Genomic DNA, 57,671 nt, shown 5'->3' on the forward strand with positions numbered 1-57,671 from the left:
ATTAAATAAATTTAACTCAATTGACGTTTTAAGGAGATTAAAAATCGCAATTAAGAATGATAATATTGAATCGTTTCTAAATGACCTATCTCATGAAACTTTGGATTTTGTTTTAGATGATACATTTTTTATGGGAGAAAGTGAAATTAATGACAATGTTGTCAAAATTGATTTTGAAGTTTATAATACAAAACAGGATAGAACTCTTATCGAACCTTCGATAGGTAGAATAATTTTTCTTGAACCAATAACCTTAACTTCTGCAATTCCAATTATATCTGACAGTATTGTAATATCTCCAATTGTAGAACCAAACATTGGCGATGAAGATGAAGACAAAAACACCACTACATACGCAATCATTGGATTGATGACATTGGTATTAGCTTATTTTATTTTTAAACCGAAGAATAATGGATAGACAACCTTTAATAGACGAAATGGTTGCTTTTATTGAAAAACAGCAACCTGAAAAAATTGAAGAAATTAGAAATTCAAACCCTAATTTTAAAGAAATTTTAAAATTAGGAAGTGTACTTGGAGAATCTGATGATTCGGAAGAATTAAAAGTCAGAGCGAAAGTGTGCTTTACAGCTCTTGAAACAGTTGTTATGGCTTGTGATAAAACTTTACCAGATTTAAAAAATAGATTAAAAACGTCACAAAAACTGCAACTGTGGGGGCAAATTATAGCAACAATTAGTAGTGCATCTGTAATTACTACACTTGCAACAGATCATAAAAATATAACTTATATAGCTGGTGCATTAAGTTTAATTGGCACACTAGTTCCTCTGATTGTAGATTATCTAAGAAGAGGTATTGACACAACAAGACAATTGGATGAGAATTATATGGCATTAATAAAGATGAAACTAGAAGCTGAACAAAATATTAAAGAACTGAATTTTTTTATCATAAATAATTTTAATATTGATGGAATTAGTGAGGTTATAAATAGAAGTAACCAACTTTGTTCTGATATTTCTATCAGATTGGCAACATGATAAATGCTTTGATTCCGATTAAACTGTAATTGATATACTAATAAACTTATTAAATAGGATTCAAATATAATGTTGAAAAAAGCATTGACAAATTTGGTCAATGCTTATTCATTTTAAGCTACTTTTAAACACTCATCACTATTACACCATAATTCAGCTTTGAAGCTCGGCAAAACGCCCCCAGAATAGCTTAAAAAAAGCTCCTGCACCATAGATTCTAATACAGGAAACCAGCTTTGTGTAGTGCAGAAAGAATCATGTATTGTCCAAAGTGGCATATCAGGATTTATCTTTGTAATCTGTTTTGTAATAGTATCAATTACGCAATCAGATTCAACCTGTTGCAGAAGTCTAGGAAACAGTTTAAATGAATCTTTTTCATCAGAAGTAGTTTTAAAAATTTCGATACATTCACACAACAAAGGAAAATGTTGTTTAAATATCAGATATTCTTTTGATGGTCTTTTAAGCGGGGTGTAAAGAATCTGCAAGGTGAGTTTTTTCATCAAATCTCGTTTATTAGAAAACTCAAATATTTCTGCTAGACCTGTATTTGAATCATAAAATTTCTTTCTAAACAAGCCGTCATAATCAGGATGAATATCTGTAAAAAGTGGCATCAAGAATTCATAAAACTCACCCACTAAAACAGCTTTTTTTAATGATTTAAATTCCTCTTGAAAAGCCTTACTGGAGGTAGTTTCTTGTAATTTCTGCAACATAGTACCTATATTACTATTTATATACACTCTATTTATAATTTCTAAAATCTTACTATTATTCAAACTTTCCAATACTAAAACCATAAAATAGGGTTGTGAGTTCTTAATATCGAGACTTTGTATGTTTTCTCCATAATACGTTAGGTAGGGGCGGAATTTAGACGGCATATTCGTCAGGTTCGTATGCAGTCGATTATCTGACTCAGGTTTACGAGAAATACGGAAACATTGTTCTTTCAGCATTAATGCAGAGTACCAGTATTTGTATGCTTTAGCAATTACTGGATTTAGTCTGGTGTAACTTAAACTGTACTTATTATAACAAAATTCTGATTGTAAATCATAATTGAGACGGTCAAAATCGATAAACAAACCATCATCAAACCATTTAGAAAGATGCGGACAGTCTTCATTACTGACACTTTCTTTCAGTAGATTTTTAACCAGAAACTTATCCGTCATTTCAAAGATTGAAAAATCCAGACATTCTATACCCTCAAAATTGATAATTTCCCAATTGTATCGATAACTTGTGCAGAAACGACCTTTTGAATGATTTTTAGATTCCAGAATTTCGATTTGTTCAAAATAATCAAAATACTTATTATAATTAGAATCTTTCTTTTTTAAACGTCTGGAATCCATAGGGATAAATCCATTTTGATAAACTTTATCTTTTTTGTAGGCAGGAATACTGATGACTAAACTCAGAAAATACAGGGCATTATCCATTTTGAACTCTTTAAATGGTGGCTGTTCTTCGATTTTTTCCATCAGATAATTATAAATAATTGTTGGAACTACAACTTTCCAATTAAAATCTTCGTGATAAAATGATGTTATACTAGTTTTGTGTTTTGATTTTTTGTTTTGTTTGTATTTCATAATGATTCATTTAAAATAAGGGCATAGCGATAGCTTATACAGCTTGTTTGCTGTACTTTTTGAGGGTTTGTATTGTTTTAAAATTTTAGTTGATTTCTGGGCTGTTATTTGAGGTTCAAGCCCTAATGGATAAAAGTATTTGTTCTGGAAATGGAACTAATAAAGGGTAGTCTTTAACCTATGTCCAAACATAAACAAACTGTCACCTGATCGATTACATGATTTAGCTTTGAAATCATGTAAATATGAGAGTATTAGTTACTTTCTCTCCTTGAATAAAGAGTTTACTGCTTCTATTTCAATTTCAGATTTAGATTTGATTCTTCCTTTACAAATATAATCCATAATATCTTCTTTAAGATAAAAGCATTTATTATTTCTTTTACAGTACGAAATCTCTTTTCTTCTATTCATTGAGTACATTGTTCTTGGAGCAATATTCAATATTTCTGCTGTTTGCTCTAATGTAAAGATTGCTTCTTCATCTTTAGATTGAGTAAAATTGACTTTGAATTTTTCTAATTCGTCCTTAACTGTTGAATAATTTCTACTAATTCTTCAAAAATATTCTTCTTTAATGCTAAAAATAGTTCTTCCATATAGCAAGATTAAAGAGTTTTTGTTTAGTAAAAAAAAATATTAAAATTATTTTAATGTTAATTAGCTGAAAATATCTGTAAATACATAAAAAAAATGAGAAAATTGATGTTTTTTTTAATCCGTTTAAGTACCTAAATTTATTAAATGCTTTTACATAACCATTCAAGATGCAGTTTGATTAAACTCTCTGTAAATTGGTCATGATTTTTTGGTTCGGAAAGATTAAATGACATTTGATGAAAAAAAATCCTATTTTCTATTAAATTTTCTGTTTTTTCTTTGTTTTTCAACTTCTTTAATTGGCTTTTTATTGTAGAACACATATAATAGATAGGCTCAGATCTTTTGTGATTGATAGTTTCTCGTATAGCTTCAACTGTAGAGTGGGGTTTACAAATTATATAGTTTAATGCTAATACCCAATAATAAATTGGTAGTCTACTTCTATGCATGAGAGTATTTGATTTTAGAGAAGTTCTAAAATTGCATTTTTTGCATTCAAACGAAATTTTGTCTTTCTTCCAGTAATGTTCATCATATTTACAATTTTTGCAAATAATTTGATTTTCTTGCTTTATTTCTTTTAAAATCTTTATGCATAGTTCATCTGAAGAGAGGTTATTTATTATTGGTAATGTTATTAGCATTAGAAATTATATATTTTCTCGGTGATTTTTTGTTTATTCTCGTCCTCAATACTTCCAACGTAAGCCTGTGTTGTTCTTATATTGTTATGTCCTAAAAACTGTCTCAGTTCTTCAAGTGTAAGACTGGCATTGACCCCTAAAGTGGTAAAAGTATGTCTTGCCCAGTTTACAGAAATGTCAGATGTGATTTCGTTAGCTTTTGCGAGATTCTTTATATGCTGATTAATAAAACGAATAAAATTGTTAATCTTAGCCTTCTTTTGCTTTTCATCATCTGTATCTGAAACAATAGGAAATATAAGCTGATTTTTATTTTCAAAAGTAACTTTATATTTTTCAATCACTTCAAATAAAAAATCATTTATAAATACATCTATTGGAAACTGATTATCTCTTTTAGAAGATTTTGTTTTATTACGGATGAAGTAAAACTTTTTCAAATCAAAGTCAAAATCTTTATAACGTAATCGTGCAACATCATTTATATTCATTCCATTAGCGTAAAAACTGAAAAACCAAAAATCTTTTGCTTTTTGCTGTTCATTCGTTTTTGGTTCTGTTTCAAGTAATTTTCGTATATCTTTTTTAGTTAATGCTTTCTTAACTCTTGTGGAAGAGGGGATTTGATACCCGCTATTGAAAGGAGATGTCTTCTCGTAAATAGAATTTTCTTTAAGTGCCATGTTGTAAACGGCTCTTAAAGGTCTTAAATATGCTCCAACGGTTGAAATAGATTTATTTTCTTTTTCAAGATGTTTTTCAAATTTTTTTAACCATTCCTTTTTGATTGTCATAATATGAATATTATTAACATTCTCAGGATTTTTTTCATTAATAAATTTCCTAATTGCATTTAAACTACTTTGATAAAATTGAGCATTTCCAATTTGATCGTTTTTTTTCATTTCCTCTATTCTGTCATTATAAAAATCTATAAGATTTGTTTTATCATATCTATTTCCTGAATAATTTTTTTCAAAAACATCAAAATCAAAAGGAGTAATATTCTTGGCAATATCATTTGCCTTATTTTTGATCGCTTCCAAATAAATACTTTCTTCAATAAATCTCTTATTGACTTTTGGTTTATTTATTTCCTTATAATCTTCTTTACTATATGATTTTTTTATATCATATAATTTCGTCTTTTTCTCAATATTGCTATATACTCTTAATTTTACAGGGTATAAGCTGTTTTTAAGAACTCTTCGAGTGTCTAAATAAAAATCAATTCTATAATCCATATATCAAAAATATTTGTATTTTAGCGCAGTTGTAACATTCAGAAAACAAATGTACAAAAGGCTATTCGGGTTTTAATAAAATTTGCAAGAAATTTGCACAAAGAAATAGTCGATTTGCACAAAACAGAATGATAACAACGGGAGATTAAATTTCTAAAATTCCTTATTTTACAGTAGTTTAAACAATAAACGGGTAACAAACGGGTAATGGAAATATGGCACTATTTATGACTGGCAGTCTAAAGGTGACGGGTTCGATCCCCGTATTCTCCACAGATTTGATTATTTCATAAACGTATAAAAACTATGAAGAAACTTTTTTTACTCTTATTAACGGCTTTTATATTTATCGGATGTAGCTCTGATGATGATACTATTTACGATTTTATCGGAACATGGTCTGGGACTTATGAAGGAAGTGATAAAGGTGATTTTAATTTCGTTGTCGCTAGTGACGGGAAATTAACGGGCACTATGCATTCTACTGTAAAAGACGAAAATTATGTGATCACAGGAAGTGTAACTGATACAGGAGATCTAACAGGAGTAATAGGTACACCTTCAGACGGTGATTTTCATGGTACTTTAACAAGAGAAGATAAAAAAGGTACTGGAGGTTGGACAAATTCAGTTCCTACACCTGCAAGAGCCGGAACTTGGACTGGCGCGAAAAACAAGCAGTAAAATAATATTACAATATATAAAAGACTATCCGTTTGGGTAGTCTTTTTTTTGTTTGAAATCTCTAAGCCGTTTACTTAGCATTTTTCAATTCTAAGATTCTTTGTAAAAACGACTGAGCAGCAATTTTTTCCTCAGCTTCATTAATAGCTTTCAATAAATGATTCTCGTTATTTGATATTTCTCCTAATACTTTCGAGATAATTTCCCAAACCGGCTTCATTTTTTCTATTAATTCAAGACCTTTTGGAGCCAATTCGATTAAGCGTTTGCGTTCATCCGATTTATCTTTTTTAGATACAATCATTTTTTGTTTTTCAAGCTCTTTCAAAAGACTGATGGTTGAGGGATGTGTGTACCCTATTTCATTAGCAATTTCAACGACGCTGAGTACTTTTTTATGATGTAATGTAAAGATTACCGGAAACCATTTAGGCTCAAAATCGATCCCAAATTCTTTATAAACTAAAGCTCCATCTTTACGCAATTGCTCACTAAGACGTTGCAATCTCGTTGATAAGGCAAGAGTGCCGGATTCATTGATGACATTCATAAGTTGGATTTTAAATCAAGAAAACAAAATACATTATCGGCATTCATCACAGGGAATTTGGCAGGAAGTAATTCCTTATCGATGATCGTAAAATGATTTCGTTCGTAAAAACGCAATGCAGCTTTTAATATCGATACGGTTCCTAAATATACTTCATCTATTCCGTTTTCGCGACAGTATGAAATCAGAATTTCTAATAGTTTTTGGGCAATATTATGCTCCTTTCCTCTGAATTCTTTTTTCACAAACATCTTTCTGATCGCAGCAGCTTTATCGTCAAACTTTACCAAAGCTATTGTTCCGACCAACTCGCCATCGATAAAGGCTCCCCAGAAGCTTCCGCCATTGGCAAAATAAAAATCCTCTATCTGCATAAGATCCGGCTGATCATCTATTGTGATAGGAACATTAAATTCCTTTTGCTGAATATTCAGAACCAAATTTATAATTGATTTTGAATGTGTATTATTTACAGGACTGATTTCTAACATTGCATTTAATTTATGTACAAAACTACGTAGCTAACTACATATATGCAAATAAAATAAGCAATAATAATTTAATACTCTTTAAATGAGATGTTTAAGTTTTATTAAATTACTATTAATATTTTTTTATTTTAACAAATAAAAAGTTAAAAATGTTTATTTATCACTTTCAAGTTAAATTTTATACTTACTTAATTGTGTTAATATTTGAACAGTTATTATTAGAAATTTTAAATTAAATTTAAATAAACATGATATAATATCAATTTATTATCATTAAATCACTAATTAACTATTTAAAAATATTTACACTTACAAAGAAAAAAAAGAATAACATTCTATATTAGCATCATTATATTGAATAAAAATCATTAAATAACATTTATAATAGCATATATTAGTAAAGAAATGAATATAAAATTGTATTTTGTATATTTGTAATAAGTTTTATACGATATCATTTAAAATGATTGAATTATTATAAAAACAAAGCACCTTCACAGGCTTCAATTATTAGAAATGATAATTAACAATTAAAAATAGAAAAATGAAAAAAAGTTTAATGACAATTATTTTGGCAATGTCAATTTATGCTTACGCCCAAGTAGGGATTAACACAAACACGCCTATAGCTCAATTAGATGTTGTATCTAAAACTGCTGTTCCTGCGAATAAAGTTTTAAATATTCAAAACAGTAATGCTACTAATGCCAACAATCTCAGTATTTATGAAGACAGTAGAAGCTATGTGGGGAAACCAGACAGCGTTACTCCCAATGTAACGAATGATGCTTTAGTTAATATTTATGGAAGTACTAACCGATCAACTTTGAAATTGAATAATGCACCGTCTACAGAAAATCAGTCGGATGGAACAGCAAGACCGGGAGTAGATTACAATCACTTGACCCCTTTGTATGCTGACGTGAACGGAAACATTGTTAAAGCAGCCGATCCTTATGCTGCTATTGCTACTTCAGCAAATTTTGATGGTGTTTATAATGTCCCAAATACCACTGCCGGAGTAAAAATAGTAGATGCTTCACCGGTTGCATTAATAACATTTAAGTTTGCATCATCACTTACATTTGGGGTAGTTGCTACAGGAGCAAACATACTAGGAACAGTTAACTTTGGTGTAAATACAGGATTTTCATATTCTGATTTTGTTTCTGGCTCTGGTTCTGGATCCACACGTTATCCTGTTAGTATTGTGGTAGATAACCAAAATAGTGTAACATCTTTAGCTAGTTACAACCCTAGTCTTACAGTTGATTTTCCTGCAGCGAATTCGATTGATCTAGTATTCTTCTACCAAAACGGCGCTATATATGCTCGTAATACCGGTACTAGTGCTACTCCAATTGCTATTGCTATTATGCAATCAAAACGTTATAGATAAATAATTAATCTTAAAAATAAAAAACGTATGCAAATTTTGCATACGTTTTTTTTAATAAAAATATTTAGTAAATATTACTGCCATCCGCCTCCTAGAGCCTGATAAAGGTCTATTCCGGCTTTCATTTTACTGTATTCTGCGTTTGAGATATTCAATTCTGCGTTTAATGAATTTACGCTGGCATTCAATACTTCAAGATAGTTTGCCATACCGTAGTTCACCAATTCCTGAGAATAATCTACCGATTTTTTGTAAGCTGCCAATTCTTTTTCTTTTAAAGTAATAAAAGAATCCTGAACAGAGAAAACTCTTATCGCATCAGAAACTTCTTTTCCGGCTGTAAGAACAGTTTTTCTGAAGTTCAAATACGCTGTTTCTTTATTAGCTAAGCTTACTTCATAGTTGGTTCTGATCGTTCTCTTATTTAAAATAGGTTGAACTAAACCTCCAACAACACTCGCAAATAATGAATTCACACTGAATAAATGATCAATATCCAAAGACTGAATTCCTCCGCTTCCTGTAATTTTCAATGTAGGATAGAATTGAGCTTTTGCTGAATTTGTTAATTCAAATGCATTCATCAGACTGTATTCTGCTCTCATCACATCCGGGCGGTTTGCCAATAACTGAGCAGGATATCCTAATTTTAAATCGATTGGAATATTCTGTGTTTCCAACGTTGATCTTTCGATCGTGTGAGAAGGTTCTCCCATTAATAAGCTCATTGTATTCTCCAATAATTGGATCTGAGTATCAATATCAATCAATAAAGATTGTGCATTGAAAACAAGCGCTTCACTTTGCTGAACGGCAACTTCTGTTACAGTTCCCGATATTTTTAAAGCTTTGGTTGTTTCTAAATTTTTCTGACGAACGGCAATCGTTTCCGTAATGATTTTCTTCTGAGAATCATACGTCAACAACTGATAATACGCAGATGCAACAGAGGCTACCAAGTCACTTTTTACGGCTTTATGAGCTGCAACAGTTCCTAAATAAGTTGCTAACTGAGCTTTCTCCTGAGATTTTAATTTACCCCAAATATCAGCTTCCCAACCAACACTTGCTGTAATGTCAATTTGGTTGATGTATCTTCTGTCTCCAAATAACTGCCCCGTTTGGGTATTCAAAGACTGAGTCTGGAAAGAATATCCAGGACCAACACTTATTGTCGGTTCATAGGCTGCTTTACTTTGCTTTAAATAAGCCTCTGCAGAAGTAATACTCTGTAAGGCGATTCTTATATCTAAATTATTTTCTAAAGCTTTAGAAATATGTCCTTGAAGTATCGGATCGGTGAAAATTTCTTTCCAGGAAACATTCGCGATATTGGTACTGTCTTTAGGAAGCATATCTGTACGGAAAAGCTTTTCGTCTACAACACTTTTCGGTCTTTCATATTCTTTTCTCGCCATACAAGATGAAACGGCTGCAAGAATTGCGACTGAAAAAGTTATTCCTTTTATGATGTTTAATAAACTCTTCATTTTTTGTAATTAGAAGTTAGAAACTAGAGGTTAGAAGCTAGATTTAAAAACTAATTTCTAAAATCTAACCTCTAACTTCTCTAATTAAATTATTCTGCTAAATTGATTTCTTCTCTTTTAATTGGCTTCACTTTTTCTTGTAACGTTTGGAAAATCACATACAAAACAGGAATTACGAAAAGTCCTAAAATTGTACCTATTAATAATCCAATTGCAGCACCTGTTGCAATAGATCTGTTACCAACTGCTCCGATTCCGCTTGCTAAAACCAATGGTAATAGACCAAAGATAAAGGCAAATGAGGTCATCAAAATTGGTCTTAATCTCGCTTTTGCAGCATTGATGGCAGACATTACAATCGTTTCACCGTGATGTCTTCTCTGAACAGCAAATTCGATGATCAGGATGGCATTTTTCGCGAGCAATCCAACCAACATAATTAAGGCGATCTGGAAATAAATATTGTTTTCCAAGCCCATTACTTTTTGACCAAAATAAGCTCCCATTACCCCAAGAGGAAGAGAAATTACCACAACCAACGGAAGAATATAACTTTCATACTGAGCAGAAAGAATGAAGTAAACGAAGATTAAACTTAATCCAAAGATCAATAATGTCTGAGATCCTGAATTTAATTCTTCTCTTGTTAACCCCGTAAACTCTACATCGTAGTTTTGATTTAAAGTTTCCTTCGCTACATCCTGAACTGCCGTAATCGCATCCCCAGAACTGAATCCTGCGGAGTTGGCTCCAGTAATTTTAACAGAAGTAAACAAGTTATATCTGCTCACAGATTGTGGACCGTATGCTTTTTTCAGCGTTACGAACTGAGAAATTGGCGACATTACTCCGGAAGACGTTCTTACATACAATTCATTTAAGTTATTGATGTTTTGTCTGTTTTCAGGAAGTGCCTGAACCATTACTCTGAACTGTTTTCCGTATTTCGTAAAGTCAGCGGTATAAACTCCTCCGATATAGCCCTGCATTGTACTTAAAATCGTACTTACAGAAACTCCTACTTGTTTGGCCAAAGGAACATTAATGTCCATTTGATACTGAGGATATTTTGTGTTAAATGATGACTGAGCAAATTCAATCTCAGGTCTTTGCATCAATTTCCCGATAAATTCGTTTGTTTTATCATCAAGAGCGGAATAATCTCCACCTGATTTATCCAGCAATACCATTTCAAAACCGGCACTGTTACCAAAGCCCGGTACACTTGGCGGTTGGAAGAATACTACTTTTGCATCCGGAACTTTTCCTGAGATTCCGAATAATTTTTTAGTAATATCTTCAGAAGTCTGATTGTCTTTTTTTCTTTCGTCAAATGGTTTCAACTTAATGAAAGCCAAACCGTTATTACTTCCGTTTCCAGATAAGAAACCTCTACCTGTAGAAATCGTAACGTTTTGTACTCCTGGAACCTTCATTGCATTTGCCTGAAGTGTTTTCAAAGCATTGTACGTTCTTTCCATTGAAGCACCCGGAGGAAGCTGAACATCAGTAAAGATAATCCCTCTGTCTTCTGTTGGTACGAAACCTTTTTTCATCGTAGAACTTGCCCAGAATAAAATACCTCCTGTAACTGCAAAGATGATTAAGGTAACCCATTTATGTCTTAATAAGAACACAAATCCTCTTCCGTAACGATCTGTTGTCGTTTTGAAAGCAATATTAAATTTATAGAAAAACTTCTGTAAAAAGTTTAAATTCTTGTATTCTGCATGATGCGCATCGTGAGGTTTTAAGAATAATGAACATAAAACCGGACTCAATGTTAATGCATTAACTGCAGAAATAATGATCGCAATAATCAACGTAATACCAAACTGCTGATAGAAAACTCCCGTTGGGCCTGTAATAAATGTTACCGGAACGAATACCGCTGCCATTACCAATGTAATTGAAATAATAGCTCCTGTAATTTCGTCCATCGCTTCAACGGTTGCCTTTTTAGCATCGGAAATACCATGCTCCATCTTGGCGTGAACGGCCTCGACGACGACAATCGCGTCATCCACCACAATACCAATCGCTAGAACTAATGCGAATAAGGTTAAAAGGTTTAATGAATATCCAAATAAATTCAGGAAGAAGAACGCCCCTACAATAGATACCGGAACTGCAATCGCCGGAATCAACGTAGATCTGAAATCCTGTAAGAAAATATAAACCACGATAAATACCAAGATAAATGCTTCAATTAAGGTATGAACAACCTTTTCAATTGATGCATCCAAGAATTCGTTGGTATCAAAGTTAAATGTATATTTTACACCTTCAGGGAAGCTTCCTTCAGCTGATTTTAGGTAAGTTTTAATATTTTTAATGATCTCCTGAGCATTAGAACCCGGTGTCTGGAAAATACCCATACTGATCGATGGATTGTTTCCGTTTTCCCCGATTCCTGTGTAAGACTGTCCTGCCAATTCAACTTTAGCAACATCTTTCAACATCAAATTCTGTCCGTCAGGAAGTGCTTTAATGATGATATTATCGTATTGATCTTTTTCGTTGAATTTTCCGACATATTTAATGATATATTCAAAAGAACTTCCACTGTTTTGTCCGATAGAACCAGCCGCAGCTTCTCTACTCTGCTCGTTGATCGCTGTTGTAACATCATCCGGAGTTAATCCATAAGCCGCCATTTTTGCAGGATCCAACCAAACTCTCATTGAATAGTTTTTACCCCCAAAAACGTTGGCGTCACCTACTCCATTAATTCTTTTTAAATTTGGAATAACGTTGATATTCAGGAAGTTTTGAAGGTATACGTCATCTAAATCTTTATTTTCAGAATAGAAAGACATATACATCAAGGCACTCGTCTGTTGTTTCTGTGTTACAACCCCGGAACGCGTAACTTCACTTGGAAGCAACGGTGTCGCTCTGGTAACACGGTTTTGTACGTTTACCGCAGCAATATCCGGATCAATTCCTTGTTTAAAAAATACCTGAATTTGTGCTGAACCATCATTTCCAGCAGAAGAAGTAATGTAGTCCATTCCTTCCACCCCATTGATCTGCTCTTCCAAAGGTACTACAACACTTTTCATAACAGTTTCCGCGTTGGCTCCGGTATAGTTCGCTGAAACGCTTACTGTTGGAGGTGCAATATCGGGATACTGTGTGACTGGCAGGGAAATTAATCCCAAAACACCGAGAATCACAATCAAAATTGAGATTACGGTGGATAAAACCGGTCGGTTTATAAAATTTTTAATCATTTTAGAATTTCGGTTTTATAGATTGAACAAGGCTATCCATTTTTACTGGTTTTGGCTTCACGGCAGTTCCAGGTTTTAAACCTCCGATTCCTGCAGCAATAATAGTTTCGCCTTTATTTACGCCAGATTTTATTAAAGCCATATTTTCGATTCTGTCGATCACATTAATCACAACATTTCTCGCTGTGTCTCCTTTATCAACTTTATAAACGTAAACAATACCTTGTTGTTCGTAAGTTGCACTTTCAGGAACAACCAATACATTATCGTAAGCTTTTGGAAGTCTGATAGATCCACTATTCCCATTACTCAATAATTTCTGAGGGTTTGAGAATGCAACTCTAAACTGAATTGTTCCCGTTGTAGCATCAATTTGACCTGTAATCGCTTCAATTCTACCTTTTTCAGAATAAATACTTCCGTTTGCCAACTGTAATTCTACCATTGGAAGATTTTTAATCTTTTCTGGCAATGTAGCACCCGGAGATTTTTCTAAGAAATCAAAATATTCTTTTTCATTCATTGAGAAATAAGCGAATAATTCTGATGTATCTGAAATTGTTGTTAAAGCTGTTTGATCTGTAGGGCCAACTAAACTTCCTACTTTTAAAGGAAGCTTCCCGATAACTCCTGAAATAGGTGCACGAATGATAGAATATTCGATGTTTGCAGCTACTCCTTTATAATTTGCCGAAGCCTGTTGTTTTGCTGCCATTGACTGTTGCAACTGAGCTTTTGCCTGAGCTAAATTAGCCTGTGCAGTCTGCAACTGAACATCACTGATGATATTTTTAGCAACCAAAGGTTTTAATTTATTTACTTCAACCTGAGCTGCGTTTACGCCTGCCTGTGAAGCTGCGATTGTTGATTCAGCCGCGCCGATTCCTGCTTTTGCAGCAGCAGCGTTTTCTGTTAAGATATTGGTTTCAAGACGGAATAAAGGCTGTCCTTTTGTAACATATTGTCCTTCATCCACCAAAACCTGAGTGATATATCCTTGTATTTTCGCACGTACATCATTATTCACCCTACCCTGAATGGTAGCCGGAAATGTCTGATAACCTACGATATTTTTTACCTCCACATTCACTACAGGATATGGTTTTGCGCCATCCTGTTTTGGAGCTTCTTTTTTGCAGGCAGTGAGTGAAAATACCGCAATAGAAAGTATAACTAGCTTATTATTCATTTTATAGTTTATTAAGAGATTCTTGAATATTTATTATGTTTTTATCTAAAAGAGCTTTATAAGCTTCAATTTTTTCGTCGTAACCATCATCTTTAACTTTTTTAAACTTGTCTAAGTCATCCAGTAATTTTAATTCGTCCTTCATTTTTTGAACTATTTTTTCAAATCTTATTTTTTTGTACTCATCATTGATAAAAAAATATCTTTTTCGTTCATCCATTTTATTGTGATCTACAATAAGCTGTGAGCTCAGCAGTAAAGAAATACTCGTAGAAACAGAGCTTTTACTTGCAGAAAGCACTTCAACAAACTCATCAAATGTAATCCCCATCTTTTCATAATCGAAAAGAAGATAGGCGTAAATTTTTGAAGCTAACGGTGGTAAATTGAAAACGGTGCCATAGAATTTCACAGCATCCTGAAAAATTTTTTCGTCAATTTCTATACTCTTATGCATTGTATATAATTTGAAGCAAAAGTAGATAATTAGTTCAGAACTAAACGAACAAACTCAATAGAGTTTATAAATGAAGTATCTTTTAAAAATTCAATAAAGATTGATTTAACTTTTGGCTTAAATGATAATCTTCTCAAAAGCCTTCCTCATTCCACCTGAAAGAAAAACCTCTCCACAATAAGAATAACCTTGTTTTTCAAGGATTTTTAACATGGCAATATTATCATAATTCGTGTCTACTTTTACGCTTTGCACTCCATTTTCTTTGGTGAAAATTTCAATATGATCGAAAAGTTTTTTAGCCAATCCTTGTCCGGCAAACTTTTCATGAACAGCTACTCTGTGAACAACGACAAATTCTCCGTCACTCAGCCAAGCGCCTTCGATCGTGCTGTAAGCTGGTTCATCATTAAAAATAAGTGCTACATAAACGGCGATTTCTCCGTCAACCGTTAAAACAAAACCGAAGTTTTTTGCAATATCACTTTCTATGGTATCAAGATTGGGATAACCGTTCTGCCATTGTGTGCTTCCGTCTATTCTTCTTCTTTCAATTGCCTGTTGGATAATTTCCCAGATTAGATCTCTGTCTTCAATTTCTGCTTTCCTTAGTTTAATTTCTTGCGTCATGTTTATTTTAGTATTGAAAATTGAAATATTTTAAAAGTCTAGTTTATCTCCTGATCTTAGGCTGAAAAGCTCATGAAAACTACATCTATTGATTGTTTTTGAGAGCAGAAGTTAAATGCTAAACATACATTTTTGTGAAAATAATTATTTAATCCCTGAATATCAGATAATTTAATTAAATAAAATGATTAAATTTTGTTTAAATAAGAGTTTATAGAAACTATTTTTGAAATTGATCTGATGCTTTCTTTAAACGCAAAGATCGCAAAGTTTTTTCTGAATACTAATCGTTTTTAAGGCTCGCAAAGGCATTTCACTCAGCAAAGCGCGCTACAAATTACGAGTTACAAATAATCATAAATACTTATTTCTGCATTCAAAAAAGGAATAAAAAAAACCGAAAATTAATGTTAGTTAATTTTCGGTTCGAAGTAGTAAAATTTAAAATTATGAAATTGTTTTTTTATTGGTTTTCACTTTGTTGAAGATAAGCATCGATAATTTCAAATGCTTTGCTCTCCTGTTCCAAATCTACCATAACTTTTAACGATGTTGCTGTTGGCGTCGTTGTAAAAGTCAGATAACTGTTTTCAACTGCATTTGTAATTTGTGCATCATCCAATTTAGATTTGATTAACTGTATTTCTGAAGGTTTATCACTTTCAAAAACGGATACTCTCGTACTTCTTTCCATGTTCTATATCGTTTGAGTATCTAAATGTACAATGTTTTTTTTAAAATTACAAATATTCAGTTTTAAATTTTCTTAATATTATTTTCGATTTTATCTAAAGCTAATTGAATTTCTTCCTTCGTCACATTTAAGTGTGGTCTGAATCGAACTGACTGACCTCCACACGATAAGATAATTAATCCGTCATTAAAAAGTTCATTAATTAAATGATTTCTTTCTTCCGATGTAGGCAAATCTATCGCACACATTAGACCTCTTCCTCTTGCATTTGAAATTTTTTCAGGATATTTTTGAGCCAGATTTTTCAATCCATCTAATAAATAATCACCAACAATTCTCGCATTTTCGACAAGGTTTTCCTGCTCGATAACTTCCATCACCAATTGGAAACGAAGCATATCAATAAAGTTCCCTCCAAAAGTGGAGTTAATTCTTGAACTTTCTCTAAAAACGTTATTCGGAACCTGGTCAAATTTCTCTTTATTTGCTAAAACTCCACAAACCTGCGCTTTTTTACCAAAAGAAATAATATCCGGCTTTGCTGTGAAATGTTGGAAAGCCCACATTTTTCCTGTAATTGCGATACCTGTCTGAACTTCATCGTAAATCAAAAGAATTTCGTTTTGATCACAGATTTTTCTTAAACCTAATAAAAATTCATCTCTGAAATGGTTGTCACCACCTTCAGCCTGAATCGGTTCAATGATGATACAAGCTACTTTATCAGGATGCATTAAAATTGCTTCCTCGATATTTAATAAAGCCAATCTTTCGTTCTTGATCGTTTCTTCTAAGTTCTCCTCAGTAATCGGGAAACTTAGTTTTGGATTCAGAATTCTTGGCCAATCGAACATTGGGAAATATTGATATTTTCTTGGGTCAGAAGTATTAGTTAAACTCAATGTATAACCGCTTCTTCCGTGGAATGCCTGCTTGAAATGGATACAAATTCCGGCTTCAGTTTGAAGTCCTTTTTCAAAATTCTTACGGGTTTTCCAGTCGAAACATGCTTTCATTGCATTTTCAACACCTAAAGTTCCGCCTTCAATAAAGAAAGCATACTGCAATTCTTCAGGAATTACCACTCTTTCGAAAACTTCTAAAAAGTGCGCATATTCCTCAGAATAAACGTCTGCCAAAGTGGGTTTGTTAACAGCCATTTTCCCTAACCAAGCCGATCTTTCAAGAAGGTAAGGGTGATTGTAACCGATGGAAGCCGATGCAAACATCGAAAACATATCTAAATATTCTCTGTCTGAAAGCTTGTCATACAGCCATGATCCGTGAGATCTTTCGATATCCATCACGAAATCAAAACCGTCTGCCAAAACGTGCTTTCCTACTGTTTCTTTTACTTTATTTGCCTGTATATCTAATGTGTGTTCCATATTTTTTAAAATTTAGTGATTAAGAATTCAGAGATTTAGAAATTAGTGACTGGTAATTTCTTAATGTCTAAATCTCTTAAATTTTTTAATTGTTTTAACTTAAATTAAAACTTTTATAAATCGAACTTAATTCCTTGTGCCAAAGGAAGTTCTGCGGTGTAATTTATAGTGTTAGTTTGTCTTCTCATGTAGTATTTCCAAACGTCAGAACCGGATTCTCTACCGCCTCCTGTTTCTTTTTCACCACCGAAAGCACCACCGATTTCAGCACCGGAAGTTCCGATGTTTACGTTGGCAATTCCACAGTCTGAACCTGCCTGAGAAAGGAATAATTCTGCTTCTCTCAAGTTTTGAGTCATGATCGCAGAAGATAAACCTTGAGGAACATCATTCTGAATAGCAATCGCCTCGTCCAACGTTTTGTATTTAATTAAATATAAAATCGGTGCAAAAGTTTCGTGTTGAACGATCTCGAAAGAATTTTTTACTTCAGCGATACATGGTTTTACATAACATCCTGATTCGTAATCTTTACCTTCTAATACTCCACCTTCAACGATGAATTTCCCACCTTCTTTTTTACATTTTTTGATTGATTCTTCGTACTGATTTACTGCATCAACATCGATAAGCGGTCCAACGTGATTATTTTCATCCAATGGATTTCCAATTTTCAACTGGCCGTAAGCTTTTACCAATCTTTTCTTAATTTCTTCATACACATCTTCGTGAATGATCAGCCTTCTTGTACTTGTACATCTTTGTCCAGCCGTTCCTACAGCTCCAAAAACAGCTCCGATGATCGACATATCGATATCTGCATCTTTAGAGATAATGATAGCGTTATTTCCGCCTAATTCAAGGATAGATTTCCCGAATCTTTCTGCCACTTTAGTAGAAACCATTCTTCCGACTCTGGTAGAACCTGTGAAAGAAACCAGAGAAACCCTTTTGTCTTCCACTAATTTTTGTCCGATCTCGTGGTCAGAAACCAATAAGTTTGAAACTCCTTCTGAAATATTATTCTCTTTAAGAACTTCAGCCATAATGTTCTGACAAGCTATCGCACAGAAAGGCGTTTTTTCTGATGGCTTCCAGATGGTAACGTTCCCACAAATCCATGATAAAGCTGTATTCCAAGCCCAAACTGCTACCGGAAAGTTGAAAGCTGTAATAATACTTACAATTCCAAGCGGGTGATATTGCTCGTACATTCTATGACCAGGTCTTTCAGAGTGCATTGTGTACCCATGAAGCTGTCTTGATAAACCAACTGCAAAATCGCAGATATCGATCATTTCCTGAACTTCGCCTAAACCTTCCTGCAAAGATTTACCCATTTCATAAGAAACAAGTTTACCCAGATCATCCTTATATTCTCTTAGTTTTAATCCTAATTGTCTTACTAATTCTCCTCTTCTTGGAGCCGGAATCATTCTAAATTCCAAAAATGCCTTTTGAGCAGATTCTATTACTTTATCATAATCGCTCTCTCCGGAAGTTTTTATTTTACCAATCAATCTTCCATCAGCAGGAGAATAACTTTCAATCGTTTTGCCTGAAGCAAAGTATTTTCCACCTATGGAAGTTCCTTTATTTTCATCTTTAATACCTAGATTTTTGAGTGTTTTTTCGATCCCGAAATCTTTGACTTTTTTAGACATAAATATTACTTTTCGTTTCCTCTAAAGATAAAAATATTATGCGAATCCCAAAATTTTAATTTTTTAGCAACTTTTTATTTGGACTAATTATAAACATGCTTATCTTTGTAGGGTAATCATTTGAATTTCAGAAATGGAAAATAATAAAACGGTAAACGAGCCGGTAGAAGAAAAGAAAAACTCCAAATGGAAGCAATTGCTTAAAAAATTTGGGATTGGCGGAATTATCTTCTTTACCGTAAAAGGAATCATTACTTCTACTCTTATCTATTTTCTTGGGAAAAATTTCTGGAGCATTATCAGCGGTTACTTTACAGGGATATTTGATTAATTAATTGATATATTTGAATATAAAAAAGCAGAGAATTATTTCTCTGCTTTTCTTTTTGTTGAAGGTGATTATTTTATTCTTTTTTCTTTCTTCCCGATTCCACCAGTTTTTGATGTAGCAAATACTCAATCTGCCCGTTTACACTCCTGAATTCATCACCTGCCCATTTTTCCAGAAGTTTGTACGTAGACTCATCTATCCTTATGACGAAAGATTTTTTGCTTTTGTTTTCGGTAGAATTTTGAGCTTTTTCTGATTTCATTTTCTTTTGTTTTCTGATGCTTTTTTAAACGCAAAGGGCGCAAAGTTTTTTTTGACTTACTTTATATTTTTAAGTTCGCAAAGGCGTTTCACTCAGCAAAGATTGTAAGAAATTTAATTATACAAAGTTCCGGCATTTACGATGGGTTGTGCTGCTTTTTCGCCGCAAAGAACAACCATTAAATTACTTACCATTGCTGCTTTTCTTTCATCGTCCAATTCAACGATATTGCCTTCTGAAAGCTTTTTTAAAGCTAACTCAACCATTCCAACTGCACCTTCTACAATCTTAGTTCTTGCTGCTACAATTGCTGTTGCTTGTTGTCTTTGAAGCATTGCCCCAGCAATCTCAGAGGCATATGCTAAATGTGAAATTCTGGCTTCCTGAATAATAATTCCTGCCTTTGAAAGTCGGTCTGTTAATTCCTGCTCTAAGATAGAATTGATCTTGTCACCACCTTCTCTTAAAGTAATCGGCGCGTGATCATCTTCTAAATTATCATAAGGAAAACTCATCGCCAAATGACGAACCGCTGCTTCACTCTGCATTTTCACGAAGTCTGAATAACGCTCAACATCAAAAGCTGCTTTGTAAGTATCTCCTACCTGCCAAACCATTACTACTGCGATCTCGATTGGATTCCCCATTTTATCATTTACTTTCAAAGTCTGTCCCTGTAAGTTTTCTGAACGAAGAGAGATTTTCTGTGAAGAATATAAAGGATTAATGAAAAACAATCCGTTGTCTTTTACAGATCCCACATATTTTCCGAAGAAATTTAACACTCTTGAGTGGTTTGGCTGAATGATCATCAAACCTTTAATAAAGAAGAAAAATGCAACAAAACAGACTCCAGCCAACACAATGTTTGCAATATTTTCACTACCCGCTCCTGTAATAAATAGAAATACAGATGCAATAAATAAGACTAAACAAATTACCAAAGCAAGATAACCTGACATTGGTTTTAAAACTTTTTCCATAATTGTAGATTTTAAAATGATATTATTTTGATATCATAAAGATATAAATGGATTTTGAATTATGAAATATAAATTATACTTTTTTTAATGTGGAAATTTTCTTGATGTTGATGTTTAAAAATTTAAACCATTAAGATTTTTTAAGGAGTTAAGGAATTTAAGTTAGATTCTTCATTTCGCTTTGCTTTATTCAGAATGATACTGCAATTGTCATTTCGACGGAGGAGAAATCTCTTAATAATCTTAACTCCTTAAAAAATCTTAATAGTTATTATCCAACAAAAAATCCCGAAAATTACTTTTCGGGATTTAATTTAAATATGATTTTAAAATCTATTTTTTATTTAAAGCTTTAAACTTAACGTAAGAAACTGCAGATAAAATAATCATCGATGCAAGTCCGATGTAAACCCAAGCCGGAACCGGAACAGGATCTCCCGCTGCATAAGAGTGAAGTCCGCTTAAGTAATAATTTACTCCAAAATACGTCATAACCATTGAACAGAATGCAAACATTGTTGCTACGTTGAATGCCCATTTGCTTCTTAATCCAGGAACCAATCTCATGTGTAAAACAAAAGCATATACCATGATCGAGATGAAAGCCCAAGTTTCTTTCGGGTCCCAGCTCCAGTATCTACCCCAAGATTCATTCGCCCAGATTCCTCCTAAAAAGTTACCTACTGTTAGGGCAAATAAACCGATGGTAAGAGACATTTCAGATACAATCACTAATTCTTTTAATGTTGTATCATGATGAATTTTGTACATTTCTTTACTAGAAATAATATAAAATACTAAACTGATTACTGCAATAATCATCGACAGGGCAAAGAAGCCATAGCTTGAAACAATAATCGCAACGTGAACGATCAACCAATATGATTTTAATACCGGAACCAATGGCGTAATCTGTGGATCAAGCGCTGAACCTCCGTGTGCAAATCCCATCATAATTACTGCAACCATAAATCCTGCTGCAGGAATTAATGCATTTGAGTTTCTGTACAACGCTAAACCAGCTGAAATTCCGACCCAAGAAATAAAGATAATTGCTTCATAACCGTTACTCCAAGGTGCATGACCTGAAATATACCATCTTGCAACCAATCCTAAGAAGTGGAAAATATATCCGAATATTCCTATTACAATAATTACTTTAATGATCTTGTTTAAAAGCTTGTTAGGCTTAAATAATTCAACAAAACCTAAGACCAATAATAACCCTCCAATAATGGTATAGAATATTAATAATTTGAAGTTGATATTCACTTTATTCATGAATACTTCCAAATCAACTTTAGATTTTGAAGGAACAACCGCTTTCCCCCATTTTTGCTGATAATCTGAAAGCTTTGCCAATTCAGCATCTGCTTTACTCCAGTCTCCTGATTTTTGAGCCGTCAATACTTCTGCAAAATAAGGTCCCATCACTTGCTGAGATTCCATATCCGGTTCAAATTTTTGATCTAACCAAGAATGCCAAGTGTGATTTGCATCATTTTTCACAGGAACAATTTTCATGAACTGACCGCTGAAGAATTCATTAAAAATCTGAACTCTTTCGTTTACTTTAATAATCTGTTTGTCATATTCAGTTTGTTCTGATGCTTTCTTACGAAATGCAGTGTTATAATCTGCCTCTAAAATATACGTTAGATTTCCATTAGCATCAGCCGGGAAAAGACTCATCAAAGAAGTATACCCATCTTCATTGGCTTTTGTTTTTTCTAAAAGCGCTTTTCCTCCTTTTGAGTCTACTTTAATCATTGGAACCATCGTCCAACTTGGAGTATCGGTATTAATTGAGATAAACCATTGATCAGCTGTTAAAGACTTTCCATCCGTACCTCTGAATGCATCTTTTTGGTAAAGTTTTCTTAAAATATCTAAAGCCTGAGTGTTGATCGGAACAATTCTTCCTTCAATATTCTGCACCAATAAATATCCGAATTTATCGGCATGTTCTGCACTGATTTTGTTTCTGGCGATAATTTCATCTGCCGAAACCAATTTCATTTTTGTAAATGGCTGTGCGGCTTGTGGCTGAACCGTTTCAGATGTCGGAGTGTGGTTATGGCTTTCTCCTTCTACATGAACATGTTCTCTGCTTCCGTCTGTTGTTCCGTGCGTTTCAATTTTCTGAGCATTTAAGCCTAAACTTAAGAACAATAGCACAACCATTGCTGCTCTTTTCTTGTTAACGTCTTTCAGCATTTTATTTAATTTCCAGAAGTGAGTTCCTTTCCAGAAGAAAATAACAAACATTCCTGAAAATAATAATGTGTATCCTATATAAGAGATCAAAGTTCCCCAGAAATCGTGGTTTACAGAAAGTACTGTTCCCATTCTGTCCGGATCAAAACTTGACTGGAAGAAACGGTAACCGCCATGATTTAAAACGTGATTCATATAAATTTTATAAGGCGTTTGTTTTCCTTCATCAATGATTTTAATGTGACTTTCATAAGCACTTGGAGATGTACTTCCAGGATAAGTTTCCATTACGAAATCATCTAATTTAAGTGCGAAAGGAGTGTTGTAAACTTTAGGACCGAAACCGACCATAATGTTTAAACCATCCATTGTTACTTGTTTGTAAGCATTTGGATTTCCTCTTTCTACAGAAAGTTCTACTAATTGTTTTGTTTTTGGCCCTTGAAGTTCAACTGTCAAAACATCGGGAATATTAGCATCTTTCTTTCTGTCACCTTCGATAGAAAGTAGTTTTCCTTTTTTAAGACCTTCAGGTACAACTAATTTCAGTTCATTAATGCTATATAAACTTCTCAACGCTAAAGGCTGGAATTCGTCTTTCGTTGTATTTCCTGTAGCCTGAGTTGCCATCGTCATATAAGTAGCATCAACAGGAGTTTTAATGAATATTTTTCCTCCTTCAGTTTTGAATTCTACCGCACCTTCAATTGCTCTGTTGAATGTTACCAAAGTTCCGTTAATAGACTTAGTTTCACCCGGTTTGATGAAGATATTTTGTCTTCCTGTTTTTCCTGTAGATACCAAATGTAGATATTCGGCACCGCTTGGATCAGCCAGTAAGCTGTCTTTTTTTCTTTGAACGTAATCTTTTGTTACCACTTTAATTTCCTTACCGTGGAAATCATAAGTCGCATTGAAATCTTTGTGCAAAGGAGACATCAGATAAGGAACATCTTGATAATTAAGAATATCACCTTTTTCTTCAATCTGAATTTTAAAGAAATTTTTGTCGGTTACGATTTCGTTTGAAGTTTCACCTTCTCTGATGTGCATTGTTCCTTCAAAACTGATGTATCTGGTAACTGCACCCCCAACGAAAATGAAAATGAATGCAAGGTGAAATACCAAAACCGGCCATTTTTCTCTTTTCCAAAGTCTGTATCTTCCGATATTTCCTATGAAGTTTAACATAAGCAGAACCATAATCAGTTCAAACCATTTTGCTTCATAAATTAACGCTTTTGCTGTTGGAGTTCCGTAATCGTTTTCTAAAAACGTGGCATAGGCCATCGAAAATGCGAATACCAGTAACAGCACAGCCATTGTTCTGGTTGAGATAAGAATATCTTGGAGCTTCTTCATGATTTATTTTACTTGACATGCAAAAATAAGGATGATAAACCACAAAGAGGATAAAAAAAGCTGTTTTTTGTCACTTTGAAGCCTATTTCCGCTATTTTGAACCATTCTTAATAAGTTAAAATAAATTGAAGAAAATTCAAAACCAAATAGCCTGAAAATGTGAATATATAAAACCTATTCTGATGATTGAGGTTATCTATTTTCCTAATGTCGTTTTCTTTCTGATTTTACTTAAAAACTCATGAGAAATTCCCAAATAAGAAGCAACTTGCTGTTGGGTTAACCGCTGTTCTAATGTAGGATACTTTTCTAAAAATTCAAGATAGCGCTTGTCTGCTGTTTTATTCATCAACGATAAAATCCGTCTTTGCAAAGCCACCGAAGATTGTTGATTCATAATCCTGAAAAGTTTTTCAACCTGCGGCATCGTTTCGTAAAGAAGCTCTTTGTCTTTTTTTGAGATCATTAAAACTTCACTGTTTTCTAATGCTTCAATATTTAAAGTGCTTGGAACATTGTTGATTAAGCTGTCAAGATCTGTAATCCACCAACTTTCAACTGCAAAATATAGGGTTTGCTCGAATCCGTCTTCTGTTAAAAAATAAACTTTGAAACATCCATTTAAAACAAAGCCTTCAAAAAGGCAATAATCCCCTTCTCTTAATGCAACTTCTTTCTTTTGAAATTTTTTAAGCTGAAAAGGCTCAGAAAAACGTTGAAATTCTTCTTCCGAAAGTGAAATGTGACGAGTAATATTTTTATAAAGTAAATCGAGCATCATTACTGTTTAAAGCAAAATAAAGATACCAATAATTATTGATATCTTTATTTATAATTGATTTGATTGTTATTATTTCCCTTTTAATAAATCGGAAGTCGTAATAACTCTAGAATAAAGATTTCCTAATGTTGAAATTCCCGCCAAGAATGATCTCTGAATTTCTTCTGCTTTTACAATTTTTCCAAATAACTCTCTGTCTCTGGTTGCTGTTGCATCGCTTACAATTGTATTATTGAAACCTAAATCAAAAGCCGCTCTTGTCGTAGATTCTACACAAACATCGGTCATCATACCTGTAATTACAAGATTTTTGATTCCTTTTGATTGTAAATATTCCAACAATTCTGTTTCTCTAAAACTGTTTGGGTAATGTTTTGTAATTATTTTTTCATCTTCTCTTGGCAAAACTATTTTATTAATTTCGGCACCTGAAGTATTTGGAATGAAAAAAGTAGCTCCTTCCTGAGTTGCAATATGCTTAATATGAATAACGGGTAATTTCTGAGTTCGGAAATAATCCAAAACTAATTTCGCGTTGTTACCTGCCTTTTCATAACCAACCAATTCCATATTTCCTCCTTTAAAATAATCGTTTTGAACATCAATGATTAATAATGCTGTATTTTCCATGCTTTCTTTTTTTTGTGCGTTAATTTTAAGTAATGAAATGAAGACCAAACAGATGGTCATTGCGATTTTAAATAAATTTTTCATAATTTCTATTGTTTAATTATTATGATGCAAAACTACAGAGCTTTCAATTCAAAAAAATTGAACTAGTTCAAAAAAGCATTTTATGACTTGATTTTTTTATTGAAATCAATTTATTACTTCAATGGTTTTAAATTTTAGAGTAATTTCCTTTTAAAAGTGAAGTTTATTATAAAAAAATTAACATAAATTAGAGTTCTATTTTGGCTAAAAAAAATTCATTAGTATTGAAAAAACACTAAATTTGCCCACACTGATATTATGGACAAAAAGACACAAAAACAACAAGCGGAATCGCCTGAAAAAGGCAAAATCTTATCTAAGCCACGTATTTTCATCGGGCTTACTTTTATACTTTTTTCTGTAGTGCTTGTTTTCTCATTCATTTCTTATTTAATGAATTGGAAAGCAGACCAAAGCCAGGCAGGAACAATGATGGACAAAACTATAAAGTCATCAAACATTTTTGGAAAACTCGGCGACTGGCTCGGGAATCTCTTTATTTTTGAAAGCATAGGCGTTGCCTCTTTTATTATAGCGTTTCTTTTCACGGTGACAGGTACAATGATCCTGAAAAAGAAGATCTTTAAACCCTGGATGACTTTCGGACATTCTTTATTCTTTATTTGCTGGCTTCCTGTTTTGTTTGGAGCAATTACTAAAGGACAAGGTGTTTTTAGCGGAGTTTACGGTTATCAGATCATGGATTCTTTGAATGCCATCATTGGAAGTGTTGGACTTTGGACAGTCTTAGTGGCTAGTATTGCATTGTATTTTATTTTGGAATTTAATCTTCGTCCAAGCTCGATGAAGGCAAAATTGGATAAGATCAATGAAAATACGATCGGAAAAGTAAAATCTATGATGCCAAATTCTGAGGAAAACTTTGAAGCTGATGAAGAATTGGAAGAAGAAATCCAAGAAACGGCACCTCATGTTTCGGTAACAGACACGACTCAGAAAATAAAAGTTGAAGAACCTGTGAGTGTTCCGAAAGGATTTCCTGAGGTTCCTGTTTCAACAAATTTAGAACCGATCACAACTCCAAATCATACTTCATTTGAAGAAGATAAAAATGATTTTTCACCATCATCTGTTAGTTTAAATCTAAATACAAAACCTGCCGTTCCAGTTTCAAGTCCGGAAGAAGCATTTGATATTAATCCTCCAAAACCGGTTGTTAAAGATGAGATTAAATTCAATGTAGAAGTTGCTCCGGTAATTGATATTTTGGATGAATCTGACAGAAAATCTAAAGACCTCGTTGACAAGCACGGACTTTACGATCATAAATTAGATTTGGCGAATTTCCAAATGCCTCCTGTTGAACTTTTAACTGATTATGGTAATGAAGAAATTTCTATTAATAAAGAAGAATTAGAAGAAAATAAAAATAAGATTGTTGGACTTTTAAAGAATTTCAACGTTGGTATTTCTGAAATTAAAGCGACGATCGGGCCAACCGTTACATTATACGAAATTGTACCGGAAGCCGGAATCAGAGTATCAGCCATTAAAAAACTGCAGGATGATATTGCTTTAAATCTTTCAGCATTGGGAATTAGAATTATCGCTCCAATGCCAGGGAAAGGAACAATCGGCATTGAAGTTCCAAGAAAAAATCCTACGATGGTTTCTATGCGTTCTGTGATCGCGTCGCATAAATTCCAAAATACAGATATGGATCTTCCGGTTGTGTTTGGAAAAACAATTTCTAATGAAGTTTTCATGGCCGATCTGTCAAAAATGCCTCACTTATTGATGGCGGGTGCTACAGGTCAGGGTAAATCAGTTGGAATTAATGCAATTCTTACTTCCCTACTCTACAAGAAGCATCCAAGCGAATTAAAATTCGTAATGGTGGATCCTAAAAAAGTAGAACTTTCTCTATATTCAAAAATTGAAAGACATTATTTAGCCAAACTTCCGGATACGGATGATGCAATTATCACAGATACAAATAAAGTAATTAATACTTTAAATTCTCTTTGTGTAGAGATGGATCAACGATATGATTTGCTTAAAAATGCATTCTGTAAAAACTTAAAGGAATACAATAAAAAGTTCACGGAAAGAAAATTAAACCCTGAAAACGGTCACCGTTATTTACCTTACATCGTTTTGGTTGTTGACGAGTTTGCAGATTTAATTATGACTGCAGGAAAAGAAGTTGAATTACCAATTGCAAGATTGGCACAGCTGGCAAGAGCGGTAGGAATTCACTTAATTGTAGCAACACAAAGACCTTCTGTAAACGTAATTACGGGTATGATTAAGGCTAACTTCCCTGCTAGAGCTGCATTTAGAGTAATTTCAAGTGTGGATTCAAGAACGATTTTGGATTCTCCGGGAGCAGATCAGTTGATCGGTAAAGGAGATATGCTTTATTTTAATGGAAATGAAATTTTAAGACTTCAATGTGCTTTTGTAGATACACCGGAAGTAGAAAGACTGGCAGAATTCATCGGTGAACAAAAAGGATATGCATCTGCTTTCCTACTTCCTGAATATGTTTCAGAAGAAGCTACAAGTAACGTCGGTTCTTTTGATCCAAATGAAAAAGATGCTTTATTTGAAGATGCAGCGAGAATTATTGTTTCGACTCAACAAGGGTCTACTTCAATGCTTCAGAGACAATTGAAATTGGGTTACAATAGAGCAGGAAGAATTATGGATCAGTTGGAAGCAAGTGGTATCGTAGGAGGTTTCAACGGAGCAAAAGCAAGAGAAGTGATTATCAGTGATCTTCATTCTTTGGAACAGTTTTTGGAAGATTTGCGTAGATAGAAGGATAAACGTCATTTGACGACACCTTTTGAAGTTGGAAATGTTTAAGAGTATAAAATTAAAAAAATGAAAAACAGTATTTCAAAAATAATATTAGGAGGATTTGTAATTGGAGCAGTTGGATTTACCAATGCACAGAAAATTGATGCTAAGGCTAAAAAAATATTAGACGACATCACAGCAAATTACAAGTCTAAAAAGAACACCTATTTTAAATTTTCTTTCGGAAGCGGAGTAAACGGAACGGTTGGAAAAACAGAACCGGGAATTTATTACGCTGCAGGAGATAAATATAAATTGAAGATCATGGACACAGAACAGATCTTCGACGGTAGCAAAATTTACAACATTAATACAGAAGATATGGAAGTAACTGTTGCAAAGCCAAACGCAAGCAGCACGATGTTCTCTCCTATCAATTATCTTTCTTCATACAGAAATGATTACAATGTGACCTATGATGGAAAGAAAACTGTAAATGGAGTAAGCACAGATTTCATTAAATTAACTCCCGTAAAAGCAAACGGGTTAAAATATGTCTACATTTTTGTAGATTCTGCTAAAAAACAAATGGTAAAACTGGAACAACACGGAAATAATAAAGACGTTGCCGTAATTGCCATTAAAGAATATAAGGAAAATCAGGATCTGGATGCCAATATGTTTGTATTTGATAAGAATAAATACAAAAATTACGTTATTACAGAACTATAAATAAAGCAAAATAGCGAAATCGGAGAACTGTATCAGAATCAATTATTCAAAAGCAAATTTGCTGTTTTACGATTTCGCGTTTTTACTTAATGATAAAAAAATAATAAAATATAGAGTCACAAAGAAAACTTTGTGGCTTTTTCATTAATTTTGGCGCATGTTAAAAATACTAGACCGATATATCATAAAAACCTTCTTTGGACCGTTTTTCTTTATATTCAGCGTATTGTTTTTCATATTTATTGTAAACATTATCTGGGTTCAGTTGGGGCAGTTTATGGGTAAAGGATTAAGCTATTGGCAAATCCTTAAATTGCTGTTCTATCTTGGAGTGAGTGTAATAAGTATGGTTTTACCGCTTACGATCCTCTTGGCGAGCATCATGTCTTTCGGTGAATTTGGAGAACGGTACGAGCTTGCCGCAATGAAGGCTGCCGGAATTTCTCTAACCCGAGTAATGATGCCTCTTTTGGGAGTTTCCACGATGCTGGCGATTATGCTGTTTTTCTTTTCGAATAACATCATTCCGGATTTCCAGAGGAAGGCGAAGAATATGCTTTTTAATATTGCTCAAACCAAACCTGCATTGAACTTCACTCCAGGACAATTCATCGATCAGCTTCCCGGTTACATGGTGAAATTTGATAAGATTTACGGGGATAACGGAGAAAATATTGAAGGTGTTTTCGTTCATAGAAAAGCAAGTACTTATGAAAATCAACAATCTATTGTAGCTGAAAAAGGGAAATTTGTTCCTGCAGCTAACAAGAATTATTTAAAATTGGTTCTTTACAACGGATATATTTTTGAAGATAATTTCGGTGGAAAAGGTGATAATGTAAGGTTAAAACAGCCCGATCAGGCGATTAAATTTGATACTTTAACATCGCATTTCGACATCAGTGAAATCATTAATAAAGCCATCGAGGAAGAGCAAATTACGGATGATTACCGTTTCCAGACTTTCAATCAGCTTAATAAAACGATTGATAAAAATAAGAAGGATAATGAAAAATTCTTCACTTCAGCAAGTAATGACGCCTTGAGTCAGGCCAATTCTGTGATAACGTATATGGATCAGAATAAATCTAAAGCGATTCCTAAGGCTCAGATTAAATTAGACACCGTAAAAAGTGATAAAAAACTGGATATGATCTACAACGCTCATAACAGGCTGGATAATTTAAAAACAACTTTAGATACAAAAAATAACGATATCAACCCGAATGTAAAATACTTCAGTAAGGTTGTTATTTATCAGCAAAGAATTGTAACGTATTCATTCACCTGTATTATTTTCTTTTTGATTGGAGCGAGTTTAGGTTCAATCATTAGAAAAGGAGGAATGGGACTTCCGGTGATCATCGCGATTGTAATTTTCATCATATTTTACGTCATAAATGTTGGAGTTGAAAACGTTGCCTGGGCAGGAAAAATGAACCCTTATCTCGCAGCGTGGCTTCCGAATATCATCCTATTTCCTTTTGGAGTCTGGATGACTTACAAAGCACTTACCGATTCGCAATTATTTGATGCTGAAAAGTATAAAGTGCTATTTAAACCGATCACGAAACTGTTCTCTAAGAATAAAGAACATAAAAGATATCAATAGTTTTAATTAAGATTAAGGCATTTAAAAATTAAAAGATTCAGAGTTTTCTGGATCTTTTTTTATGAGTGATTGTAATTTTTTTTAGTCTAAATATTTATTTAAATTTAAAAAATTATCTTTACGGAAATTAATTAAAATTGTATGAAGAAATTATTACTAATTGGCTTATTCGGGCTTTTTTCTCTGAATGCAAATGCTCAGGAAGAAACAACAACTTATAATGGTGAAAAATACGGATATATCATTGATAAATCTGGAAAGAAGGTTGAAGGCGTTGTGCATTTAAATGGAAGTTATTCCAGTCCGTGGCAGAATCAGTTAAAAGTAAAATTTGCCGCTATTGCTGACATCGATAAGGTGAAAAATAAGATCAAATTTAAAACTTACGATGCCGATGATATCAAAGAATATATGTTGTATGAAGGTGATGCTCCAAGAGTTTTTCAATCTATAAAATATACCAATACAAGAGAAGCAATTAACAGTTCAAATAATTCTACAGGAATTGGAGCAGGAATAAAAGCTTTAAACAACCTGACCAGAACTTCACAATTTGCAGAAATTGTAACAGATGGAAAGATTAGAGTTTATAAAATGTATGGTTATCCTACCTCTGCTTCAGCCTACGATTCGGTGGAAAATGAAAGATTGAGAACTACTCCTGATTATGTTTACTCAAAAAAAGGAGGAAAAGTTGAAGATTTTACCCCTGCAAAAGTAAAAATAGCGATCGGAGACTGCCCTGTCACAAAAGCAAAAGCAGCTAAAGGTGAATACGGATCTTTAAAAAATGAAGAAAAACAAAGAAGTGGTCTTGGAAAATTCATTAGAGATGAGATCAAAAATGCAACAGTAGACAAATTATCTATCGTAAACGAAGTGATCTACGATTACAACGAAAACTGTAAATAATCTACTATTCAAATAAAACAAAAAGAGGCTCCAAAAATTTGGAACCTCTTTTTTATTTTTAAAAACTGAAAATTATACTTTCATAATTTCAGCTTCTTTTACTTTAAGATGGTCATCACAAGCCTTTACGTGCTTGTCTGTAAGAGTCTGGATATCTTCTTCCACTCCTTTTATAACGTCCTCAGAAACACCTTCAAGTCTTTTAAGTTCTTTCAAACCGTTTTGTCTTGCGTTTCTTACAACGATTTTTGTATCTTCAGTTTCTGCTTTAGCCTGTTTTGCCAATTCTTTTCTTCTTTCCTCCGTTAAAGGCGGTACATTAAGGATAATATTTTCCCCGTTGTTAGAAGGTGCAAAACCTAAGTTAGAGTTGATAATAGCTTTTTCTATCGCGCCAATTGCAGTTCTATCCCAAGGTTGAATAGAGATGGTCATAGCATCAGGAACAGAAACGTTTGCAACTTGGTTAATAGGAGTCGGAGCTCCATAATATTCTACCATAACATCCTGAACCATAGATGTAGATGCACGTCCTGCTCTAATTCTTTGAAATGCATGATCCAAATGCTTAATAGCTGCCTCCATGTCTTGTTTTACAGTTTCTACTATAAGATCTAATTCTTCCATTATATATCTAAAATTTGAATAGTTACACATTTTTTTTATGAGTAATGAGTAATGGGTAATGAATAATGAGTAAATTTTTAATGCCTAAATCTTAAAAATAATTTAAATTTTTAAATCAAAACTCTCACCTGATTCCTAAATCCTATTACCTTAACCCTTTCCTATAAATTAACTAAAGTTCCAACATTTTCTCCTTCTACAATCTTCACTAAATTACCTTCTTTGTTCATATCAAATACGATAATTGGTAATTTATTTTCGTGACTTAAAGTGAAGGCAGTCATGTCCATTACTTTAAGATTTTTTTCAAAAACTTCGTCGAAAGATAAAGAGTTGTATTTTACAGCATCTGCATTGGTCTCAGGATCGCTGTCGTAGATACCGTCTACTCTTGTTCCTTTTAAGATAACATCAGCTCCGATCTCGATTGCTCTCAACGTTGCAGCTGTATCGGTTGTAAAATAAGGATTTCCTGTTCCAGCTCCGAAGATCACTACTCTACCTTTCTCAAGGTGTCTCACAGCGCGTCTTTTGATAAACGGTTCAGCTACTTTATCCATTTCGATAGCAGATTGAAGTCTTGTTTTGATCCCTGCATCTTCCAAAGCACCTTGTAGAGCCATTCCGTTGATTACAGTAGCAAGCATTCCCATGTAATCTCCTTGTACTCTGTCCATTCCTTTCGCAGCACCGGCTACTCCACGGAAAATATTTCCTCCTCCAATTACAATGGCAATTTCACAGCCTTTTTCTACTACTTTTTTAATCTCCACTGCATACTCCTGTAGTCTTTCAGTGTCAATACCGTATTGTCTGTTCCCCATTAAGGCTTCACCACTAAGTTTTAGAAGGATTCTTTTATATTTCATCTTTAATTTTTAATAACTTTTTTACGAAGGGATAGCTCCCAGAAATTTGATTTTGCAAATATAATCATTAAAAATATTGCAATAAGAAAAATATTTAATCAGAAATAATGTTAGAAATATTTTGATAAGTACGAAAAAGGATTATTTTTGCATTAATTATAAATTGAATTGAAGAAAATTGTCATTTTTTCATTGTTTCTATCAGGAATTGTTTCTTTTGCTCAAACAGGAACAAATGTTTATCCATTTTTAAATATTCCTGTATCTGCCAGACAAGCGGCCTTGGGTGGAGACGCAATTACCATAAGAGATTATGATGTTTCTTTTGCTATTGCAAACCCAGCGTTACTGAATAAAGATTCTGATAAACAGCTCTCTGTGAACGGTGCTGCGTATCTAGCCGACTCAAAATACGGAACGATAGCTTTCGCCAAAGATTTTGATAATGGTCACATGGCCACGATCAATGCTAGGTATATGAGCTATGGTGACATCCCGCGAACGGATGAAAGTGGTTTTGAGAACGGAAATTTTACAGCTTCTGATGTTGCTGTGGGAGCCGGATATGCGTATCGGTTTGAAGAAGACTGGACGATCGGTGGAGGGATAAATTTCATCACTTCAAAAATTGATACTTATACATCTTCTGCCATTGGAGGGAATTTTGGAGTTACTTATCACAATAAGAAACGTAAAGAAGTTGTTTCCGTAGTTGCCAGAAACTTTGGATATCAGTTTAAATCTTTCAACGGGACGAGAGAAAATCTTCCGTTCAGAGTAGATTTAGGATATACTAAAATTTTGACAGCTATCCCATTGGCAATTACCATTACTGCTCATGATTTGCAGCAGCTTGATATTTCTTCCGATTATAATTTAAATGGTCAGGAAGTGAATGTCGGACGAAAAATTGCCGATCACTTCTCTATAGGAGCAGAATTATTCCCTGAAAAAAGTTTTAACATCAGATTGGGTTACAACGTAAAAAGAGGAAATGAATTGGCAGTAGCAGATCAAAGAAATTTTTCTGGACTTTCAGGAGGTTTCGGGATCAAAATTGCAAAATTCAGGATAGATTATGCTCACGTAAGATATCATAACTCTTCTAACGTCAACCAAATAGGAGTTTCTATGGATCTTAGCGGACACAGATATTAATTTTCACCAATTGAGAAATTATTATTTTAATTAATAAAATTTCTTAGTATTTCTTGGTTTTTTAGAAAAAATTTTGAAATTTGCGGTATGAAAAAACCTGTAATAGCTATCGATGGGTACTCGTCTACCGGAAAAAGTTCAATATCTAAGGTCATTGCCGACAAATTAGGAATTGTTCATCTGGATACAGGTGCGCTTTACAGAGGTATTACCTGGTTTGCGCTTCAAAACTGTCTTAATGATAATGGGTCTATCAATTTGGAAGGATTATTTTCTTCTTTAGATCAAATTGAGCTTGAGTTTAAAAATAACGATGGCGAATTGGTTCTTCATCTTAATCATACTGATATTTCTAAAGAAATCAGAAGCAATGAGGTTTCTTCTAATGTAAGTTTAATTGCAAAACAAAAAGAAGTAAGAGATTTTTTACTTCATTCTCAACGTTCTTTGGCAGAAAAAGGCGGGATTATTATGGACGGACGTGACATCGGGACAGTAGTTCTGCCAAATGCGGACTTCAAGTTTTTCCTTACTGCCAGTATTGACGAAAGAACAAAAAGAAGATACAATGAGCTTCTAAGTCTGGGAATCGAAGCCGAAGAACAGCAGGTAAAGGAAAACCTCATTATACGCGATAAGATAGACAGCGAGAGGGAAATCGCCCCATTGAAGCAGGCTGACGACGCCATTGTTATTGACAATACCAACCTTACCAAAAAAGAAACTATTGAAAGTATTCTTTCCCATATTAAAAACTTTTAACAATTTTTAATAAACAATGCCCTGTTTTGGTACATTAATTGCAAGATTTAAAGCGTAAAAAACTAATATTTATTAACTATTAAAAAAACGAAAAATGTCTAGAAAAGGAAACAATTCAGCAGGTATATTAGCGGGACTTCTTGCAGGTGCTGCAGCAGGTGTAATTTTAGGAATGCTTTATGCTCCGGAAGAGGGAAAAGAAACTAGAAAAAAAATCAAAACCAAAGCTAACGATCTTAAAGATCAGGCTAAAGAAAAGTATGGAGAAGTTTCTGAAAAAGTGAAAGACCAATACGGTAACATTTCATCTACTTTTAAAGAAACAGCTAGTAATGTAGCTCATACAATGAAAGACGGTTACGATAAATATAAAGATCAAATTGTTTCTAAAACTACAGATGTAGTAAAAAATGTAGAAGCAGAATTGAATGATCTTAAAAAATAAATAATTTATTTTTTGAGTAAATTATGAGAAGGAACTTTGTGCACTAAAGTTCCTTTTTTTGTAACTTTAAAAAAAAACAATGATAGAAACTATAAAAGAATACGCATCTAAGAGAATAGATCTTCTGAAGATTGAAGCTACAGAAAAGTCTTCTCTTTCTGCCGGTATCATTGCCTATCTTGCCATATTACTTACCGCTTTTGCTTTTTTTATCATCCTTTTTAATTTTGGGATAGCATTTCTTATTGGCAAAGCTTTAGATAATATTTCTTATGGATTTTTAATTGTTGCTGCTTTTTATTTTTTGGTTATGATTCTTGTTATTCTTTTTAAAACCAGAATCGTAAATACAGTAGCAGATCAGGTAATTAAATTTTTAAATCATTAAACTATGGGCAGAAACTACGACAGCTTAAAAGAATTAAGAATTAAAAAAGATTTGTTGAAAGGTGAAATCAATGATTTGGAAAATCTTCTGACTTTTAAAAATACAAAAGAGAGTTTAAGCGCATTTACTAATGGTTTAACAGATCAATATCTGCAGGAAAAGGTAGATGAAGATGGTGATGAAAAAATTGTTCTCAGAAAAGATGTGATTGCCAAACAATTGACCACTGAGGTTAAAGATATGTTTGTCAATAGAAATACAGCCATGGGAATTGCAAGTTCTGCATTGAAAGGTAATGCAATGGATAGCCTTATCAAGCTAGGAATCACTGCGTTGGTAGGGAATTATGCGAAGAAAAACATGAGCAGTTCTAATTGGAAGAAAAAACTTTTGGGTGCAGCTTTAATCTATGTTGCTCCTATTGCTTTGAAATTTATACGAAAAAAATTAGAAAGCTATCAGAAAAATAAAAGTGTTTCAAGCTTGGAACAACTTATATAATCTTGTAGAGTTTTAGAGTCGGAGGGCTTTAGAGTTTTTTTACTCAATTTTAACTCCAACTCTAGAACTCTATTTCTCTCAGACTCTGAAAAGTTGTCCTAAAATAATCCCTGCAGCCATTGAAACATTCAGGCTTTCTGTAGATTGTGATTTTCCAAATCTTGGGATACTGATGCTTTTTTGAAGTAATTTTTCTGTTTCGGGGCGCATTCCGTTGCCTTCGTTACCTAAAATTAAATTCATTTTTTCAGGTTTTTTGAAAGTATAAATATTTTCGCCTTCCATATCTGTGCCGATATTTATATTTTTTGTGTTTGAAAGATATTCAACCAAATCGGTATAAACAATATTTACCCTCGTAAAAGAGCCCATAGTCGACATAATAACCTTTGGATTATAAACATCTACGGTGTCTTCACTACAAATAATCTGTTCAATTCCAAACCAATCTGCCAATCGAATGATCGTACCCAAATTTCCGGGATCCTGAATTCCGTCCAACACAAGCTGAACATTTTTATCCTCAAATATTTCTTCCGTTTTTAAGTGGCAAACTGCCACAGAATCTTTCGGATTTTTGAGGAAACTAATTTTTTTCAACTCATTTTCAGACACATGAGTGATGGGAACATCCGTACGGTCCAATTTTTGCGGATCGGTAGAAAATATTTCTTTAATTTTAAAATTAGAATTGGGAAGTTCGCAAATGATTTTATTACCTTCAACCAAAAACAAATTGTATTTTTGTCTGAACTTCTTTTTATCTAAAGACTGTAAAATTTTTATTGTATGAGCTGTAAGCATTATAAGAATTCTCCTCAAAAATATTATAAAATTATCTCATTTGCAACATTTGTTGGCCTTCTTTATGCTTGTAGTACAACAAAGAAAGTTCCGGATGGTGAATATCTGCTTACACAAAACAATTTTGAGTTTGAAGATAAGAAAGAACTTTTTGATGGTGAACTGAAAAATTACGTTCAGCAAAAGCCAAATAAAAAGCAGTTTCTCTTTATGCCTTTAAGTTTATGGCTGTACAATTCTGCTAATCCTAAGTACGATACGATTCTTAACGAATACATGACCTATCCTAATGAAATGAGAAATCAGAAATTACGTGATTCTCTTTTTATTAAGTATAACATGAAAAGTAGCGTCGGGAAAAGCCTTTTGATTGACAGATTATATCATAACTGGGGATCACCACCGATAATTTTAGATCAGACAAAAACTGAGAAAAGTGCTCAATCTATTGAGAAAAGATTGACGTATCGTGGTTATTGGGATGCAGAAGTAAAATTTAAGCATGTTTTAGATTCAGCTTCTAAAAAAGCGGCAGTGACCTACTTTATTACGCATAAAGATCCATCTCTTATCAAAGAATACTATTATAACATTCCGGATCCGAAGGTTAAAAATATTTATCAGCAAAAGATTCATGAAACTCTTATAAGATCTGGGAAAATCCTTGATCAGACCGTTCTTGAGAAAGAGGTGACAAGAATTACAGATCTCATGAGAGAATACGGTTATTATAAGTTTAATAACTTTAATGATGAAATTTATTTCGTTGCAGATTCTTTAAAAAGCAGAAAACAGATTCCTCTTACTTTAGAAATTCATAAAGATTCTATTGACACACCGTATAAAGTAGCGACAATAGGAAATATAGACGTTGCTATCGTTGATGAAGCAGGAGATTATCCTAAAAATACAACGAAAGATAGTTTAAGAGGCATCAGATTTCATAAGGTAAATGATCAATATAAGACCAGATCAATTTGGAGATCAATTATTGTGGGAAGTAAACAACCTTATGATCAGAAGAAATTGGATCTCACGAAGAGAAACCTTTTATCGATGAATAATTTCAGCATCATAAAAGCAAAAGACTCGTTAAGACATGGCGGCGGAACATCTCCCAACGACAGTATTGTTGACGTAATGTATTTGCTGAAACCACTTCCAAAATATGAATTAAAGGTAGGAACCGACGTTAATTATTCTCAGTTATTAAATCTGGGAGTTTCTCCTTCGATAGATTTAACAACGAGAAATGTTTTCAACGGTGCAGAAAACCTTTCAACAAGTCTTTCCGGAACTTTTGGTTCTATAAGAAGTACGAAAGATATCAGTAAACGTGTTTTAGCCTACGAAATTTCGGCGCAGGCTTCATTAAATTTCCCAAGATTATTGCTTCCTTTTGATTATTATAAATTCCTTCCAAAAAGATACAGTCCGACCTCTTCTATTGTTTTAGGAGCTGCCGTTCAAAATAATATCGGTTTGGGAAGAGTTAACTTTAATACAGGTTTAAATTATTTCGCAACTGTAAATGATAAGGTTTCTCACAGACTTACCCTTTTCAATACACAGTTAAGTTTAACGAAAAATAAAGACGCTTATTACGATTATTTTGTAAATGATAATATTATCAGAAATGAAATTTTCACTGATTATTTTCAGCATAATACAGATGCGGCGCAGGAATTTAATTCTGGGCAGAAAACAATTGATGAAATTTCTCAGGAAATTATTAATGACACCGATTATATAGGAACTCTTGATCAAACTGGAAGAGATCGATTGACAGCATTTCTTGGAACTTTAGTAAATAAAGACAGACAGACGCAGGATGTTATTATTTCGTCAATGATCTATAATTTTGTTTATAATGAAATTGGTAAAAAAGATTATCCAAACGCATTTTATTTTAACGGAAAAGTAGAATTAGCAGGGAATATTTTGAGCGCATTTAACCAAAAAAGAAATGACGGAGGGATCGTAACGAGCCCCGAAAGAACCATTTTTGGAATTCCTTATGCTCAGTTTATAAAATTTGATGTTGATGTAAGAAAATATTTCAAATTCAATAGCAATCAGACCTTAGTTTTACGCCAGTTTATTGGGGTGGGTATTCCTTATGGGAACTCGTCTTCAATGCCGGTGATTAGATCTTATTTCAATGGTGGCTCCAACGATATCAGAGCCTGGGTTGCTTACGGAGGTCTTGGACCATCTGATTCTCAGGTTGATGAAAGAGTTCGTACTTACATGACAGACAATGTAAAACTGACGACGAATATCGAATACAGAATTCCTTTCAATGATATGTATGAAGGAGCAATTTTTACGGATATCGGTAACACTTGGAGTCTTAAAAACTATAATGACGGATATGGAGATGAATTTAAATTCAATAAATTCTTAGGTCAAGTCGGTGTAGGTAGTGGTTTCGGATTGAGGGTAAATGTGGCTTATATTACGCTTAGACTGGATCTTGCCTATAAAATCTATGACCCAAACAAACCGGATGGCGACAGATGGAGATTTAAAGATTTCCAGCCCTTCAAACCAACTCTGAATATCGCATTCGGATATCCTTTCTAATCAGGAGAAATTCCCAATACAAAATATACGACAGCAATTACTCGAGCCAGAATCTCTCTGGCTTGATTTCTGTAGAAACTTTCGGGTTTGTTGACATCCTGAGCATCAAAACCTAATGCATTCATATTATTATTTCTTGCAAAAAACAGCGCACGAAGATTATGAAAACCTTGTGAAACAATAATCACATTGTCTTTTTTGTAAACGTCTTTGCAGCGCAAAATGCTTTTATAAGTATTAAAACCTTTTGGATCTTCTGTAATAATATCTTCCGGAACACCTTCCTGATATACCAGATATTTTTTCATGGCAGCGGGCTCGTTGTAGCCTTTACTTTTTTCACCGCTTACAATAATTTGCTTAATTTTTCCGTGGTGATAAAGGAGAGCCGTTGCATCCATCCTTTTCGTAAAATAAGGATTAGACATTCCCGATCTCATTTTGGGCGATGTTCCCAAAACCAAGGCAATTTCACGGGGCGGAATTTTTGAGATTTTCGTATACGTACGACCTCCTGTAAGAGCAAACACCCAGGCATTGGCAAGACATATCAGCAGAATTCCAATTTCTACGGATATAAAGGCAAGGTTAAATATGTTTTTTACGATTCTCAAATGAAATCAAAGTTAAGCTTTATTTTCTTAGTTTTTGCAATAGACATACAGGCTAAAATTTTTCCCTGAGCTTCTTCTTTTTCCGTTAAATATTCATTTTCCAACAGCTCAACTTCCCCTTCTTCAAGATAACATTCGCAACTTCCGCAAATCCCTGATTTACATGAATAAGGAACAGAAAATTTCTGAATCAATAACTGCTGAAGAATTTTATCCTTATTATCCGGCAATTCTGCATGATATTCTTTTCCGAACATGGTAAAATCAACTGCCACATTTTCAATTAAAGGAAATTCTTTTTCTATTGGATAAATATCGTCATTAAATTCTTCAAAAAGCTCAAAGTAAATATTTTTCTTAGGAATCCCGTGATGATAACATGCATTCGCCAACGTTTTAATCATTTCACCTTTTCCGCAGATCAATACTTCATCTACAGCATCCCAAATGGTAGATTCTTCATCAGTATCATCCAAATGTAGGATTTGATTAATAATTAAATTCAATTTCTTGGCATCCAATCTTCCATAAAAGAATTGATCGGCAGTTTTTTCCTGAGAAAAGAAATAGAAAATTTGTAATCTGTCGCCACAAGTTCTGGCGAGATTATCTAACAAATCTCGATAAACCAATTCCTCAGAATTTTTATTTCCAAAGAATAAAAACAATCTCGTTCTTGGTTCTGTGTGAAGAATATTTTTAAAGTGACTTAATATTGGAGTAATTCCAATTCCCGCAGCAAAAGCGACAATCGTTCTGAATTCATGAGGTTTGGAAACCAATGTAAACCTTCCGCTCGGCTCACTCACAAGCAACTCATCTCCTACTTTATAGTTTTTAAATAATTCGGAAGTCTCTCCATCAGGCGAATTTACTTTTATTCCTAAACTTATTTTTTTCTCATAAGGAGCAGACGTCATCGAATAATCATTAATAACATCTTTGCCATGAGATTGAAATTTTACACTTACAAACTGCCCCGCTTCAAATTCGAAATTTTCCTGCAAATTCTCGGGAATCTCAAACTCCAGAGAAAAAGTATTTTTGGTAAGTTCTTCCTTTTTTGCTACTTTTAACCAATGAAACTGCGTCAGTTTCCCTTTATAGATTTGTTGTTCCATACTTCAATTCAAAAATAGCTAAAAAATAATTTATGAGGAAGATAATTTTATCCACGCTTGTTCTAGTTGCACTTTCAAGCTGTAAAAAAGAAAGCCAGAAAACTGATGAAAATGTTGTTACCGAAGATTCGGTTACTGTTTCACAAAATCCAGAACCTGCTTCTCCTGCTTTAGCATTAAAAGTTTTGACTACACAACAGGCTTCCGACTTTTTAAAAACTAAAAATGACACTTTATATGTAACCAATTTCTTTGCAACCTGGTGCGGACCTTGTGTAAGAGAAATTCCACATTTTAAAGAAAAAATTACGGAATTAAAAGGAAAACCTGTAAAAATTACATTTGTAAGCGTTGATAATAAAGATGTTTGGAATACAGATGTTCCTCGTTTTGTAAACGAACAGGGCATTAGTGAGAACACGCTATTGCTTGACGGAAAACTTCTTGATGCCAACTTTTTCAAAAGCAACTTTACAAAATGGGACGGAGGAGCCATTCCTTTTACCTTTATGAGAAAGGGTGATAAGACCGATGAATACTTGGGAATGATAACTCCTGAGCTATTAGATTCTAAAATAAAATCTTTTCTAAAATAAATCTTACAGAATTCTTTCTGAATGATGTCAAATAAATTTAAAATCCTGTGTTTACTGTTTTTAATCGCCATTATTATTACAGCGATCATTAATCTGAACACAGGATTTTTAAGTCTCAATGTTCAGGATTTTTTCATGAGTTCTGAGAATAATCAAATTGCAGAAATTCGTGTTAACAGAGTTTTAGTGATGCTTTTGGCAGGAATTTCAATTCCGACTTCCGGTTTTTTAATGCAGGAATATTTTCAAAATCCATTAGCCGGACCTGATATTTTAGGTATAACCTCTGTCGCCAGTTTATCTGTTGCATTTTATATTTTTTTCTCATACAATATTCTCCTTCCGGAATTTCTTCAAAACAGCTTTCTGAGCTTGTCTGCCATTGGTGGAAGTTTACTTTTGATGCTGGTTTTATTGTCAATGTCGAATAAATTTCAGGATAAATCTTACTTAATTATTTTTGGATTTTTGGTTTCCGCATTTGCCGGAGCGATCGTTTCACTGCTTCAATTTTATGCTGAAAATCAAAGCCTGAAAAACTATATTTTATGGTCTTTTGGAGCTAATAATATGGTGACGAGAAATCAGATTTATCTTTTGTCAATTTTAGTTTTGATAGGATTATTTATCTGTTTTAAAACCATAAAACCTCTCATTGGAAATTCTTTAGGAACTTCATATGCACAAAGTTTAGGAGTGAATTTGAATCGATTAAAATTATTAATCATCATAGCTTCTTCCCTACTTTCGGCTTCTATTACAGCGTTTTTGGGACCTATTTTATTTATAGGAATCATTGTTCCTCACTTTTGCAGATTGGTTTATAATCCCGCAAAACTTTGGCAGCAATGGATTTTAAATATGTTTTTGGGAATGTTGATGATGTTAGTATTTTCAATTATTGCTGAGAAAACGCAAGTTCCAATAAATGTAATAAGCTCTATATTTGGGATTCCTGTGATATTGATGATGCTTTTGAAGCAGAATAAAGTATAAAAGTGAATTGTGAACGAGTCAATTGTCAATTTAAAATAATACGTTATAATTGTCATTCCGTAGGAATCTAAACTCTCTTTTTAGAGATGCTTCCAGCATGACAAACTAAAAGTAAATAAAATCTGCAAGAAAAGAAATCTGTGTAAATCTGTGAAATCCGTGGGAAACAAAAATTAAATCAAAATGCACCTACAAATCAACCAAGCAAACATCGGCTATAACAAAACCTTAATCTCAAATGCTTCTGCCCATTTGAATTTAGGAGATGTATGCTTATTGATTGGTAACAACGGTGTCGGAAAAACAACTTTAATCAAATCTATTCTCCATCAAAATCCTTTATTAAGCGGAGAAATTTCTATCAATAATAAAAATATAAAGAATCTTTCCGTTAAAGAAATTGCAGAAAATATCGCGGTTGTATTTTCAAAGTCGATTATTCCGCAGAATTATACGGTTGAAGACCTTATTTCACTAGGGAAATATATTTACTATCCTTTTTATTTTGAGCTTAAAAAAGAAGATAGAGAAGAAGTTTCGGAGATTATTACAGCATTAGATTTAGATCAATATAAACATAGTTTATTGAGAAATCTTTCAGACGGAAATCTTCAAAAAGCTTTTATTGGTCGCGCTTTAACACAAAACTCTCCTATCATTATTCTTGATGAACCGACAACGCATTTAGATGAAAAAAATAAAATTATCATCTTAAAAACGCTTAGGAAATTAGCCAAAGAACAAAATAAACTGATCCTTTTTTCTTCCCACGACTGGCGATTGGCTAAAGAGTTTGCAGATAAAATATGGTACGTAAAAGATAGCCATTTATACTCCGGAATTGTTGAAGATCTTTTGCTTCAACATGACGAGTTAACAAACGCTTCTTTATTTCAGGTTAATGAAAATTTTGTGTCTCCAAAAATCATCGCATCCGATTTTTATAAAGAAATGTTGTATTCTTTACTTCAAAAAAACTTCCAAAAAGACCTCTCTTCTCTAAATTTTGAGTTTCAAAACAACTTTTGGGTTATTTCCAATGATTCAATGAAACAACAATGCGAATCCTTCGAAGAAATAGTTAATTTAGTGAAAACCATTTACTAATACACGTTTTTCTTTATTAACTTCATATACTATGCATGCATAGTATTATGCTAATCATACAATTTAATCATCTAACTGTCAGGTTATTAACAAAATTTAACGTTAATAAATACTATGCATGCATAATATTTACTACATTTGAATTAAACCATTTCCACAAACATGATGGACAACAATAAAGATAAAATAGAAAATGTAGATCTAATTTTAAAGCAGACTTGGTTGGCTGTTTCTAAAATGTACACAGATCTTGCTCAGGAACACGATTCCACAGCTGTTCAGGCGCTTACTCTTCTTAAAATTGATCCAAAAGAAGGGACTAGAAGTACGAATTTAGGTCCTAAAATGGCTATCGAACCGACTTCACTAACAAGGATTATCAAACTTCTTGAAGACAACGGATATATCTATAAAGAAAAAACAACTACAGACAAGCGAGAAGTAATCATCAAACTTACAGACAAAGGTTTGAATTCCAGAAACATGTCTAAAGAGGTTGTCGTTAACTTCAACAAAAGAGTGATGGAAAAAATTGCTCCCGAAAAGTTAGATACTTTCAAAGAAGTCATGGTTGAGATAATGAAAATTGCGATCGATTTAAATAATAAAAAATAACATAACAAATCAATAAATCAAATGAAAAGAAGAATCAAACACGTAACGGTTCTTGGTTCAGGAATTATGGGAAGCGGTATTGCGGCTCACTTCGCTAATATTGGCGTAGAGGTTTCGCTTTTGGATATCGTTCCTTTTGAATTAACTGAAGCAGAACAGAAAAAAGGTTTGACCAAAGATGACAAAGCGGTACGAAACAGAATCGCTTCTGAAAACTTTGAAAAACTGAAAAAAGCAAGTCCGGCTCTACTCTATTCTCCAAAATTCGCAGACAGAATCAAGGTTGGAAATTTTGATGATGATTTACCAAAAATAAAAAATACAGACTGGATTATTGAAGTTGTTGTTGAAAGACTAGACATTAAAAAATCAGTTTACGAAAAAATCGAACAGTTCAGAAAAGCCGGAACTTTAGTTTCTTCAAATACTTCCGGAATTCCAATCAATATGTTGGTGGAAGGAAGAAGTGATGATTTCAAACATTATTTTGCAGGAACACACTTCTTTAACCCTGTAAGATATCTCCCTCTTTTAGAGATTATTCCAACAACTGATACAGCTCCGGAAATCATTGATTTCTATATGAATTATGGAGCAAAATTTTTAGGAAAGACAACCGTTTTAGCAAAAGATACTCCTGCATTTATTGCGAACAGAATCGGGGTTTTCTCAATGATGGATTTGCTTCACAATGTTCAAAAATTAGGTTTAACTGTTTCTGAAGTTGATAAATTAACAGGTCCGGTAATCGGCCGTCCAAAATCTGCAACGTTCAGAACTGCTGATGTAGTTGGTTTGGATACGTTGGTGATGGTTGCAAACGGCGTTCGTAACAGCGGCGCTGAAGCTAACAATTTCAATGATGTTTTTGCACTTCCAGGTTACATCCAGAAAATGGTTGATAATAAATGGTTAGGTTCAAAAACTGAACAAGGTTTCTACAAAAAAGTGAAAAATGCAGAAGGGAAATCTGAAATTCACGGATTAAATCTTGATACACTAGAATACGAACTTCAAGGAAAATCTTCTTTCCCTACTTTAGAATTAACTAAAAATATTGACAAGCCAATTGACAGATTTAAAGTCTTAATTGGTGGAAAAGATAAAGCTGGAGAGCTTTATAGAAAATCGTTAGGTGCATTATTCGCTTACGTTTCGCACAAAGTTCCTGAAATTTCTGATGAAGTTTACAAAATCGACGATGCCATGAGAGCAGGTTTCGGTTGGGAAAACGGTCCGTTTGAAATCTGGGATGCCGTTGGGGTTCAAAAAGGTATCGAATTGGCTAAAGATGCTGGTTATGAAGTTTCTGACTGGGTGAAAAATGTAGAGACTTTCTATAAAGTTAATGATGAAGGACAAACTATTTTCGTTGATAAAAACTCAGGAGAATACAACAAAATTCCAGGTCAGGATTCTTTCATTATTTTAGATAATATCAGAAAAAACAAAACGCTTTGGAGTAATTCGGGAGCTTCGATTGAAGATTTAGGCGACGGAATTATCAACTTCGAAATCCGTTCTAAAATGAATTCTTTGGGAGGTGAAGTTTTAGATGGATTAAACAGAGCAATTGATTTAGCTGAAAAAGAATATGATGGCTTAGTTATCGGAAATCAAGGCACAAACTTCTCTGTTGGAGCCAATTTAGCCATGATTTTAATGATGGCAATCGAACAGGATTGGGATGATTTGAATATGGCGATTGCTTATTTCCAAAAATCAATGATGAGAGTTCGTTACTCTTCTATTCCTGTGGTTGTTGCTCCTCACGGAATGACGCTTGGTGGTGGTTGCGAAATGACCATGCACGCTGACAGAGTTGTCGCAGCAGCAGAAACTTACATCGGATTAGTTGAAACCGGAGTTGGAGTAATTCCTGGTGGTGGTGGAACAAAAGAGTTGACATTGAGAACTTCTAGAGAATTCCACAGCGATGATGTTAAAAACAACAGACTTCGTGAAGCTTTCATGAATATCGCAATGGGTAAAGTAGCAACTTCTGCTTATGAAGCTTACGATATGGGAATTCTTGAAAAAGGAAAAGATATTGTGGCGGTTGATAAAAGAACGCAAATAAAAACAGCAAAAATGTTGGCAATAAGTTTAGCTGAACATGGCTATACTCAACCAATCGAGCAGAAAGTAAAAGTTCTTGGTAAAGATGCATTGGGAATGTTCTATGTTGGAACTGACCAAATGTTGACAGGAAACTTCATCTCTGCGCACGACAAGAAAATTGCAGATAAACTAGCCAACGTAATGGTCGGTGGAAATCTTTCTGAACCTACAATCGTAACTGAACAATATTTATTGAATCTTGAAAGAGAAACTTTCTTACAGCTTTGTGGTGAAAGAAAAACATTGGAGAGAATTCAGTACATGTTACAAAACGGAAAGCCACTTAGAAATTAATCATCTAATAATTAAGAATTAAAATGTCAAAACAAGCATACATAGTAAAAGGATTTAGAACAGCGGTAGGAAAAGCACCAAAAGGCTCCCTTCGTTTTACTCGTCCTGACGTAATGGCGGCTACAGTTATTGAAAAATTAATGGCTGAACTTCCGCAATTAGACAAAAACAGAATTGATGACCTTATCGTAGGAAACGCAATGCCGGAAGCTGAACAAGGCTTAAACGTTGCCCGTTTAATCTCTTTAATGGGATTAAATACAGATAAAGTTCCCGGAGTTACCGTAAACAGATATTGTGCATCAGGAAGTGAGGCGATTGCGATTGCTTCTGCAAAAATTCAGGCAGGAATGGCTGATTGTATTATCGCAGGAGGTACAGAATCAATGTCTTACATACCAATGGGTGGTTATAAACCAGTTCCTGAAACTGAAATTGCAAAAACAAACCCCGATTACTACTGGGGAATGGGTTACACTGCAGAAGAGGTTGCAAAACAATATAATATTACTAGAGAGGAACAGGATCAGTTCGCTTTTGAATCTCATATGAAGGCTTTAAAAGCTAATCAGGAAGGTAAATTTGCCAACCAGATTGTTTCAATTCCTGTTGAATATAACTTCCTGGATGAAAACCAGAAAATGCAGACTAAAAAGTTTGATTTTTCCGTAGATGAAGGTCCAAGAGCAGATACTTCACTAGCTGGTTTGACTAAATTAAGACCAGTATTTAAAAACGGAGGAAGTGTAACTGCCGGAAACTCTTCTCAAATGAGTGACGGAGCAGCTTTCGTAATCGTAATGAGTGAAGAAATGGTAAAAGAATTAGGATTGGAGCCAGAAGCAAGATTAGTTGCTTATGCAGCTGCAGGTCTTGAGCCAAGAATCATGGGAATGGGACCAATTTATGCTATTCCAAAAGCTTTGAAACAAGCAGGTTTAGAATTAAAAGATATTGATTTAATTGAATTAAATGAAGCATTCGCATCACAATCTGTTGCCATCAAAAAAGAGTTAGATTTAAATCCTGATATCTTAAATGTAAACGGAGGTGCCATCGCTCTTGGTCACCCACTTGGATGTACAGGAACAAAATTAACGGTTCAACTTCTTGACGAAATGAGAAAACGCGGAAACAAATACGGAATGGTTTCTATGTGCGTTGGAACAGGTCAAGGAGCGGCTAGTATTTTTGAGCTTTTATAAAATGAAATTATTTTGAGGATTATTTCAAGCATTATTATCTTATTGATAATAGTTATAATTTATTTCTTTGGATATAATATAAAGTATAATAATGATTCAATATTTTTTATACTTATTTTTCTTTCTTTGGGTTTTAGTCTGATAATATTATTTTTTCCAATTTTGGAAAAGATAGAAGGTCAAAACCCAGGAAGCTTTTTATTATATCCTTTGAAAAAAATTAAATATATAATACTCAATATATTTTGTTATTCATTTCTTATAGGCTTAATGTGCTTTATATTCGCAATTTCAAAATTTTTATCAGAAAATAGGAAATATCGATTTTTGAATTCATCCAACGTAAATATTACAGAAGGTAGAATTAATAAAATTGATACTGTAATGATTAGAAACGGTAAAAAGCCTGTTGCATATTTAAATTACAAGGTAGCAAAGAAGATTTATAATTTTGAACTTCTTAACAAAAATAGGAAGTACATTTTAAATCAAAAAGTTAAACTAAAATATTCTTTAGAACATCCAGATATGTTTGAAGTTCTAGAATAATTAAATTAATTAAAAAAATAAGTATTAAATGGGAAATATATTAAAAGGTGGTGAATTCCTTATCAGAGAAATTCCTGCAAACGAAATTTTTAGTCTTGAAGAACTGAGTGAAGAACAAAAAATGCTTCGTGATTCTGCGAAAGAATTTATAGATAGAGAAGTTATTCCGCACCACGATCGTTTTGAGAAAAAAGATTATGCATTGACTGAAGAAACAATGCGTAAGTTAGGAGAAATGGGATTGTTAGGAATCACCGTTCCTGAAGAATACGGCGGTCTTGGAATGGGATTCGTAAGTACAATGTTGGCTTGCGACTATGTTTCAGGAGGAAATGGCTCATTAGCAACAGCTTATGGAGCACATACCGGAATTGGTACTTTGCCTACTCTTCTTTACGGAAGTGAAGAATTAAAAAAGAAATATCTTCCGGATTTAGCTACAGGAACAAAATTCGGAGCTTATTGTTTGACTGAACCGGATGCTGGTTCTGATGCAAACTCAGGAAAGACAAGAGCAAAATTGTCTGAAGATGGCAAACATTACATCATCAACGGACAAAAAATGTGGATTTCCAATGCAGGTTTTGCAGATACTTTCACTTTGTTTGCTAAAATTGATGATGATAAAAACATTACAGGTTTTGTAATTAACCGTTCAGAGCTTGAAAATCCTGAAAGCTTAACTTTTGGAGAGGAAGAACATAAATTAGGTATTCGTTCGTCTTCTACTCGTCAGGTTTTCTTCAATGATATGAAAGTTCCTGTTGAGAATATGTTGGGTGAAAGAAACAATGGTTTCAAAATCGCTTTGAATGCATTAAATGTTGGTAGAATTAAATTAGCTGCAGCAAACCTTGACGGACAAAGAAGAATTTTAAACCACTCTATCCAATATTCAAACGAGAGAAAACAATTTGGCGTTTCTATCTCAACTTTCGGAGCGATCAGAAAGAAAATTGCAGAAATGTCAACTGGCGTTTTCGTAAGTGAAGCTGGTTCTTACCGTTTAGCAAAAAATGTTGAAGATAAAATTGAAGAATTAGTTGCTGGAGGGATGGATCATCAACAAGCTGAATTAAAAGGTGTTGAAGAATTCGCAGTAGAAGCTTCTATCCTTAAAGTTTTCGTATCAGATCTTACTCAAAATACGGCTGATGAAGGAATCCAAATCTATGGTGGAATGGGATTCTCAGAAGACACACCAATGGAAGCTGCATGGAGAGATGCAAGAATCGGTAGAATCTATGAAGGAACCAACGAAATCAACAGACTTCTAGCAGTTGGAATGTTGATTAAGAGAGCAATGAAAGGTGAATTAGATTTACTTTCTCCTGCAATGGCAATCAGCAAAGAATTGATGGGAATTCCGTCATTCGAAGTTCCTGATTATTCTGCATTTATGAGCGAAGAAAAAGCAATTATTGCAAATCTTAAGAAAGTTTTCTTAATGGTTTCAGGAGCTGCTCTTCAAAAATTCATGATGGATATTGAGAAACAGCAACATTTATTATTAAATGCTTCTGAAATTCTTAACCAAATCTATATGGCTGAATCTGCAGTTTTAAGAGCTGAAAAACATTTCTCTGCTGATTCTGTAGAAGCTGCAATGGCTCAGTTAAATCTTTACAAAGCAATTGACAAAATCATTGCCGGTGCAAAAGAAGGAATTGTTTCTTTTGCCGAAGGTGACGAACAGAGAATGATGCTTTCTGGTTTAAGAAGATTCACGAAATATACCAATAGTCCAAATGTAGTGGCATTAACTGAAAAAGTGGCTGCTCATTATATTGAAAAAGGAGCTTATTAGTCTTTTATATATAAATTTGATTTTGAAAACGTCTCAATTTTTTGAGACGTTTTTAATTTTTTCATAAATTTTCATTATTTTTATTAAACAATTACTAAATAACCAAATTCAAAAATATAAACAATGGGAAAATTTATTATTTCTAAAAGAACAAATGGCGATTATCAATTTAACTTAAAAGCAGCAAACGGACAGGTTATTCTGACTAGTCAGGGATATAACTCAAAATCAGGATGCGAAAATGGAATTGAATCTGTGAAAAGAAATTCTCAGGATGATAATATGTTTGAAAGACATACTGCAAAAGACGGTCGATGTTATTTCAATCTAAAAGCTTCAAACGGACAGATCATCGGAACCAGCCAAATGTATGAATCCGAAAACGGTATGGAAAACGGAATTGAATCCGTAAAGAGCAATGCACCAGGCGCTTCTGTGGAAGATCAGACCAATTAAAAATATTCTGTAAAATAATAATAAAAAAATGTCTCAAATTTTGAGGCATTTTCTATTTTTGTACTCTACTTTACACACAATGACAAAAGACGAACTGCTTCACAGAGCAATAAAAATAGCTGATAAGGCACATAAAGGTCAGACAGACAAATATCACGCTCCCTACATTGCTCACGTCATGCGAGTGATGGAGTACGGTAAAACAATGGATGAAAAGATCGTAGGCGTACTTCACGACGTTGTTGAAGACCATCCTGTAGAATTCAGTTTGGATTATTTACGAGATCAAGGTTTTCCGGAATATATTATTTTCGCGATCAGTTGTCTTACGAAATTCGATCCTGATGAAGAATATGACGATTTTGTAAAAAGAACCGAAAGATCTCCTTTGGCTGTAGCTGTAAAACTCAACGATCTTCGGGATAATATGGATCTTCGCAGAGTAAACCGCGAACTTCTTCCTAAGGATATCAAAAGATTTAATAAATATTTAAAAGCTTATCATTATTTAATTGATAAATATTAAAATAAAAAACTCCTTACATTCTATTGAATATAAGGAGAATTTATTTTATTCTCAGCTAAAAGAGAAATTTATTTTTAATCCGCTCCCGGATAATCAAACGTTTTCACAGGATGATTTGTTCCATCGATATTAATGTTTAATGCAAGATAAACAAAATGGAAATTTTGGTTTGAGGCTGCATTAAATTCTCTCTGCCAAAGATATCCTGCTGCAATTCCTAAATTATTGTCAATCTGATAACCACCTCCCGCATACACTCTGTTTCTTGCGAAGGTAGGTTTCATAGGTGTTACAAGGAAAATTTCGTCGTATACATTCGCGAAAACCGTTCCTTTTTTAACCTCTTTTGAATTTAAAGGAACACTTACGTTCAAACGATAACGATAACGCATTCTCTGGGAATTTTTATCCGTTTGAGGTTCGTGAAACCAAGATTTCTCAACACGAAAACGGTTTTCAAATTTTACGACACCTTTTTTAATGTCAATCACATCCTGTAACCAAACTCTGAATTCTTCTTTGTTGATGGCGTGATCTTTATAGGTTGCATATCTTCCCAATCCAACAAAAGGCTTGTGATTTTTAGTAAGATTATATCCTAGCCCACCTTTTATTTCGTAATAATCAGGATAAGTATAGTCTTCAATACTTCTCATCTGACCTTCCGCATACAGGAAAAATTTTGGATGAAATTTATAAGTCAGCGTCAAAGCATTGAAGCTTGAAACATGTTCTTGAGCTTTAAAAAATGTTAGACTTAATAGTAAACTGAGACTTAAAAAGAGTTTCATCTAAAAATTTTTTTTGCAAATGTAATTGAATTAACAATTTCGTAATATTAACTTTAATTCATTCTTACTTAACAATTATTTAATATTGATATTGTAAGAAAAACCAATATGGAACCATCTTTGAGGCATTGCTACGCCAAACGTTTCTGTATAATTGGTATTGGTAACATTATTAATTAAAACGTACACAGAAAAGTCTTTTTTAACGAAACTTAATTTTTCATCTAAAAGATTATAGCTGCCTAAATTTAGCCTGTCGTTGTATCTGTAAACGAGTTCGTTGGTGAAATTTTTCAGGAATTTTGTTTCTAATTTAGCAATAAACTGATGTTTTAAATTATCCAGAACATATCTTGAAACAAATTCATTGGAAGCATTAAATTTATTATCTAAATAAGTATATCCAACACTGTATTTCAACCAATCTAAAACTCGATGATTAAGTTCTGCCTCTACTCCTTTTACAGTTGTATCTCCAACATTTTGAGCATACCAAATCGGATCATTTAAAGAAGCTTTAACCCAATCGATAGAGTTATTGGCTCCCCTTAAAAATCCACTTACTTTGGCTAAGATATTTTTATTTTGAAACTGATATCCAATTTCTGAATAAACAGCACTTTCAGGTATCAAATTAACATTTCCTTGCTCCGTTTTACTTACATAATACAAATCCGTAAAGGTCGGAACTCTGTGAACTTTTGAAATATTTCCGTAGATTTTATTGTTTGGATCGAAGTTATACCCTACATCCAATCCAGGATAAAAGAAATTACCTTCATTGGAATAATTTGCCCAAGAAACTCCGGGTGTAATATTTAATTTTTTGTCTAATAGAGAAAAATGATGCTCGAAAAAGACCTGAGAAACAAAACGATTTCTGTTTCCTAAATTATTACTTGCCAAAAACTCTTTCCTTAATTCAATACCAATACCTGTTGTTCCCAATCCCCATTGGTAGCTTGAATTTACTTCACCGCCCACATTATTTCCGATGTGCATATTTCTGTATATTTCAGGTTTTTCACGGTTAAAAAGGTACATATCCTGCCCTCTTCTCCAATATACATTTGAGTTTAATCTGAATTTTCCAAACGATTGTTGATGGGCCAAACTCACTACTGAAGCCTGAACTTCTTCATATTGTTCAGTTGCCAGCGGAGACGAATAAAAACCATTAGCACCAAATTTTTTCTCCGAAAATCCTGCCTGTAACTTAATATCACCGTCTTTTATAGCCAATCTACTCTGATAGAAAACATTTCTGATCTCATAATCCGTATTATGCATATATCCTTCAGATGAAGCTGAATTAGCCTGAATTGAATTCGAAAATTTCTCATTTCCAATACTTGCATTTAATCCTAAACCATACGATCCATAATCTCCACCTTCAGCGCTAATTTTAACTCTTTTTCCCGGATTTATTTTAGTAATGATATTAATGGCTCCGGCATAGGCATTTTGTCCAAATCTCCTTGCTGCAGGACCTTTTATCACTTCAATTCTTTCAACATCATCAAGATCTACAGGAATATTCATAGAATTATGACCTGTCTGGGAGTCATTCATTCTGATTCCGTTTAGAAGCAAAAGCACCTGTTCAAAAGAGCTTCCACGGAAACCGATGTCACTCTGTACACCGTTCGCTCCTCTCCTTCTGATATCCATTCCGGGAATTTGCTGAAGAATTTCGTCAATGCTTTTTGCAGGAGAATTTATAATATCCGCTTTTGTAATAATGGTAATATTTTGGTTGGCACTTTTATATGGTGTTGAAATAAATTTACCTTGTACAGCAATGGTATCAATATCGGTTGTTTTTTCCTGTGCCTGAGCGAAAAGCATCGTTCCAAGAAAAAAAACACTTCCTACTTTTTTAATCATGTCTTATCAGAATTATTCTTCAGTTAGTTTTTTGCAGATTAGCAAGCCCAAAAATAACAGAGATAATCAAGACAGGCAAATGATAGTTGTCATAAAAAAAAGATGCAGAAAACTGCATCTTTAGACTTTTTGGGAAGTAAATTTTATCTTTTTCTCATTAAATGTGTAACTAGATCTCTGAATAATTTTCTCATTTCTATATTACATATTTATGAATACAATTTTAATTAATTTTAATATACAAAACAATACTAAAATGAAAAAATAGAATGAAAACTGCAAAATTTAACATTAGCACTCAATGATATGCTACGAATATTATTTTTTAGTTGATGATTGTTTAATTTTTCCTCCTCAATTTGTAAAGTATTTTAGCCCTAAAAATCAGCATTATGTTTAAATAGATTCTTTGAATGATAATGAAACATTTCTTGGTAAAATTTTCCGTTTAAAATTCGTAATTTTGTTAGTCTTAAATTTACTATGGCTTCAACAACAGAAATAGATATAAAAAAACAGGTTTTTGTTAAAAACGCACACCTTAACAACCTGAAACATATAGATGTATTAATCCCGAAAAACAAACTTATTGTTATTACGGGAGTCTCCGGAAGCGGAAAATCATCTTTGGCTTTCGACACGATCTATGCTGAAGGGCAAAGAAGATATGTCGAGAGTTTGAGCTCTTACGCACGTCAGTTTTTGGGTAAATTAGAAAAACCAAAAGTTGATGATATTAAAGGTTTGGCTCCATCCATCGCCATTCAGCAGAAAGTAATTTCTTCAAATCCGCGTTCTACAGTAGGAACTTCTACGGAGATCTACGATTATATGAAACTTTTATTCGCAAGAATCGGGAAAACATTTTCTCCGGTTTCCGGTGAAGAAGTGAAAAAAGATTCGGTGACGGATGTGGTGGATTTTATTAAATCATCCAAAAAAGATACTTCTTTCTTATTAATCGCCCCGTTGGAATATGACGTTGCAAACTTTAATGACACATTGAATATCTTAAAAGTTGCAGGTTTTACGAGACTGGAGATCAACGGAAACGTTGCCGGAATTGAAGATCTGGAAAGTTTTGGTTTCGTTCCAGAAAAAGGGATGGCCATCAATTTGGTGATCGACCGTTTTTCTTACGAAGAAGATGAAAGTTTCCTTCAAAGACTGGCAGATTCTATCCAAATGGCTTTTTACGAAGGCAGAGGTCATTGTGCCCTTAAAAATATTGAAACAGAAAGCGTAAAAGAATTCTCCAACAAATTCGAATTGGATGGAATGGAATTTCTTGAACCAAACGTTCATTTTTTCAGTTTTAATAATCCTTACGGAGCTTGTCCGACTTGTGAAGGTTACGGAAAAGTGATTGGAATTGATGAAGATTTAGTAATTCCAAATAAGGCATTATCCATTTTTGAAGATACAGTAGCTTCCTGGAAAGGTGAAACCATGAGCGAATGGAAGAAAGATTTCATTAAAAAAGCAAAGGACTTCCCTATTCATAAGCCTTATCATCAATTATCAAAAGAACAGAAAAATTACCTTTGGAAAGGTGACGGAAGCAGCAGTTTTCCATCGCTTAATAATTTCTTCAAAATGCTTGAGGAAAATTTATATAAAATTCAGTATCGTGTGATGCTTTCCCGTTACAGAGGAAAAACGCTTTGTCCGACTTGTGAAGGTCTGAGGTTGCGTGAAGAAACGAGCTGGGTAAAGATTGACGGGCACAATATTCAATCCGTTATCGAGCTTCCTTTGGATGAACTTTTCCCGCTAATTGAAAGCTTTAAACTGTCTGATCACGATAAAGAAGTCGCGAAAAGATTATTATACGAAATTACAACCCGTATTGAATTTTTACTAAAAGTTGGTTTGGGATATTTAACGATAAATAGAACTTCAAATACACTTTCCGGTGGTGAAAGTCAGAGAATTAACTTAGCAACGAGCTTAGGAAGTTCTTTGGTAGGTTCAATTTATATTTTGGATGAGCCATCGATCGGATTACACTCAAGAGATACCGAAAATTTAATTGGAGTCTTAAAAAATCTTCGTGACCTTGGAAATACCGTAATCGTTGTTGAGCATGATGAAGATGTGATGAGAGCAGCCGATTATATCATCGATATTGGTCCGGAAGCGGGTTATCTTGGTGGTGAATTGGTATTTGCAGGAGATTACAAGCAATTGAAAAATGCTGACACGCTTACTTCTAAATATTTGACCGGAAGATTAGAAATCGAAGTTCCTGCAAAACGTAGAAAAGCAAAAGAATGGATCCACATAAAAGGTGCGAGACAAAATAACCTTAAAAATATAGATGTTGACGTTCCGTTGGAAAGTCTGGTTGTAATTTCAGGAGTTTCTGGAAGTGGAAAATCTACTTTGATGAAAGAAATTCTTACGAATGACATTCAGATTCAGCTTGGAATGGGCGGTAAAAAAGGTGATTACGATTCTGTAGAATTTCCGAAAAAGCTGATTAAAAATATTGAATTAATTGATCAAAATCCTATCGGAAAATCATCCCGTTCGAATCCAGTAACATATTTGAAGGCATATGACGATATCAGAGATCTTTTTGCTAAACAAAAAGTATCAAAAATGATGGGTTACAAGCCTAAGCATTTCTCTTTCAACGTCGATGGAGGAAGATGTGACGAATGTAAAGGTGAAGGTGTGATCAATGTTTCGATGCAGTTCATGGCAGATATTGAACTTGAATGTGAAGTTTGTAAAGGAACCCGTTTCAAAAACGAAATTCTGGAAGTGAGATTCGATGAGAAAAACATTTCCGATATTCTTCACATGACGGTTGATGAATCGTTAGAATTTTTCAAAGAAAATAAAGAAGAAAAAATCGTCACCAAATTAAGACCTTTACAGGAAGTTGGTTTGGGATATCTGCAGCTGGGACAAAGCTCTTCTACTCTTTCCGGAGGTGAAGCGCAGCGTGTGAAATTGGCTTCTTTCCTTGTGAAAGGCGTTACAACAGACAAGACTTTATTTATTTTTGATGAGCCTTCAACAGGTCTGCATTTCCATGATATTCAAAAATTATTGAAATCCCTGCAAGCGTTGATTGATCTTGGACATTCTGTGATTGTTATTGAACATCAACCCGACATTATAAAATCAGCCGATCATATTATCGATATCGGTCCGGAAGCCGGAAAATACGGTGGTGAAGTAGTTTT

51 protein-coding genes (2 of these 51 cut by a window edge) are annotated in these 57,671 nt (G+C 33.6%); 26 read left to right on the forward strand and 25 right to left on the reverse strand.

Translation table 11 applies throughout. The annotated features are described in order from the left end of the window. Together AC1Q7L_RS03440 and AC1Q7L_RS03445 are read left to right on the forward strand one after the other, a co-directional pair. Nucleotides 1-421 carry the end of a hypothetical protein gene (locus AC1Q7L_RS03440; protein WP_492305420.1) on the forward strand. It extends 947 nt beyond the left edge of the window, so the window shows 421 of its 1,368 coding nt (coding positions 948-1,368); its start codon lies beyond the left edge, outside the window; its stop codon occupies nucleotides 419-421. Next, complete coding sequence (locus AC1Q7L_RS03445; protein WP_492305419.1) at nucleotides 414-1,007, forward strand: hypothetical protein; 594 nt, start codon at nucleotides 414-416, stop codon at nucleotides 1,005-1,007. Before AC1Q7L_RS03440 ends, AC1Q7L_RS03445 begins: the two co-directional genes overlap by 8 nt. 113 nt (nucleotides 1,008-1,120) lie before the next feature. On the opposite strand, the gene AC1Q7L_RS03450 is transcribed toward AC1Q7L_RS03445, so the two are convergent. The 3 genes from AC1Q7L_RS03450 to AC1Q7L_RS03460 all read right to left on the reverse strand — a co-directional run bounded on the left by AC1Q7L_RS03450 (nucleotide 1,121) and on the right by AC1Q7L_RS03460 (nucleotide 5,105). Then, nucleotides 1,121-2,614, reverse strand: a complete 1,494-nt coding sequence (locus tag AC1Q7L_RS03450) for a hypothetical protein (RefSeq protein ID WP_492305418.1) — start codon at nucleotides 2,612-2,614, stop codon at nucleotides 1,121-1,123. 258 nt (nucleotides 2,615-2,872) lie between these two features. Then, on the reverse strand, nucleotides 2,873-3,169 hold the full coding sequence (locus tag AC1Q7L_RS03455; protein WP_492329376.1) for a helix-turn-helix domain-containing protein: 297 nt from the start codon (nucleotides 3,167-3,169) through the stop codon (nucleotides 2,873-2,875). Nucleotides 3,170-3,860: 691 nt separating this feature from the next. Beyond that, nucleotides 3,861-5,105, reverse strand: coding sequence for a tyrosine-type recombinase/integrase (locus AC1Q7L_RS03460; RefSeq protein ID WP_492305417.1), 1,245 nt, complete (start codon nucleotides 5,103-5,105; stop codon nucleotides 3,861-3,863). Nucleotides 5,106-5,411: 306 nt separating this feature from the next. On the opposite strand from AC1Q7L_RS03460, the gene AC1Q7L_RS03465 reads away from it, so the two are divergent. Beyond that, entirely contained in the window at nucleotides 5,412-5,789 is a 378-nt protein-coding gene (locus tag AC1Q7L_RS03465; RefSeq protein ID WP_492305416.1) for a hypothetical protein, read from the forward strand. A 70-nt stretch (nucleotides 5,790-5,859) separates the two neighbouring features. On the opposite strand, the gene AC1Q7L_RS03470 is transcribed toward AC1Q7L_RS03465, so the two are convergent. Both AC1Q7L_RS03470 and AC1Q7L_RS03475 read right to left on the reverse strand, forming a co-directional pair. Beyond that, nucleotides 5,860-6,339, reverse strand: coding sequence for a MarR family winged helix-turn-helix transcriptional regulator (locus tag AC1Q7L_RS03470; protein WP_492305415.1), 480 nt, complete (start codon nucleotides 6,337-6,339; stop codon nucleotides 5,860-5,862). Then, a complete protein-coding gene (locus AC1Q7L_RS03475; RefSeq protein WP_492305414.1) occupies nucleotides 6,336-6,830 on the reverse strand; it encodes a GNAT family N-acetyltransferase in 495 nt (164 codons plus the stop codon). The genes AC1Q7L_RS03470 and AC1Q7L_RS03475 overlap by 4 nt, the downstream gene beginning before the upstream one ends. Before the next feature lie 559 nt (nucleotides 6,831-7,389). On the opposite strand from AC1Q7L_RS03475, the gene AC1Q7L_RS03480 reads away from it, so the two are divergent. Then, nucleotides 7,390-8,229, forward strand: a complete 840-nt coding sequence (locus AC1Q7L_RS03480) for a hypothetical protein (RefSeq protein WP_492305413.1) — start codon at nucleotides 7,390-7,392, stop codon at nucleotides 8,227-8,229. A gap of 74 nt (nucleotides 8,230-8,303) precedes the next feature. On the opposite strand, the gene AC1Q7L_RS03485 is transcribed toward AC1Q7L_RS03480, so the two are convergent. From AC1Q7L_RS03485 to amaB, 8 genes are all read right to left on the reverse strand, one after another. Further along, the gene (locus AC1Q7L_RS03485) at nucleotides 8,304-9,719 is read right to left on the reverse strand and encodes a TolC family protein (protein WP_492305412.1); all 1,416 of its coding nucleotides are present in this window, start codon (nucleotides 9,717-9,719) and stop codon (nucleotides 8,304-8,306) included. Between the two features lie 89 nt (nucleotides 9,720-9,808). After that, complete coding sequence (locus AC1Q7L_RS03490) at nucleotides 9,809-12,955, reverse strand: efflux RND transporter permease subunit (protein ID WP_492305411.1); 3,147 nt, start codon at nucleotides 12,953-12,955, stop codon at nucleotides 9,809-9,811. Between the two features lies 1 nt (nucleotide 12,956). Continuing rightward, nucleotides 12,957-14,144, reverse strand: a complete 1,188-nt coding sequence (locus AC1Q7L_RS03495; RefSeq protein ID WP_492305410.1) for an efflux RND transporter periplasmic adaptor subunit — start codon at nucleotides 14,142-14,144, stop codon at nucleotides 12,957-12,959. 1 nt (nucleotide 14,145) lies between these two features. After that, a complete protein-coding gene (locus AC1Q7L_RS03500) occupies nucleotides 14,146-14,601 on the reverse strand; it encodes a transcriptional regulator (protein WP_066758545.1) in 456 nt (151 codons plus the stop codon). 117 nt (nucleotides 14,602-14,718) lie between these two features. Beyond that, a complete protein-coding gene (locus AC1Q7L_RS03505) occupies nucleotides 14,719-15,231 on the reverse strand; it encodes a GNAT family N-acetyltransferase (RefSeq protein ID WP_492305409.1) in 513 nt (170 codons plus the stop codon). A gap of 463 nt (nucleotides 15,232-15,694) precedes the next feature. Next, nucleotides 15,695-15,925, reverse strand: a complete 231-nt coding sequence (locus AC1Q7L_RS03510; RefSeq protein WP_492305408.1) for a DUF2007 domain-containing protein — start codon at nucleotides 15,923-15,925, stop codon at nucleotides 15,695-15,697. Nucleotides 15,926-15,987: 62 nt separating this feature from the next. Next, complete coding sequence (gene lat, locus AC1Q7L_RS03515) at nucleotides 15,988-17,313, reverse strand: L-lysine 6-transaminase (RefSeq protein ID WP_492305407.1); 1,326 nt, start codon at nucleotides 17,311-17,313, stop codon at nucleotides 15,988-15,990. 113 nt (nucleotides 17,314-17,426) lie between these two features. Then, nucleotides 17,427-18,977 carry an L-piperidine-6-carboxylate dehydrogenase gene (gene amaB / locus AC1Q7L_RS03520; RefSeq protein ID WP_492305406.1) on the reverse strand — a complete coding sequence of 517 codons (1,551 nt, stop codon included), beginning with the start codon at nucleotides 18,975-18,977 and terminating at the stop codon, nucleotides 17,427-17,429. Between the two features lie 133 nt (nucleotides 18,978-19,110). Here amaB and AC1Q7L_RS03525 point away from each other — a divergent pair, with 133 nt between their 5' ends. After that, complete coding sequence (locus AC1Q7L_RS03525; protein WP_066758556.1) at nucleotides 19,111-19,308, forward strand: hypothetical protein; 198 nt, start codon at nucleotides 19,111-19,113, stop codon at nucleotides 19,306-19,308. Nucleotides 19,309-19,381: 73 nt separating this feature from the next. On the opposite strand, the gene AC1Q7L_RS03530 is transcribed toward AC1Q7L_RS03525, so the two are convergent. From AC1Q7L_RS03530 to AC1Q7L_RS03550, 5 genes are all read right to left on the reverse strand, one after another. Next, a complete protein-coding gene (locus tag AC1Q7L_RS03530) occupies nucleotides 19,382-19,570 on the reverse strand; it encodes a type II toxin-antitoxin system antitoxin (RefSeq protein WP_054508887.1) in 189 nt (62 codons plus the stop codon). A 113-nt stretch (nucleotides 19,571-19,683) separates the two neighbouring features. Next, complete coding sequence (locus AC1Q7L_RS03535; RefSeq protein WP_410690428.1) at nucleotides 19,684-20,553, reverse strand: SPFH domain-containing protein; 870 nt, start codon at nucleotides 20,551-20,553, stop codon at nucleotides 19,684-19,686. A 333-nt stretch (nucleotides 20,554-20,886) separates the two neighbouring features. Further along, nucleotides 20,887-24,132, reverse strand: a complete 3,246-nt coding sequence (locus AC1Q7L_RS03540) for a cytochrome c biogenesis protein (RefSeq protein WP_492305405.1) — start codon at nucleotides 24,130-24,132, stop codon at nucleotides 20,887-20,889. A gap of 196 nt (nucleotides 24,133-24,328) precedes the next feature. Further along, the gene (locus AC1Q7L_RS03545; protein ID WP_492305404.1) at nucleotides 24,329-24,910 is read right to left on the reverse strand and encodes a Crp/Fnr family transcriptional regulator; all 582 of its coding nucleotides are present in this window, start codon (nucleotides 24,908-24,910) and stop codon (nucleotides 24,329-24,331) included. Nucleotides 24,911-24,982: 72 nt separating this feature from the next. Then, nucleotides 24,983-25,627: a cysteine hydrolase family protein gene (locus AC1Q7L_RS03550; protein ID WP_492305403.1), complete on the reverse strand. Its 645-nt coding sequence runs from the start codon at nucleotides 25,625-25,627 to the stop codon at nucleotides 24,983-24,985. A gap of 258 nt (nucleotides 25,628-25,885) precedes the next feature. On the opposite strand from AC1Q7L_RS03550, the gene AC1Q7L_RS03555 reads away from it, so the two are divergent. From AC1Q7L_RS03555 to AC1Q7L_RS03570, 4 genes are all read left to right on the forward strand, one after another. Continuing rightward, nucleotides 25,886-28,411: a DNA translocase FtsK gene (locus AC1Q7L_RS03555; protein WP_492305402.1), complete on the forward strand. Its 2,526-nt coding sequence runs from the start codon at nucleotides 25,886-25,888 to the stop codon at nucleotides 28,409-28,411. 66 nt (nucleotides 28,412-28,477) lie between these two features. Further along, nucleotides 28,478-29,125: an outer membrane lipoprotein periplasmic chaperone LolA1 gene (gene lolA1, locus AC1Q7L_RS03560; RefSeq protein ID WP_492305401.1), complete on the forward strand. Its 648-nt coding sequence runs from the start codon at nucleotides 28,478-28,480 to the stop codon at nucleotides 29,123-29,125. Between the two features lie 157 nt (nucleotides 29,126-29,282). Next, nucleotides 29,283-30,737, forward strand: a complete 1,455-nt coding sequence (locus AC1Q7L_RS03565; protein ID WP_492305400.1) for an LptF/LptG family permease — start codon at nucleotides 29,283-29,285, stop codon at nucleotides 30,735-30,737. A 141-nt stretch (nucleotides 30,738-30,878) separates the two neighbouring features. After that, nucleotides 30,879-31,649 carry a hypothetical protein gene (locus tag AC1Q7L_RS03570; RefSeq protein ID WP_492305399.1) on the forward strand — a complete coding sequence of 257 codons (771 nt, stop codon included), beginning with the start codon at nucleotides 30,879-30,881 and terminating at the stop codon, nucleotides 31,647-31,649. A gap of 72 nt (nucleotides 31,650-31,721) precedes the next feature. Here the strand turns inward: AC1Q7L_RS03570 and frr are convergent, their stop codons facing one another. Both frr and pyrH read right to left on the reverse strand, forming a co-directional pair. Further along, complete coding sequence (gene frr, locus AC1Q7L_RS03575) at nucleotides 31,722-32,276, reverse strand: ribosome recycling factor (RefSeq protein ID WP_410690411.1); 555 nt, start codon at nucleotides 32,274-32,276, stop codon at nucleotides 31,722-31,724. A 161-nt stretch (nucleotides 32,277-32,437) separates the two neighbouring features. Next, nucleotides 32,438-33,145, reverse strand: a complete 708-nt coding sequence (gene pyrH, locus AC1Q7L_RS03580; protein WP_410690409.1) for a UMP kinase — start codon at nucleotides 33,143-33,145, stop codon at nucleotides 32,438-32,440. Nucleotides 33,146-33,313: 168 nt separating this feature from the next. Here pyrH and porQ point away from each other — a divergent pair, with 168 nt between their 5' ends. From porQ to AC1Q7L_RS03605, 5 genes are all read left to right on the forward strand, one after another. After that, nucleotides 33,314-34,303, forward strand: a complete 990-nt coding sequence (gene porQ, locus AC1Q7L_RS03585; RefSeq protein ID WP_492305398.1) for a type IX secretion system protein PorQ — start codon at nucleotides 33,314-33,316, stop codon at nucleotides 34,301-34,303. An 87-nt stretch (nucleotides 34,304-34,390) separates the two neighbouring features. Then, nucleotides 34,391-35,065, forward strand: a complete 675-nt coding sequence (gene cmk / locus AC1Q7L_RS03590; RefSeq protein WP_492305397.1) for a (d)CMP kinase — start codon at nucleotides 34,391-34,393, stop codon at nucleotides 35,063-35,065. Between the two features lie 94 nt (nucleotides 35,066-35,159). Then, nucleotides 35,160-35,510, forward strand: a complete 351-nt coding sequence (locus AC1Q7L_RS03595) for a YtxH domain-containing protein (RefSeq protein ID WP_410690402.1) — start codon at nucleotides 35,160-35,162, stop codon at nucleotides 35,508-35,510. Nucleotides 35,511-35,589: 79 nt separating this feature from the next. Then, nucleotides 35,590-35,898 (forward strand): phage holin family protein, encoded by a 309-nt coding sequence (locus AC1Q7L_RS03600; RefSeq protein WP_410690400.1) that lies wholly within the window; start codon nucleotides 35,590-35,592, stop codon nucleotides 35,896-35,898. A gap of 3 nt (nucleotides 35,899-35,901) precedes the next feature. Beyond that, a complete protein-coding gene (locus AC1Q7L_RS03605; RefSeq protein ID WP_410690398.1) occupies nucleotides 35,902-36,399 on the forward strand; it encodes a phosphoribosyl-ATP pyrophosphatase in 498 nt (165 codons plus the stop codon). Between the two features lie 78 nt (nucleotides 36,400-36,477). Here the strand turns inward: AC1Q7L_RS03605 and AC1Q7L_RS03610 are convergent, their stop codons facing one another. Next, nucleotides 36,478-37,203: a TrmH family RNA methyltransferase gene (locus AC1Q7L_RS03610; RefSeq protein ID WP_492305396.1), complete on the reverse strand. Its 726-nt coding sequence runs from the start codon at nucleotides 37,201-37,203 to the stop codon at nucleotides 36,478-36,480. Between AC1Q7L_RS03610 and tamL the strand changes: the two genes are divergently transcribed. Beyond that, complete coding sequence (gene tamL, locus AC1Q7L_RS03615; protein ID WP_492305395.1) at nucleotides 37,189-39,789, forward strand: translocation and assembly module lipoprotein TamL; 2,601 nt, start codon at nucleotides 37,189-37,191, stop codon at nucleotides 39,787-39,789. The two genes, AC1Q7L_RS03610 and tamL, sit on opposite strands and share 15 nt — an antisense overlap. On the opposite strand, the gene AC1Q7L_RS03620 is transcribed toward tamL, so the two are convergent. Both AC1Q7L_RS03620 and AC1Q7L_RS03625 read right to left on the reverse strand, forming a co-directional pair. Continuing rightward, nucleotides 39,786-40,403, reverse strand: coding sequence for a SanA/YdcF family protein (locus AC1Q7L_RS03620; protein ID WP_066758584.1), 618 nt, complete (start codon nucleotides 40,401-40,403; stop codon nucleotides 39,786-39,788). The genes tamL and AC1Q7L_RS03620 overlap by 4 nt on opposite strands. After that, on the reverse strand, nucleotides 40,400-41,524 hold the full coding sequence (locus AC1Q7L_RS03625; RefSeq protein WP_492305394.1) for a flavin reductase family protein: 1,125 nt from the start codon (nucleotides 41,522-41,524) through the stop codon (nucleotides 40,400-40,402). The genes AC1Q7L_RS03620 and AC1Q7L_RS03625 overlap by 4 nt, the downstream gene beginning before the upstream one ends. Before the next feature lie 32 nt (nucleotides 41,525-41,556). On the opposite strand from AC1Q7L_RS03625, the gene AC1Q7L_RS03630 reads away from it, so the two are divergent. The 10 genes from AC1Q7L_RS03630 to AC1Q7L_RS03675 all read left to right on the forward strand — a co-directional run bounded on the left by AC1Q7L_RS03630 (nucleotide 41,557) and on the right by AC1Q7L_RS03675 (nucleotide 51,796). Beyond that, on the forward strand, nucleotides 41,557-42,120 hold the full coding sequence (locus AC1Q7L_RS03630; protein WP_410690393.1) for a TlpA family protein disulfide reductase: 564 nt from the start codon (nucleotides 41,557-41,559) through the stop codon (nucleotides 42,118-42,120). 24 nt (nucleotides 42,121-42,144) lie between these two features. Continuing rightward, nucleotides 42,145-43,116, forward strand: coding sequence for a FecCD family ABC transporter permease (locus AC1Q7L_RS03635; RefSeq protein WP_492305393.1), 972 nt, complete (start codon nucleotides 42,145-42,147; stop codon nucleotides 43,114-43,116). A gap of 183 nt (nucleotides 43,117-43,299) precedes the next feature. Continuing rightward, a complete protein-coding gene (locus AC1Q7L_RS03640; protein ID WP_492305392.1) occupies nucleotides 43,300-44,223 on the forward strand; it encodes an ABC transporter ATP-binding protein in 924 nt (307 codons plus the stop codon). A 165-nt stretch (nucleotides 44,224-44,388) separates the two neighbouring features. Beyond that, on the forward strand, nucleotides 44,389-44,838 hold the full coding sequence (locus AC1Q7L_RS03645; RefSeq protein ID WP_054509975.1) for a MarR family winged helix-turn-helix transcriptional regulator: 450 nt from the start codon (nucleotides 44,389-44,391) through the stop codon (nucleotides 44,836-44,838). Nucleotides 44,839-44,859: 21 nt separating this feature from the next. Beyond that, entirely contained in the window at nucleotides 44,860-47,253 is a 2,394-nt protein-coding gene (locus AC1Q7L_RS03650) for a 3-hydroxyacyl-CoA dehydrogenase/enoyl-CoA hydratase family protein (RefSeq protein ID WP_492305391.1), read from the forward strand. Between the two features lie 23 nt (nucleotides 47,254-47,276). Continuing rightward, nucleotides 47,277-48,458 carry an acetyl-CoA C-acyltransferase gene (locus tag AC1Q7L_RS03655; protein WP_410690389.1) on the forward strand — a complete coding sequence of 394 codons (1,182 nt, stop codon included), beginning with the start codon at nucleotides 47,277-47,279 and terminating at the stop codon, nucleotides 48,456-48,458. A 162-nt stretch (nucleotides 48,459-48,620) separates the two neighbouring features. Then, nucleotides 48,621-49,007, forward strand: coding sequence for a hypothetical protein (locus AC1Q7L_RS03660; protein WP_492305390.1), 387 nt, complete (start codon nucleotides 48,621-48,623; stop codon nucleotides 49,005-49,007). Nucleotides 49,008-49,035: 28 nt separating this feature from the next. Continuing rightward, nucleotides 49,036-50,814 (forward strand): acyl-CoA dehydrogenase FadE, encoded by a 1,779-nt coding sequence (locus AC1Q7L_RS03665; RefSeq protein ID WP_492305389.1) that lies wholly within the window; start codon nucleotides 49,036-49,038, stop codon nucleotides 50,812-50,814. A gap of 123 nt (nucleotides 50,815-50,937) precedes the next feature. Further along, the gene (locus AC1Q7L_RS03670) at nucleotides 50,938-51,270 is read left to right on the forward strand and encodes a YegP family protein (RefSeq protein ID WP_492305388.1); all 333 of its coding nucleotides are present in this window, start codon (nucleotides 50,938-50,940) and stop codon (nucleotides 51,268-51,270) included. Nucleotides 51,271-51,349: 79 nt separating this feature from the next. Then, on the forward strand, nucleotides 51,350-51,796 hold the full coding sequence (locus AC1Q7L_RS03675) for a phosphohydrolase (protein ID WP_410690385.1): 447 nt from the start codon (nucleotides 51,350-51,352) through the stop codon (nucleotides 51,794-51,796). A gap of 74 nt (nucleotides 51,797-51,870) precedes the next feature. Here the strand turns inward: AC1Q7L_RS03675 and AC1Q7L_RS03680 are convergent, their stop codons facing one another. Next, the gene (locus AC1Q7L_RS03680; RefSeq protein ID WP_492305387.1) at nucleotides 51,871-52,587 is read right to left on the reverse strand and encodes a DUF2490 domain-containing protein; all 717 of its coding nucleotides are present in this window, start codon (nucleotides 52,585-52,587) and stop codon (nucleotides 51,871-51,873) included. 75 nt (nucleotides 52,588-52,662) lie between these two features. After that, the gene (locus AC1Q7L_RS03685; RefSeq protein ID WP_492305386.1) at nucleotides 52,663-54,474 is read right to left on the reverse strand and encodes a TonB-dependent receptor plug domain-containing protein; all 1,812 of its coding nucleotides are present in this window, start codon (nucleotides 54,472-54,474) and stop codon (nucleotides 52,663-52,665) included. A gap of 483 nt (nucleotides 54,475-54,957) precedes the next feature. Between AC1Q7L_RS03685 and uvrA the strand changes: the two genes are divergently transcribed. Then, nucleotides 54,958-57,671 carry the 5' portion of an excinuclease ABC subunit UvrA gene (gene uvrA, locus AC1Q7L_RS03690; protein WP_492305385.1) on the forward strand. 76 nt of this gene lie beyond the right edge of the window, so only the first 2,714 of its 2,790 coding nucleotides appear in the window; it begins with the start codon at nucleotides 54,958-54,960; its stop codon lies beyond the right edge, outside the window.

Source organism: Chryseobacterium sp. GW823-FHT05E08, assembly GCF_058795655.1.

What these genes read in the sequence shown, in the direction of transcription:
- AC1Q7L_RS03445 (WP_492305419.1), top strand. Translation starts at nt 414, where the DNA reads ATGGATAGACAACCTTTAATAGACGAAATGGTTGCTTTTATTGAAAAA.
- AC1Q7L_RS03450 (WP_492305418.1), bottom strand. Translation starts at nt 2,614, where the DNA reads ATGAAATACAAACAAAACAAAAAATCAAAACACAAAACTAGTATAACA.
- AC1Q7L_RS03460 (WP_492305417.1), bottom strand. Translation starts at nt 5,105, where the DNA reads ATGGATTATAGAATTGATTTTTATTTAGACACTCGAAGAGTTCTTAAA.
- AC1Q7L_RS03465 (WP_492305416.1), top strand. Translation starts at nt 5,412, where the DNA reads ATGAAGAAACTTTTTTTACTCTTATTAACGGCTTTTATATTTATCGGA.
- AC1Q7L_RS03470 (WP_492305415.1), bottom strand. Translation starts at nt 6,339, where the DNA reads ATGAATGTCATCAATGAATCCGGCACTCTTGCCTTATCAACGAGATTG.
- AC1Q7L_RS03475 (WP_492305414.1), bottom strand. Translation starts at nt 6,830, where the DNA reads ATGTTAGAAATCAGTCCTGTAAATAATACACATTCAAAATCAATTATA.
- AC1Q7L_RS03480 (WP_492305413.1), top strand. Translation starts at nt 7,390, where the DNA reads ATGACAATTATTTTGGCAATGTCAATTTATGCTTACGCCCAAGTAGGG.
- AC1Q7L_RS03485 (WP_492305412.1), bottom strand. Translation starts at nt 9,719, where the DNA reads ATGAAGAGTTTATTAAACATCATAAAAGGAATAACTTTTTCAGTCGCA.
- AC1Q7L_RS03490 (WP_492305411.1), bottom strand. Translation starts at nt 12,955, where the DNA reads ATGATTAAAAATTTTATAAACCGACCGGTTTTATCCACCGTAATCTCA.
- AC1Q7L_RS03495 (WP_492305410.1), bottom strand. Translation starts at nt 14,144, where the DNA reads ATGAATAATAAGCTAGTTATACTTTCTATTGCGGTATTTTCACTCACT.
- AC1Q7L_RS03500 (WP_066758545.1), bottom strand. Translation starts at nt 14,601, where the DNA reads ATGCATAAGAGTATAGAAATTGACGAAAAAATTTTTCAGGATGCTGTG.
- AC1Q7L_RS03505 (WP_492305409.1), bottom strand. Translation starts at nt 15,231, where the DNA reads ATGACGCAAGAAATTAAACTAAGGAAAGCAGAAATTGAAGACAGAGAT.
- AC1Q7L_RS03510 (WP_492305408.1), bottom strand. Translation starts at nt 15,925, where the DNA reads ATGGAAAGAAGTACGAGAGTATCCGTTTTTGAAAGTGATAAACCTTCA.
- lat (WP_492305407.1), bottom strand. Translation starts at nt 17,313, where the DNA reads ATGGAACACACATTAGATATACAGGCAAATAAAGTAAAAGAAACAGTA.
- amaB (WP_492305406.1), bottom strand. Translation starts at nt 18,977, where the DNA reads ATGTCTAAAAAAGTCAAAGATTTCGGGATCGAAAAAACACTCAAAAAT.
- AC1Q7L_RS03525 (WP_066758556.1), top strand. Translation starts at nt 19,111, where the DNA reads ATGGAAAATAATAAAACGGTAAACGAGCCGGTAGAAGAAAAGAAAAAC.
- AC1Q7L_RS03530 (WP_054508887.1), bottom strand. Translation starts at nt 19,570, where the DNA reads ATGAAATCAGAAAAAGCTCAAAATTCTACCGAAAACAAAAGCAAAAAA.
- AC1Q7L_RS03535 (WP_410690428.1), bottom strand. Translation starts at nt 20,553, where the DNA reads ATGGAAAAAGTTTTAAAACCAATGTCAGGTTATCTTGCTTTGGTAATT.
- AC1Q7L_RS03540 (WP_492305405.1), bottom strand. Translation starts at nt 24,132, where the DNA reads ATGAAGAAGCTCCAAGATATTCTTATCTCAACCAGAACAATGGCTGTG.
- AC1Q7L_RS03545 (WP_492305404.1), bottom strand. Translation starts at nt 24,910, where the DNA reads ATGCTCGATTTACTTTATAAAAATATTACTCGTCACATTTCACTTTCG.
- AC1Q7L_RS03550 (WP_492305403.1), bottom strand. Translation starts at nt 25,627, where the DNA reads ATGAAAAATTTATTTAAAATCGCAATGACCATCTGTTTGGTCTTCATT.
- AC1Q7L_RS03555 (WP_492305402.1), top strand. Translation starts at nt 25,886, where the DNA reads ATGGACAAAAAGACACAAAAACAACAAGCGGAATCGCCTGAAAAAGGC.
- lolA1 (WP_492305401.1), top strand. Translation starts at nt 28,478, where the DNA reads ATGAAAAACAGTATTTCAAAAATAATATTAGGAGGATTTGTAATTGGA.
- AC1Q7L_RS03565 (WP_492305400.1), top strand. Translation starts at nt 29,283, where the DNA reads ATGTTAAAAATACTAGACCGATATATCATAAAAACCTTCTTTGGACCG.
- AC1Q7L_RS03570 (WP_492305399.1), top strand. Translation starts at nt 30,879, where the DNA reads ATGAAGAAATTATTACTAATTGGCTTATTCGGGCTTTTTTCTCTGAAT.
- frr (WP_410690411.1), bottom strand. Translation starts at nt 32,276, where the DNA reads ATGGAAGAATTAGATCTTATAGTAGAAACTGTAAAACAAGACATGGAG.
- pyrH (WP_410690409.1), bottom strand. Translation starts at nt 33,145, where the DNA reads ATGAAATATAAAAGAATCCTTCTAAAACTTAGTGGTGAAGCCTTAATG.
- cmk (WP_492305397.1), top strand. Translation starts at nt 34,391, where the DNA reads ATGAAAAAACCTGTAATAGCTATCGATGGGTACTCGTCTACCGGAAAA.
- AC1Q7L_RS03595 (WP_410690402.1), top strand. Translation starts at nt 35,160, where the DNA reads ATGTCTAGAAAAGGAAACAATTCAGCAGGTATATTAGCGGGACTTCTT.
- AC1Q7L_RS03600 (WP_410690400.1), top strand. Translation starts at nt 35,590, where the DNA reads ATGATAGAAACTATAAAAGAATACGCATCTAAGAGAATAGATCTTCTG.
- AC1Q7L_RS03605 (WP_410690398.1), top strand. Translation starts at nt 35,902, where the DNA reads ATGGGCAGAAACTACGACAGCTTAAAAGAATTAAGAATTAAAAAAGAT.
- tamL (WP_492305395.1), top strand. Translation starts at nt 37,189, where the DNA reads ATGAGCTGTAAGCATTATAAGAATTCTCCTCAAAAATATTATAAAATT.
- AC1Q7L_RS03610 (WP_492305396.1), bottom strand. Translation starts at nt 37,203, where the DNA reads ATGCTTACAGCTCATACAATAAAAATTTTACAGTCTTTAGATAAAAAG.
- AC1Q7L_RS03625 (WP_492305394.1), bottom strand. Translation starts at nt 41,524, where the DNA reads ATGGAACAACAAATCTATAAAGGGAAACTGACGCAGTTTCATTGGTTA.
- AC1Q7L_RS03630 (WP_410690393.1), top strand. Translation starts at nt 41,557, where the DNA reads ATGAGGAAGATAATTTTATCCACGCTTGTTCTAGTTGCACTTTCAAGC.
- AC1Q7L_RS03635 (WP_492305393.1), top strand. Translation starts at nt 42,145, where the DNA reads ATGTCAAATAAATTTAAAATCCTGTGTTTACTGTTTTTAATCGCCATT.
- AC1Q7L_RS03640 (WP_492305392.1), top strand. Translation starts at nt 43,300, where the DNA reads ATGCACCTACAAATCAACCAAGCAAACATCGGCTATAACAAAACCTTA.
- AC1Q7L_RS03645 (WP_054509975.1), top strand. Translation starts at nt 44,389, where the DNA reads ATGGACAACAATAAAGATAAAATAGAAAATGTAGATCTAATTTTAAAG.
- AC1Q7L_RS03650 (WP_492305391.1), top strand. Translation starts at nt 44,860, where the DNA reads ATGAAAAGAAGAATCAAACACGTAACGGTTCTTGGTTCAGGAATTATG.
- AC1Q7L_RS03655 (WP_410690389.1), top strand. Translation starts at nt 47,277, where the DNA reads ATGTCAAAACAAGCATACATAGTAAAAGGATTTAGAACAGCGGTAGGA.
- AC1Q7L_RS03665 (WP_492305389.1), top strand. Translation starts at nt 49,036, where the DNA reads ATGGGAAATATATTAAAAGGTGGTGAATTCCTTATCAGAGAAATTCCT.
- AC1Q7L_RS03670 (WP_492305388.1), top strand. Translation starts at nt 50,938, where the DNA reads ATGGGAAAATTTATTATTTCTAAAAGAACAAATGGCGATTATCAATTT.
- AC1Q7L_RS03675 (WP_410690385.1), top strand. Translation starts at nt 51,350, where the DNA reads ATGACAAAAGACGAACTGCTTCACAGAGCAATAAAAATAGCTGATAAG.
- AC1Q7L_RS03680 (WP_492305387.1), bottom strand. Translation starts at nt 52,587, where the DNA reads ATGAAACTCTTTTTAAGTCTCAGTTTACTATTAAGTCTAACATTTTTT.
- AC1Q7L_RS03685 (WP_492305386.1), bottom strand. Translation starts at nt 54,474, where the DNA reads ATGATTAAAAAAGTAGGAAGTGTTTTTTTTCTTGGAACGATGCTTTTC.